This window comes from Psychrobacter sp. NPDC077938, assembly GCF_044542635.1.
In the GTDB taxonomy this organism is placed as follows: domain Bacteria; phylum Pseudomonadota; class Gammaproteobacteria; order Pseudomonadales; family Moraxellaceae; genus Psychrobacter.
In genome coordinates this window covers 230,686-288,356 of record NZ_JBITUW010000005.1, presented here as the reverse complement: position 1 = coordinate 288,356, position 57,671 = coordinate 230,686, and the positions used below count along the sequence as shown (strand labels likewise).

At 42.9% G+C, this 57,671-nt stretch carries 50 protein-coding genes (2 of these 50 only partly in view); 34 read left to right on the top strand and 16 right to left on the bottom strand.

Features of this window, described 5'->3' with window-relative positions; all coding sequences use genetic code 11:
* A protein-coding gene (pnuC, locus tag ACIGBM_RS10615; RefSeq protein WP_397477724.1) for a nicotinamide riboside transporter PnuC crosses the window boundary here: on the bottom strand, nucleotides 1-647 show its 5' portion. It extends 85 nt beyond the left edge of the window; only the first 647 of its 732 coding nucleotides appear in the window; the start codon lies at nucleotides 645-647; its stop codon lies off the left edge, out of view.
* Between the two features lie 279 nt (nucleotides 648-926).
* Complete coding sequence (gene nadR, locus ACIGBM_RS10610) at nucleotides 927-1,985, bottom strand: multifunctional transcriptional regulator/nicotinamide-nucleotide adenylyltransferase/ribosylnicotinamide kinase NadR (RefSeq protein ID WP_397477723.1); 1,059 nt, start codon at nucleotides 1,983-1,985, stop codon at nucleotides 927-929.
* A gap of 738 nt (nucleotides 1,986-2,723) precedes the next feature.
* Between nadR and ACIGBM_RS10605 the strand changes: the two genes are divergently transcribed.
* From ACIGBM_RS10605 to ACIGBM_RS10590, 4 genes are all read left to right on the top strand, one after another.
* Nucleotides 2,724-2,936, top strand: coding sequence for a PspC domain-containing protein (locus ACIGBM_RS10605; RefSeq protein WP_057761485.1), 213 nt, complete (start codon nucleotides 2,724-2,726; stop codon nucleotides 2,934-2,936).
* A 475-nt stretch (nucleotides 2,937-3,411) separates the two neighbouring features.
* Nucleotides 3,412-4,413, top strand: coding sequence for a glycine--tRNA ligase subunit alpha (gene glyQ / locus ACIGBM_RS10600; RefSeq protein ID WP_397477735.1), 1,002 nt, complete (start codon nucleotides 3,412-3,414; stop codon nucleotides 4,411-4,413).
* A 9-nt stretch (nucleotides 4,414-4,422) separates the two neighbouring features.
* Complete coding sequence (gene glyS, locus ACIGBM_RS10595) at nucleotides 4,423-6,516, top strand: glycine--tRNA ligase subunit beta (protein WP_397477722.1); 2,094 nt, start codon at nucleotides 4,423-4,425, stop codon at nucleotides 6,514-6,516.
* A gap of 297 nt (nucleotides 6,517-6,813) precedes the next feature.
* On the top strand, nucleotides 6,814-7,104 hold the full coding sequence (locus ACIGBM_RS10590; protein ID WP_224737782.1) for a hypothetical protein: 291 nt from the start codon (nucleotides 6,814-6,816) through the stop codon (nucleotides 7,102-7,104).
* A gap of 78 nt (nucleotides 7,105-7,182) precedes the next feature.
* On the opposite strand, the gene ACIGBM_RS10585 is transcribed toward ACIGBM_RS10590, so the two are convergent.
* Entirely contained in the window at nucleotides 7,183-7,644 is a 462-nt protein-coding gene (locus ACIGBM_RS10585; RefSeq protein ID WP_397477721.1) for a cell division protein ZapA, read from the bottom strand.
* Between the two features lie 108 nt (nucleotides 7,645-7,752).
* Nucleotides 7,753-8,193, bottom strand: coding sequence for a hypothetical protein (locus ACIGBM_RS10580; protein ID WP_397477720.1), 441 nt, complete (start codon nucleotides 8,191-8,193; stop codon nucleotides 7,753-7,755).
* Between the two features lie 212 nt (nucleotides 8,194-8,405).
* On the opposite strand from ACIGBM_RS10580, the gene ACIGBM_RS10575 reads away from it, so the two are divergent.
* The 5 genes from ACIGBM_RS10575 to ACIGBM_RS10555 all read left to right on the top strand — a co-directional run bounded on the left by ACIGBM_RS10575 (nucleotide 8,406) and on the right by ACIGBM_RS10555 (nucleotide 13,660).
* Nucleotides 8,406-9,059, top strand: a complete 654-nt coding sequence (locus tag ACIGBM_RS10575; protein ID WP_397477719.1) for a UPF0149 family protein — start codon at nucleotides 8,406-8,408, stop codon at nucleotides 9,057-9,059.
* 48 nt (nucleotides 9,060-9,107) lie between these two features.
* Nucleotides 9,108-10,388 (top strand): acetylornithine deacetylase, encoded by a 1,281-nt coding sequence (gene argE, locus ACIGBM_RS10570; RefSeq protein ID WP_397477718.1) that lies wholly within the window; start codon nucleotides 9,108-9,110, stop codon nucleotides 10,386-10,388.
* 175 nt (nucleotides 10,389-10,563) lie between these two features.
* Nucleotides 10,564-11,292, top strand: a complete 729-nt coding sequence (locus tag ACIGBM_RS10565; protein WP_397477717.1) for a LysE family translocator — start codon at nucleotides 10,564-10,566, stop codon at nucleotides 11,290-11,292.
* Nucleotides 11,293-12,058: 766 nt separating this feature from the next.
* Entirely contained in the window at nucleotides 12,059-13,273 is a 1,215-nt protein-coding gene (locus ACIGBM_RS10560) for an RtcB family protein (RefSeq protein ID WP_397477716.1), read from the top strand.
* A 150-nt stretch (nucleotides 13,274-13,423) separates the two neighbouring features.
* Nucleotides 13,424-13,660, top strand: coding sequence for a hypothetical protein (locus tag ACIGBM_RS10555; protein WP_397477715.1), 237 nt, complete (start codon nucleotides 13,424-13,426; stop codon nucleotides 13,658-13,660).
* A 101-nt stretch (nucleotides 13,661-13,761) separates the two neighbouring features.
* On the opposite strand, the gene miaB is transcribed toward ACIGBM_RS10555, so the two are convergent.
* Nucleotides 13,762-15,255, bottom strand: coding sequence for a tRNA (N6-isopentenyl adenosine(37)-C2)-methylthiotransferase MiaB (gene miaB / locus ACIGBM_RS10550; protein WP_201570667.1), 1,494 nt, complete (start codon nucleotides 15,253-15,255; stop codon nucleotides 13,762-13,764).
* A gap of 347 nt (nucleotides 15,256-15,602) precedes the next feature.
* Between miaB and ACIGBM_RS10545 the strand changes: the two genes are divergently transcribed.
* The 4 genes from ACIGBM_RS10545 (at nucleotide 15,603) to ACIGBM_RS10530 (ending at nucleotide 20,808) form a co-directional block, all read left to right on the top strand.
* On the top strand, nucleotides 15,603-17,735 hold the full coding sequence (locus ACIGBM_RS10545; RefSeq protein ID WP_394124836.1) for a transglycosylase SLT domain-containing protein: 2,133 nt from the start codon (nucleotides 15,603-15,605) through the stop codon (nucleotides 17,733-17,735).
* A 488-nt stretch (nucleotides 17,736-18,223) separates the two neighbouring features.
* Complete coding sequence (locus ACIGBM_RS10540; RefSeq protein WP_227522950.1) at nucleotides 18,224-18,904, top strand: hypothetical protein; 681 nt, start codon at nucleotides 18,224-18,226, stop codon at nucleotides 18,902-18,904.
* A gap of 376 nt (nucleotides 18,905-19,280) precedes the next feature.
* Nucleotides 19,281-20,264: a malate dehydrogenase gene (locus tag ACIGBM_RS10535; RefSeq protein WP_101205831.1), complete on the top strand. Its 984-nt coding sequence runs from the start codon at nucleotides 19,281-19,283 to the stop codon at nucleotides 20,262-20,264.
* A gap of 304 nt (nucleotides 20,265-20,568) precedes the next feature.
* Nucleotides 20,569-20,808, top strand: coding sequence for a DUF2789 domain-containing protein (locus tag ACIGBM_RS10530; protein WP_057761462.1), 240 nt, complete (start codon nucleotides 20,569-20,571; stop codon nucleotides 20,806-20,808).
* 79 nt (nucleotides 20,809-20,887) lie between these two features.
* On the opposite strand, the gene ribF is transcribed toward ACIGBM_RS10530, so the two are convergent.
* Entirely contained in the window at nucleotides 20,888-21,955 is a 1,068-nt protein-coding gene (gene ribF, locus ACIGBM_RS10525; protein ID WP_394124837.1) for a riboflavin biosynthesis protein RibF, read from the bottom strand.
* Between the two features lie 125 nt (nucleotides 21,956-22,080).
* Between ribF and ACIGBM_RS10520 the strand changes: the two genes are divergently transcribed.
* Nucleotides 22,081-22,791, top strand: coding sequence for a GNAT family N-acetyltransferase (locus tag ACIGBM_RS10520; RefSeq protein ID WP_394124838.1), 711 nt, complete (start codon nucleotides 22,081-22,083; stop codon nucleotides 22,789-22,791).
* An 11-nt stretch (nucleotides 22,792-22,802) separates the two neighbouring features.
* Here ACIGBM_RS10520 and ACIGBM_RS10515 read toward each other — a convergent pair whose 3' ends face one another.
* The 3 genes from ACIGBM_RS10515 to ampD form a co-directional block, all read right to left on the bottom strand.
* Nucleotides 22,803-23,426 (bottom strand): hypothetical protein, encoded by a 624-nt coding sequence (locus ACIGBM_RS10515; protein WP_394124839.1) that lies wholly within the window; start codon nucleotides 23,424-23,426, stop codon nucleotides 22,803-22,805.
* A 129-nt stretch (nucleotides 23,427-23,555) separates the two neighbouring features.
* Nucleotides 23,556-25,106, bottom strand: a complete 1,551-nt coding sequence (gene murJ / locus ACIGBM_RS10510; RefSeq protein ID WP_397477714.1) for a murein biosynthesis integral membrane protein MurJ — start codon at nucleotides 25,104-25,106, stop codon at nucleotides 23,556-23,558.
* 112 nt (nucleotides 25,107-25,218) lie between these two features.
* Nucleotides 25,219-25,848: a 1,6-anhydro-N-acetylmuramyl-L-alanine amidase AmpD gene (gene ampD, locus ACIGBM_RS10505; RefSeq protein ID WP_397477713.1), complete on the bottom strand. Its 630-nt coding sequence runs from the start codon at nucleotides 25,846-25,848 to the stop codon at nucleotides 25,219-25,221.
* A gap of 151 nt (nucleotides 25,849-25,999) precedes the next feature.
* On the opposite strand from ampD, the gene ACIGBM_RS10500 reads away from it, so the two are divergent.
* The 12 genes from ACIGBM_RS10500 to lpxC all read left to right on the top strand — a co-directional run bounded on the left by ACIGBM_RS10500 (nucleotide 26,000) and on the right by lpxC (nucleotide 41,271).
* On the top strand, nucleotides 26,000-28,162 hold the full coding sequence (locus tag ACIGBM_RS10500; RefSeq protein ID WP_397477712.1) for a DUF4105 domain-containing protein: 2,163 nt from the start codon (nucleotides 26,000-26,002) through the stop codon (nucleotides 28,160-28,162).
* A 113-nt stretch (nucleotides 28,163-28,275) separates the two neighbouring features.
* Nucleotides 28,276-29,115 (top strand): SDR family oxidoreductase, encoded by an 840-nt coding sequence (locus tag ACIGBM_RS10495; RefSeq protein ID WP_397477711.1) that lies wholly within the window; start codon nucleotides 28,276-28,278, stop codon nucleotides 29,113-29,115.
* 80 nt (nucleotides 29,116-29,195) lie between these two features.
* A complete protein-coding gene (locus ACIGBM_RS10490) occupies nucleotides 29,196-30,230 on the top strand; it encodes a hypothetical protein (RefSeq protein ID WP_397477710.1) in 1,035 nt (344 codons plus the stop codon).
* A gap of 62 nt (nucleotides 30,231-30,292) precedes the next feature.
* Complete coding sequence (pyrE, locus tag ACIGBM_RS10485; RefSeq protein WP_397477709.1) at nucleotides 30,293-31,006, top strand: orotate phosphoribosyltransferase; 714 nt, start codon at nucleotides 30,293-30,295, stop codon at nucleotides 31,004-31,006.
* A gap of 52 nt (nucleotides 31,007-31,058) precedes the next feature.
* Nucleotides 31,059-32,030: a glutathione synthase gene (gene gshB / locus ACIGBM_RS10480; protein WP_201568751.1), complete on the top strand. Its 972-nt coding sequence runs from the start codon at nucleotides 31,059-31,061 to the stop codon at nucleotides 32,028-32,030.
* Nucleotides 32,031-32,326: 296 nt separating this feature from the next.
* Nucleotides 32,327-33,412: an undecaprenyldiphospho-muramoylpentapeptide beta-N-acetylglucosaminyltransferase gene (gene murG / locus ACIGBM_RS10475; protein WP_397477708.1), complete on the top strand. Its 1,086-nt coding sequence runs from the start codon at nucleotides 32,327-32,329 to the stop codon at nucleotides 33,410-33,412.
* A gap of 66 nt (nucleotides 33,413-33,478) precedes the next feature.
* Nucleotides 33,479-34,918, top strand: a complete 1,440-nt coding sequence (gene murC, locus ACIGBM_RS10470; protein ID WP_101205772.1) for a UDP-N-acetylmuramate--L-alanine ligase — start codon at nucleotides 33,479-33,481, stop codon at nucleotides 34,916-34,918.
* Between the two features lie 23 nt (nucleotides 34,919-34,941).
* Complete coding sequence (locus tag ACIGBM_RS10465; protein ID WP_397477707.1) at nucleotides 34,942-35,934, top strand: D-alanine--D-alanine ligase; 993 nt, start codon at nucleotides 34,942-34,944, stop codon at nucleotides 35,932-35,934.
* 377 nt (nucleotides 35,935-36,311) lie between these two features.
* Nucleotides 36,312-37,100 carry a cell division protein FtsQ/DivIB gene (locus ACIGBM_RS10460; RefSeq protein ID WP_397477706.1) on the top strand — a complete coding sequence of 263 codons (789 nt, stop codon included), beginning with the start codon at nucleotides 36,312-36,314 and terminating at the stop codon, nucleotides 37,098-37,100.
* 164 nt (nucleotides 37,101-37,264) lie between these two features.
* On the top strand, nucleotides 37,265-38,557 hold the full coding sequence (gene ftsA / locus ACIGBM_RS10455; RefSeq protein ID WP_057761435.1) for a cell division protein FtsA: 1,293 nt from the start codon (nucleotides 37,265-37,267) through the stop codon (nucleotides 38,555-38,557).
* 266 nt (nucleotides 38,558-38,823) lie between these two features.
* Entirely contained in the window at nucleotides 38,824-40,029 is a 1,206-nt protein-coding gene (gene ftsZ, locus ACIGBM_RS10450; RefSeq protein WP_057761433.1) for a cell division protein FtsZ, read from the top strand.
* Between the two features lie 324 nt (nucleotides 40,030-40,353).
* Nucleotides 40,354-41,271 carry a UDP-3-O-acyl-N-acetylglucosamine deacetylase gene (gene lpxC / locus ACIGBM_RS10445; protein ID WP_397477705.1) on the top strand — a complete coding sequence of 306 codons (918 nt, stop codon included), beginning with the start codon at nucleotides 40,354-40,356 and terminating at the stop codon, nucleotides 41,269-41,271.
* Between the two features lie 298 nt (nucleotides 41,272-41,569).
* Here lpxC and ACIGBM_RS10440 read toward each other — a convergent pair whose 3' ends face one another.
* Nucleotides 41,570-42,085: a hypothetical protein gene (locus ACIGBM_RS10440; RefSeq protein WP_397477704.1), complete on the bottom strand. Its 516-nt coding sequence runs from the start codon at nucleotides 42,083-42,085 to the stop codon at nucleotides 41,570-41,572.
* A gap of 249 nt (nucleotides 42,086-42,334) precedes the next feature.
* Between ACIGBM_RS10440 and ACIGBM_RS10435 the strand changes: the two genes are divergently transcribed.
* Nucleotides 42,335-43,063 carry a CHAP domain-containing protein gene (locus ACIGBM_RS10435; RefSeq protein WP_160022325.1) on the top strand — a complete coding sequence of 243 codons (729 nt, stop codon included), beginning with the start codon at nucleotides 42,335-42,337 and terminating at the stop codon, nucleotides 43,061-43,063.
* Between the two features lie 197 nt (nucleotides 43,064-43,260).
* On the opposite strand, the gene ACIGBM_RS10430 is transcribed toward ACIGBM_RS10435, so the two are convergent.
* Entirely contained in the window at nucleotides 43,261-44,034 is a 774-nt protein-coding gene (locus tag ACIGBM_RS10430; protein ID WP_397477703.1) for a hypothetical protein, read from the bottom strand.
* 219 nt (nucleotides 44,035-44,253) lie between these two features.
* A complete protein-coding gene (locus ACIGBM_RS10425) occupies nucleotides 44,254-44,565 on the bottom strand; it encodes a YhbY family RNA-binding protein (RefSeq protein WP_057761426.1) in 312 nt (103 codons plus the stop codon).
* A 334-nt stretch (nucleotides 44,566-44,899) separates the two neighbouring features.
* On the opposite strand from ACIGBM_RS10425, the gene ACIGBM_RS10420 reads away from it, so the two are divergent.
* The 6 genes from ACIGBM_RS10420 (at nucleotide 44,900) to ACIGBM_RS10395 (ending at nucleotide 51,050) form a co-directional block, all read left to right on the top strand.
* A complete protein-coding gene (locus tag ACIGBM_RS10420; protein WP_057761424.1) occupies nucleotides 44,900-45,532 on the top strand; it encodes an RlmE family RNA methyltransferase in 633 nt (210 codons plus the stop codon).
* 401 nt (nucleotides 45,533-45,933) lie between these two features.
* On the top strand, nucleotides 45,934-47,829 hold the full coding sequence (gene ftsH / locus ACIGBM_RS10415; RefSeq protein ID WP_057761422.1) for an ATP-dependent zinc metalloprotease FtsH: 1,896 nt from the start codon (nucleotides 45,934-45,936) through the stop codon (nucleotides 47,827-47,829).
* Between the two features lie 453 nt (nucleotides 47,830-48,282).
* On the top strand, nucleotides 48,283-49,176 hold the full coding sequence (gene folP, locus ACIGBM_RS10410) for a dihydropteroate synthase (RefSeq protein WP_397477702.1): 894 nt from the start codon (nucleotides 48,283-48,285) through the stop codon (nucleotides 49,174-49,176).
* A 126-nt stretch (nucleotides 49,177-49,302) separates the two neighbouring features.
* Nucleotides 49,303-49,584: a succinate dehydrogenase assembly factor 2 gene (locus ACIGBM_RS10405; protein WP_057761419.1), complete on the top strand. Its 282-nt coding sequence runs from the start codon at nucleotides 49,303-49,305 to the stop codon at nucleotides 49,582-49,584.
* 52 nt (nucleotides 49,585-49,636) lie between these two features.
* Entirely contained in the window at nucleotides 49,637-50,095 is a 459-nt protein-coding gene (locus tag ACIGBM_RS10400; RefSeq protein ID WP_397477701.1) for a hypothetical protein, read from the top strand.
* 241 nt (nucleotides 50,096-50,336) lie between these two features.
* Nucleotides 50,337-51,050: a YidB family protein gene (locus ACIGBM_RS10395; protein ID WP_379543123.1), complete on the top strand. Its 714-nt coding sequence runs from the start codon at nucleotides 50,337-50,339 to the stop codon at nucleotides 51,048-51,050.
* Between the two features lie 179 nt (nucleotides 51,051-51,229).
* Here the strand turns inward: ACIGBM_RS10395 and ACIGBM_RS10390 are convergent, their stop codons facing one another.
* From ACIGBM_RS10390 to trmB, 3 genes are all read right to left on the bottom strand, one after another.
* On the bottom strand, nucleotides 51,230-52,321 hold the full coding sequence (locus tag ACIGBM_RS10390; RefSeq protein ID WP_397477700.1) for a regulatory protein RecX: 1,092 nt from the start codon (nucleotides 52,319-52,321) through the stop codon (nucleotides 51,230-51,232).
* A gap of 40 nt (nucleotides 52,322-52,361) precedes the next feature.
* Nucleotides 52,362-53,414 (bottom strand): recombinase RecA, encoded by a 1,053-nt coding sequence (recA, locus tag ACIGBM_RS10385; RefSeq protein ID WP_101205782.1) that lies wholly within the window; start codon nucleotides 53,412-53,414, stop codon nucleotides 52,362-52,364.
* A 1,057-nt stretch (nucleotides 53,415-54,471) separates the two neighbouring features.
* Nucleotides 54,472-55,311 (bottom strand): tRNA (guanosine(46)-N7)-methyltransferase TrmB, encoded by an 840-nt coding sequence (gene trmB, locus ACIGBM_RS10380; RefSeq protein WP_397477699.1) that lies wholly within the window; start codon nucleotides 55,309-55,311, stop codon nucleotides 54,472-54,474.
* A 201-nt stretch (nucleotides 55,312-55,512) separates the two neighbouring features.
* Between trmB and ACIGBM_RS10375 the strand changes: the two genes are divergently transcribed.
* Nucleotides 55,513-56,442: a DUF2628 domain-containing protein gene (locus ACIGBM_RS10375; protein WP_397477698.1), complete on the top strand. Its 930-nt coding sequence runs from the start codon at nucleotides 55,513-55,515 to the stop codon at nucleotides 56,440-56,442.
* Between the two features lie 71 nt (nucleotides 56,443-56,513).
* On the opposite strand, the gene ACIGBM_RS10370 is transcribed toward ACIGBM_RS10375, so the two are convergent.
* Nucleotides 56,514-57,671 carry the 3' portion of a monovalent cation:proton antiporter-2 (CPA2) family protein gene (locus tag ACIGBM_RS10370; RefSeq protein ID WP_114700593.1) on the bottom strand. 729 nt of this gene lie beyond the right edge of the window, so the window shows 1,158 of its 1,887 coding nt (coding positions 730-1,887); its start codon lies off the right edge, out of view; it ends in the stop codon at nucleotides 56,514-56,516.

Genomic DNA, 57,671 nt, shown 5'->3' with positions numbered 1-57,671 from the left:
TTGCCAGACATCAGATTCACGATGAGCCAGACAAAGTTGACGATAATCCACAACCACCAGTTAAATGAATAACGCAGAATCATAGCTGCCTGAGCGGTGATGGACAGCACAAACGCAATCACGTTAATCCAAAAGAAGGAGATAAACCCTAGAAACAGGCTGTTATCATCTTCTACGACCGCATAACCATAGCTCGCTAATAAATCATTTATCGTGGGAAAAAGGGCAAGTCCAATGATAATAAATGCAGCGGTGATTAACCAAACAGCCTTATTCGCTGATTTGGGTATCATGTCGCCCTCAGGATCGGTGTGCTTTGACCAATAAAAAATACCGTAAACATGGGTAAAAAAGTTAAATAGTGGAGCAAGCATCAAACCAACTGCGCCAGACGTTGCCTGCACAATGACTTCGCCAGCCGTTGCCCCCATACCAAAGCCATTGCCCATGACGTTTTTGCGAAATGATAGCGAGACCACGCAAACCAAACCAATAAATGAGACTGCTAAGTAAAACCAATCAAGCGTGGTATGATCCGTCGTGAGCCAAAAACCGGCGGACAAAGCAATAACACCGCAGATAAACCAAATGATAATCCATTGCATCGCCCATTTTCCGGTGATGTTGTCCAATAGCTGAATACGCATCGCTTTTCCCCTAAAGTAAATACTGATATCAATATAGTGCTAACTGTCATGTGTTAGTTAAATAACGTGTGCTAGTGAATAAATTATTATAAATATGCTTAGGGCGTGTCCTCAATTCAAACGAGTGTCCTCTAAATGGGCTAAAAACAGCTAAATTTTGCCAAACATCGTCAAATAGTTGGTCAATATCTCGATATTATCTGCACTATTTTCCTCGTTTGACGGCAATTTATCTCATTTTTATCACCATTTTTAAAATGAGGACACGCCCTAGTAAGTTTATGATTTTTTGCCATAGATATATTGATCAATCAATAATAATGCTTGCTGATAGCGAGCATCATAGTCGGGCTGATCGATCATATGCGGCGTAATATCGTGACGCGCAAAAATATCTATCAAACGCTGCTCAAAGCGTCCACGCGCTTCAGGCGTACCCAAAGATCGCATACCATCATCAACCCATGGCGTATTGTTATCTAACATAATGGTGTGGTCTAAACGAAACTCATCAATACAAGCAGCCACAAAAGGATGCGTGCGACCCTCGTATTCTTCACAAAATGCTTGCGTAGTGACAAAGTCAGTATCAACGATGGTGATAGGGGCAGTTGCATTGGCTTTAGCTTCCCGGATTGCCTCAGCATGATCAAGACAAATAGGGCCATAATCACTGTACTGTAATCCAACCTCGCTACCGCCCAAATCGGTGCCGACATATAGGCGTCCCATTTCTAGGGCAAAGCTAGCACCATAATAATTGGCAAGCTTATGGACTAGCGTTGTCTTACCTGAGCTTTCACCGCCGACGATAGCGACAGTCTTGGTATAGTCGACGCGCGCTTGCGGATGAAGTGCTGACCAGTAGGCGACTGGATCACGCGCAATCGCATAAGAGTCAAATTCGGGCTGTAGCGGCGTAGTAACGACTGGCAAAAGCAGCTGCTCTTGTATGTCATTGCGAGTGAGCGGATGGTTGTCCGCCATAAACAATACAGTCTCTGCTGATAGTGATAATGCATCCATCAAACGTTGTAATTTGGCATTGCTAGCAGCGACATCGATACTGACATCATCGCTAGTGCTATACAGATGTTCGTGCAGCGGTAGCTCTATCTCATGGGTAGTATGAATATGAATAAATGGCAAGTCGGCACAGGCCATCTGTAGCCAACGTGCTTTGTCTTGTAAGGTGATGGTAAAATCAGGATGCGGCAATGGATGCGCCATAATAACGATATGCAAGGTTTTGGCTTGTCCTGCTGCATTCAATATGCTGCGCATCTGCCCTAAGTGCAGGGGCTCAAAATGTCCAATCATTAATCCAGTGTCGTACATAGTTATCCTTATTATTTTAATCTCAGTGTTCCATGTCTATTTCAAAAACTACGACTAATACTGTTTGAGTTGAATGCGCCAAACTAGACATCTATCAAGATCCAAAGTAGACACCTATTAAGAATCGTAATACCAACCACGTTCTTTACTTCTACTATTTTTCGTAAAGGTACTTTTACCTAATAGTTGAGCAGTGTCCTAGTTTTCATCATAGAACATCTGAAAACCTAAGTTTCTAATCAGCATGGTATAAAGGTTTTGGATGATTTGCAGGTGGGTTATTGTAAAAATAAGGTATATCGAACGTACAAGGAATCGCACGTTTTTTAATTGAGAATTTTTTAACTGAGTAAAATTGGTTAGCTAAAATATTATTCAGACTATCAAAAGTTTGACTCAATTTTAGCGTTATAAAGCGAGCTTATCTCTTTGATTAAATTAAAAATAACGAGATACGTGAAGCTAAATTGCAAGGTTATAGCAACAAAGGCAGTTTTGAAACATTTTGAAATAACTATTTAAAATCAGGGGCTTGCATGGTGCTATGACAGATTAGGGTAAGCTTGAGTAGCATAAACTCACAAAGTACTGCTATACCTTCAACAGATAAATCCTGAATTATTGATATACTGATTCGTAGGTTAGCAAAGCAAGATAATGTTTTAGCTAAATGTGTAAGACTGTTAGAAAAATAGAATAAAAAAATAAACAAGAATAGAAAATAGAGAGGTATTTGATTTGGCTAAGTTAGCAAAATTACATCGCTCACCAAACAATCGCATGATAGCAGGTGTGATGGGTGGCATTGCAGAGTATGCTGGTTGGTCGCCAACATGGGTGAGAGTATTATTTGTAATCATCTCATCATTAAGTGCAGCAGTACCAGGCATTTTGATTTATATCATCCTATGGATAATTATGCCAAAGGCCAATAGTCAGTCTTATCAATAATAGGAGTCTGATAATTGTTTTCAAAATTAGCTTTTTTAAAATTAGCTTTCTTGAACCAGTTAAAGAGTCATGTTTAAGTTAGACGTAGTTGCTAAAAGCAGTAGACCTCCAAAAAATAAAAAGCCTGATCAATCAGGATGCCCAAGATACAATTTTCCTCCTGCCCGAATGCTAGCGCATTTGGGTATTTTTTTATTCATTATATTAGTGCGAATTCTATGATGATTTGCCTGCAAATACGCTATACAACTGAGATTTTGTGCTCACTATGCAAATTTAGTTGATGTAAATATGGATAAAATAGTCAATTTTTAGTAAGGTGAGCAGGCAGATAGAGTCGTTGCCGAATAGGTCGCGCGAGCGCTATCAGAGATTTATTTAATAATACTCATTTCACAGTGGCTTTACTATGAAAACCGAAACTATGACATCCCAAGCGATAACCCCGATGACCCAAGATAAAGACTCTCAACCGATGACTTTTCAAGATTTAATCTTAACTTTGCAAAATTATTGGGCCGATAAAGGCTGTGTTGTATTGCAGCCCTACGACATGGAAGTCGGTGCAGGTACTTTTCATACCGCGACGTTTTTGCGCTCGTTAGGTCCTGAGCGTTGGAATGCGGCCTATGTACAGCCATCACGTCGTCCTACTGACGGGCGCTATGGTGATAACCCGAACCGCCTGCAGCATTATTATCAGTTCCAAGTTGTACTAAAGCCAAATCCACCGAACATCCAAGAGCTGTATCTGGACTCACTACGAGCCATTGGTATTGATCCATTGGTGCATGATGTGCGCTTTGTAGAAGACAACTGGGAATCGCCAACGCTTGGTGCATGGGGACTTGGTTGGGAGATTTGGCTAAACGGCATGGAAGTCACGCAGTTCACGTACTTCCAGCAAGTCGGTGGTATCGAGTGTTTCCCAGTCACTGGCGAAATCACTTACGGACTTGAACGTTTGGCTATGTATGTACAGGGCGTCGATAGCGTTTATGATTTGGTCTGGGCAGATGGTGAGTTTGGCCGTGTCACGTATGGCGATGTTTTTCATCAAAACGAAGTCGAGCAGTCTACCTACAACTTTGAGCACGCTGATGTGCCGATGATGGGCGAGATGTTTGACTTTTATGAGCAACAAGCCGACAAATTGGTCGATGCAGGATTGCCGTTACCAGCTTATGAGATGGTATTAAAAGCATCTCATGCCTTTAACTTGCTTGATGCACGCGGCGCTATTTCAGTGACTGAGCGTCAGCGTTTTATCCTACGTGTGCGTACACTTGCTCGTAAGGTTGCTTTTGGTTATGTCGAAGCTCGTGCCAAATTGGGCTTCCCATTGGCTGATGAAGAACATCGCCAAGCCGCACTTGATAAGTATTTGCCAAAAGAAGACGTGGCAGCAGACAGCTTAGCAGTAGACAACTCAGCAAAAGAAACTACTGACACTAATCAATCTACTAACGATAAATAGGAGCATCCCATGAGTACTATTCTATTTGAACTGGGGTGTGAAGAGCTACCTCCAAAGAGCCTAAAACCACTACGTGATGCGCTACAAGCCAGTGTCACTGAGCAATTGACGGCAGCAGATATCACCTTTGATAGTATCAAAGCTTTTGCTGCTCCGCGCCGTTTGGCAATTCAGATTCAAGGTATTAGCGATAAGCAGCCTGATCGTACTGAGCAAAAACGCGGACCAGCGATTAAAGCGGCGTTCGATGCAGAGGGTAACCCAACACGTGCGGCGATGGGTTTTGCCAAAGGTTTGGGTATTGAAGCTAGCGAGCTTACGACGATTAATACCGATAAAGGTGACTATGTAGGTTTTGAGCAAACTATCCGTGGTCAAGCGACCACTGAGCTACTGCCTGCTATTTTTCAGACTGCGCTAGATAATTTGCCGATAGCCAAACGTATGCGCTCAGGTGCTAGCCGTGATGAGTTTGTGCGTCCAGTACAGTGGGCAGTATTGATGCAGGATGATACTGTCATCGATGCCACTATCCAAGGTCATCAGACTGGTACACAAACACGTGGTCATCGCTTCCACAGCCCTGATTATCACAATATTTCTCATGCTAATGATTATGAAGAGTTACTAAGTGGTCTAAAAGTAGTAGCAGATTTTGATAAGCGTCAAATGCTGATCAAAAACCAAGTCAAAGCATTGGCAGATGAAGTCAATTCTGATGCCATCGTACCGCAAGATTTGTTAGACGAAGTCACCGCATTGGTCGATTTCCCAATTGCACTACGAGCAAGCTTTGAAGCGCGCTTTTTACAAGTACCGCAAGAAGCGCTTATCTCGACCATGCAAGCGGATCAAAAGTATTTCTGCTTGACGGATAAGACTGGCAAATTGCAGCCGTATTTCATTTTTATCACCAATATTGAATCAAAAGATCCTAACCAGATTATTGAAGGTAATGAAAAAGTTGTGCGTCCACGTTTGGCTGATGCAGAGTTTTTCTTCTTGCAAGATCAAAAGCAGCCATTGTTTGCACTCACAGAAAGCCTAAAAAATCGTGTATTCCAAGATAAGTTGGGGACGATTTGGGAGAAGTCTGAGCGTATTGCTAAGCTTGCTGCGTTTATCGCCACGTTGATGCAGCAGCAAGGCCACGATATCAATGTTGATGAAACCGTACGTGCGGGCATTTTGTCTAAAGCAGATTTGGCCAGCTCGCTTGTCGGCGAGTACCCTGAATTACAAGGTATCGCAGGTACGTATTATGCGCGTCTAAATGACGAGCCAGAAGCGGTTGCCGCAAGTTTAGAAGAGCAGTATCTACCTAAGTTCAGTGGCGATGTATTACCACAGACACCGATTGGCATTTGCTTAGCATTAGCTGATCGTTTGGATACATTGGTTGGTATTTTTGCGATTGACCAAGCACCGACGGGTTCAAAGGATCCGTTTAGCTTACGTCGTTCTGCTATTGGTATCTTGCGTATTTTGATCGAAAAGCAGTTGCCGATTAATCTGGTAGCGCTCGTTGAGCAAGCGATTAAAGGCTATAGCGATGCTGAAGGTAGCAAGATTGCCAAAATGGGTGATACCTTTACCCAAGTCATGGCATTCCTAAACTCGCGCTACCGTGCGATGTATACAGAGCAGGGCGTTAGCGTCGATACGATTCAGGCAGTACAAGCGATTAACCCGCATATGCCGCTTGATTTTGATCAGCGTATCCGTGCAGTTCAAGCATTTAGCGAGCTGTCACAAGCGTCGATGTTGGCTGATTCAAACAAACGCGTTGCTAATATATTGGCCAAGTCAGAAGTGAGCGTGGCTGATACAGTCGATGAAGCACTACTGTCTGAATCTGCTGAGCAAAATTTATATGCAAATGTGCAGCAAGCCCAGACAGTGGTACAACCATTGCTGGAACAAGCGAACTATACGCAAGTATTACAAACGCTGGCTAGCTTAGATGAGCCGTTGACCCAGTTCTTTGATCAAGTAATGGTCAATAGTGAAGATGCTGCGCTTAAAAACAATCGCTTGGCACTACTAAAACAGGTTCGCGCCTTGTTCTTGACGGTAGCTGATATCAGTGAGCTACAGCTGTAACCCTGCTAAAACCTGATAGTTACTTTAACCTGATTGTTGTTTTAAATTGACGGTTACTTTTGATAAAAAACCTGGCTTATCATGGCCAGGTTTTTTGTTATACAGTTGACTGATTTGTTAGTAGGTTTATCTAGTGGATATAACCAGTCCGTTAACGCAATCAGCAATTAAACGGTAAAGGCATTGTATTATCGCTATTATTGACGGTAAAATTTATGCTATCAAAACGTCTTAACTAATCTTATTTAGTAGATTTCATTATTTCTCACGTTTACCCGTAATCGAAGGAGCACTGCCGTGTTTGCTGTTATTATCGTCATCCTTATTATCTGGGCTTCAATGTGGGCTTTTTATAAGTTTATGTACCCGCGTGCACCTAAGAGTATGATGCCAAAAGAGGGGGATGTGACCACTCCGCGTCAGTGTAATTTCTGTGGCAACAGCTTGGCTGAATATCGCGGTGTACTTGAAACCAAACCAAGTACAGCTACCGATGGCAATGTTGAAGCGAACCAAGAATTGTTCTTTTGCAATTATGAGCATCAGGCAGACTTTCATGCAGGCAAGACCTACACGCCTTATGCATAAATAGATAAATGATTGACCATAAAAAAGCGCCTAACTTTATTAACTAGGCGCTTATATGTTTAATACAGTACGATGCATCTACAGAATAGAATGAGCATCTTTCATGATTTTATTGAGCAATGCCTCGGACTGTTTGTCTTTCTGCAAGCGATCTTCATCACTTCTTTGATTGGCATGGATTTTTTCATACAGGTTTAAGCAGCACAGTACCAGTATGCTTTCTTGGCTAAGGCTTGGCGCATCTCTTTTTAGATCGAGCGCATAGTTGTTGATATACGAAACCGCTGACAGTAGCTCTTCTTGCTCATGTACTGGACAAAAGATTGGATAAGTAACCCCAGCAATTGCAATATCAACTTTTTTGATTTGTGGTTCTGGTGCTTTAGGTGTTTTGGTATTAGATTGTGCCATGGCGCTTGATATATTTGATGCTGCTGGTGCTGTTTTTTGCACTGGTATTGGCACACTTGTTGCTGGCGCACTTGGCGCTTGAGTATTTTTTGGTTGTTTTTCTATCGATTTGCTTTGGTCATCGGTCATGATAAATCCTACAATGTCTGGTCAGTGAAATGAGTGATATCAGATTTTACAAATAGCGTTGGGCAGCTCAATAAGCAGTACGTCTTTGCTATCTGCTACAAGAAAACGTTAGCCTTCTGCTTGATCGATACGGGTTAGGCGTTGTAATACGACTTGCGTACGCTCGGCTGCCAATTGGTTCTTCTTTTGCAGCTCACTGTTTTGTTGTTTGATGTCGCTATACTGCTGCTTTAGCTCATTATTTTGTTGTTGCAGCTCGCTGTTTTGTTGTTGTAATTGGCTGATCTGTTTTTGCAGTTTGTCTTGTTCTTCACCGATCATATGGTGCGCTTCTGCAAGACTCTGATAACGCTTGTCGAGATCGTTCAGTTGTTTTTTGGCACCGTCACGTTCGTTATGACTGTTGTCTAATTTGGTTTTTAGAGCGGCAAATTCTTTTGAATCAGTAACAGGGTGTTGTTTTAAGCTGCTAAGTTCAGCACTGACAAGCTGATACTGTTTTTTGATGTCGAGTACCATTTTTTCTAATATTCTAAGTTGATCATACATAGTCAGTTTTTATCCTTAACAAGTAAGCGTGAATGAATTTTGTTCGCTGCATTTAATAATGCCATAGGTGACCGCATAATATCTATATCAACAAAGTAATTACAAGCATCGGGCTTTGTCTTTTCACTTTTATTTATCGATGATTTGTCCATGACATTTTATCGCGACTATTTTTATTTTATAAGCAGTAATCAATTACTAGGACATCTATTATGAATGATAATATCTCTGGCTGGAATACTTGGCTGACTGCGTTTGATGATTGGACTGACGTGTCTATCAGCGAAGTGCATGGCATGATGACAGGGCTTATGACGGCTTGTAATGCACCTGACGAAGCAACTTGGGCTAAGGTATTTGAAGAGCTCAGCTTTGCTCCATTACCAGAGCCTGCATTGACCTTGCTAACAGAAGAAGCAGAAGACACCGTGTTTCAGCTAAAAGACAAAGATGATGCCTACGCGTACATGCCGCTCATCCCAGATGATGAACATGATTTATACGAGCGCGTGATGGCGTTGAAACAGTGGGCAAACGGTTTTATGACCGGTTTTGGTATTACTGATTGTGGTTTGACCAGTGAAGAAAACGAGATGTTATCGGATTTGGCTAAGATTGGCGCAATTCGTCTCGAAGATGATGAGGATTTTGAAGGTGGGGAAGAGTCTTATCTTTATATCTATGAATTTGCTCGTATGGTACCCGTAAGTTTTGCCACGCGTAAACGCAAGGCTGTCAAAGATATCGCGCTCATCGCTGGTTTGTCTATCGATGCCAAAACAACCAAAGAGCTACAGGCAGAAGGTAAGCTACCAAAACCAATGCCGCCAGTGGTGGATGTGATGAACCATAACAATCCATCGTAAGGCAGCTCTGACACATCATAGTTCTGAAAATTGTAGTAAGGATATTTTATGATCCAAAATAACAGTAGTAATAGCGACAACGTCAGTAATAGCGATAACGTTGACAGTAGCAGCGATGTCCAGCTGAAAAGTGTCGAACATCCTACTCAAAGCCTTGATTGGCTAACACGTCTCATCGCCTTTGATACGGTCAGTCGTCACTCTAATTTGGCTTTGATTAACGATGTAAGGTCGTACTGTGAGCAGTTGGGTTTGACGGTAGATTTGACCTTTAATGAAGCTAAGACCAAAGCCAATTTGTTTGTGACTGTACCAGCTGGTGAAAACGCTGATATTATCAATAACGGTCTGGTCTTATCAGGTCATACCGACGTTGTGCCAGTTGATGGACAAGCATGGTCTTCAGAGCCGTTTACCGCGACAATACGTGGTGATAAGCTATATGGACGCGGTGCATGTGATATGAAGGGCTTTATTGCTTGTGCACTAACGGTATTGCCGCAAGCCGTGCAGTTGTCAAACAGTGGTCAGCTACGTCGTCCGTTGCATTTGGCATTGTCGTTCGATGAAGAGGTTGGCTGCTTGGGTGCGCCATTGATTTTGGCAGACCTAAAAGCACGCGGTATCACGCCTGATTATTGTATCGTTGGTGAGCCAACTAACATGGCTATGGTAGTTGCACACAAAGGCATCGCAGTTTATCGTTGCCGTGTACATGGCAAGTCGGCACATTCGTCATTAATCGCACAGGGTGTCAACGCTATTAGCTATGCTAGCAGATTGGTTGGCTATGTAGATACGCTTGCTGAGGAGCTGAGTGCTCGTGATGATAACGATGCGTTATTTACAGTGCCTTATTCGACATTGTCAGTAGGTACCATACATGGTGGTACAGCGACCAACATCGTACCCAACCTATGCGAGTTTACTTTTGACTATCGTAACCTGCCGCACATGACGCAAGACGATATACTAGCGCCTATTCAGGTAAAAATCGCTGAGCTAAATGCGCAAATGCAAGCGCGCGCGCCAGAAACTGGCATTGAGCTGATGCAAGAAGAAAGCGTCCCAGCAATGACAGATGACGATAGTGCTGAGCTACAATCGTTAATCGCTGCGCTGACAGGGGATAATGAGCGTCATAAAGTGGCTTACGCGACTGAAGGCGGTCAGTTTACCAATGCAGGTATCCCAACGATTATCTGCGGCCCTGGTAGTATTGAACAGGCGCATAAAGCGGATGAGTATGTAGAGCTTAGCGAAATTGAACGCTGTGATGTATTCTTAAAGAAGCTGTTAGATAGCTGTACGACTCAGCCGTCCATGTAATCGTAATTCTTCAGAAGAATGCGTGTCGTTCCTTTAATGATTTCTGCGAGAATTTTTGATATATAGGTATAAATGACACCGTCTTAATGGCGGTGTTTATTTTTTAGTCGCATATTTAAGTCGTATAGCCTTTCATATTAGAACCATTTACACATGACAAAGTAGGGGTGGGTTGATGTCTTGGCATCTGTTTGCAGTGTTTTTCGCAAGTACGTTTTTTATCTCAGCGACCCCTGGTCCTAATATGCTGCTGGCATTTCAGTATGGCATGAACTATGGCGTCAAACGAACCTTATGGACGCTAGCAGGTCTGAGCCTTGGCTTGTTTGTATTACTGCTATCGACACTGCTTGGCTTGGACGTAATCAGTCGCCAGTCACCGTGGCTACTGACTATTATCAAAGCCGTGGGTGCGGCATACTTAATCTATTTGGGTATTAGCTCATGGCGCGATGCTGGCGACGGTAGTTTGATGAGTGATGCCAAAGAGTTAAGTGCCGAGGTAGCAGCAGACTATGCTGCCACTAATGGCGCACCTAGTACACCGCAGCCGCGTTCGCTCTCTAGTGCTGCTACTAAAATAGCGCCGAGCAACACTAGCTTGTTTCGTACTGGTGTTTGGGTATCATTATCTAATCCGAAAGCTATCTTGTTCTTTGCGGCCTTTTTCCCTAAATTTATCAATTTTAGTGCGCCACTATGGCCACAATATGTTCTATTGACCATCGGCTTGTTTTTGAGCGAAACGATTTGGCAAATCGTATATACGCTAGGTGGCAAAAAGCTGGCAAGTTGGCTCGATGTAGGTAATCGCTTAGCATGGCTCAATCGTGGTTGCGGCATTATCTTTATCATAATTGCAGCGGCTTTGTTTGCTGAAGTAATTAATAGTTTTATGGTATAAAAATTTATTAGTTATTATTTGAAATAATTACTCTATTAAATTAATAGTCTCGGGTATTGCGTTTTTTTTGTTATTTAAAAATTAATAGTTGACAATATTTTTTAAATCGTTATTATTATCTCACTGATTTATAGTCTTGCTATAAATTTCTAATAAATCTGCTACTGTCGCCCTGACATTAGCCATAACCTATGGAGGAATCATCGTGTCCTATATAACTGTTAAGACGTTTTTAAAGATTGAATGTATGAAAAGTATGACAACAATGAAGACTTCGAAAAGGTTTGGCTAAATTTATATATAGCTATTGAGTGATATTCAATCTATTCATATCAATGAATAGCCTCCTATATATACTCGCTCCATCCTTCTTCTAAATCTACTTTGTCAAAATAGCGATGCGATAGTGCTAAGTAGTTTCGTGCTTGCTATTATCTGTTTATCCAACATTCTGCTGTATCTTTATTACCAAAAAATTATTCACGCTAATATTTAGCGATTGTCTACCTGTGCGCATAATTTTTACGCCCTTATTTTTGGTATGAAAGATTCTTCTTTAAAACGTCCATAATAAATCAGCCATGAATTTTTATTGATTTTTAATTAATAAAAATATGGTTTTTTATTGCCTATTATTTCTTAGCTAATAATTTTTTCTTATTAAACGTTACGTTTAATCGAGACAGATGAGTAATGTCTAAAAAATTTAATAGGCGAATTAGAAAAGTATATGGCTTTAATAATAAAAAAATGGAAATAATAAATTATGAGCATTCAATTAGTATTAAACGAAAATCGTAAACATGGCGTACCCGTCAAGATTTATACCTCGGACGTTGAGCAAGGTGCGATGCAGCAGTTACGCAATTTAGCCCAGCTAGAGTTTGTACATTCACATATTGCAGTGATGCCCGATGTGCACGTTGGCAAAGGCGCAACAGTCGGCAGCGTGATACCGACCAAGTCAGCCATCATTCCTACCGCAGTAGGGGTAGACATTGGCTGCGGTATGAACGCAGTACGTTTGTCACTGACAGCGAGTGATCTGCCTGATAGCTTACGGTCGTTACGATCGATCGTTGAGCAACAAGTGCCAGTCGGCTTCAACATGCACAAGCAAATCCAAGCCAAGAACTCAACGCTTGACCCACTAGGAAAACGCCTAAAACCGATTACTGATAAACACCCGGGTTTACTCAAAATGCTCAAAGGTTTTGAGCGTACTTGGGCAAAGCAGTTGGGTACATTGGGTGGTGGTAATCACTTTATTGAGTTGTGCTTGGATGAAAACAATGATGTCTGGGTTATGCTGCATTCTGGCAGCCGCGGCATCGGTAATTGTATAGGTCGCTATTTCATCAACCTTGCCAAAAAAGAACGTCAATCTCGCTTTGGTCATGTGCCAGATCGAGATTTGTCTTACTTTGCCGAAGGGTCTGATAGCTTTGCCGATTATGTCGAAGCAGTAGGCTGGGCGCAGGACTACGCGTTAGAGAACCGCCGTGAGATGATGCGTCTTGTCATTAAGTCATTGCAGTCGCCACAAGCAGGGTTGCCACGATTTCAGCTGACCAAAGAAGCCATCAATTGTCATCATAATTATGTTAATGAAGAGGTGCATTTCGGTGAGCAAGTCTATGTGACGCGTAAAGGTGCGATCAGTGCTTATGAAGGTGAGCTTGGGATTATCCCGGGATCTATGGGCGCAAAATCCTTTATCGTACGTGGTCTGGGCGCAGAAGAATCGTTTTGCTCATGTTCACATGGGGCAGGACGACAGATGAGCCGAGGTAAAGCTATGCGAGCATTCACCATCGACGAGCTAAAAGCGCAGACGGATGGCGTCGAGTGTCGCAAAGACAAAGGTGTCATAGATGAAATACCCGAAGCGTATAAAGACATCGATGAAGTGATGGCCAATCAAACGGATTTGGTTGAGGTGGTGCATACGTTGAAGCAGGTTATGTGTATTAAAGGCTAACGAGTAAAACCATAGCGAGTCACGACAGTGTCAATCTAGCTAAATGTACTAAGTGTACTATTTGCGCTCGATTTCCTAGTCGTGACTTCACTATGCTGTCACTCGAATATATAAAACAGATTTAGATCTATTAAAAATATAGGTAAAAATATGAGCTTAAAACAAACCTTAAAAAAGGCCAAGCAGATTGAACGGCAGTTAGAACGTCAAGATGTGACAGGTGCGCAACACTCGCTAAGCACTGTCAAACCACGTAATTATTTGGCGCTTGATCCACTATTAAGAAAAGGTGGTATGCACGAAAAAGAAGATATCGATATCATCCGCAAAAAACGTCGCCGTGAGACCAAGCAGCAGTTACGGAAGACAGATTGGTTATCAGAATAGTGATGGTTAACATTAACCCACAAAAAAACCGTTCGCTATTATAGTGAACGGCTTTTTTATTCTTACTCAAATTTATAACTTAACTACTATTACCTTAACCACTAGGCCAATACTTCGATTAGCTCACCTTTTACCATGTGCGGGCTGACGAAATCAGTAATACGCACGCTCACGAGTTTACCCAGCAGCTCATCCATTTTTTCGACATCATGAGGGAACATGACAGTACGAGTGTTATCTGCCGTACCGATTAAGCAGTCAGGATGACGATTGGCAACTTGTTCAACCAAGACGCGAGTCGTGGTACCAACCATTTCATGAGTTTTGGCAAGTGTTGAGTCAATGATGACTTTTTGGAACTCAGCTAAGCGAGCCTTTTTAGTAGTGAAGCTCACATCATCTGGCAACTCAGCGGCTGGCGTGCCTGGACGTTTAGAGTAGATAAAGCTGTAAGAGTGATCGAAGTTCAGCTCTTTCGCCAAGTTCAAGGTATCTTGGAAGTCTTGATCAGTTTCACCAGGGAAGCCAATGATAAAGTCGCTCGACAAGTGAATATCTGGACGAATGGTTTTTAGCTTATTAATCTGATTGATATAAACGTCGATTGTATGGTTACGTTTCATCGCTGCCAAGATAGCGTTTGAGCCACTTTGAACCGGTAGATGTAAGTGCGATACTAGCTCTGGCAATTGTGCATAGGCATCAATGATGTCATCAGTGAACTCTAGCGGATGGCTGGTCGTATAGCGAATACGCTCGACACCGTCGACATGCGAGACATAATGCAATAGCTCAGCGAAACGGCAAATGCTGCCATCGTCTTTTTCGCCACGATAGCCGTTGACGTTTTGACCCAATAGGTTGATTTCACGGATACCTTGAGCGGCAAGGCTGTCAATCTCAGCCAATACGTCATCAAGTGGACGTGATAATTCTTCACCGCGCGTATAAGGCACCACGCAAAATGAGCAATACTTTGAGCAGCCTTCCATAATAGAGACAAATGCTTTGTAGCCTTCTACTCTTGGCTCTGGCAAAAAGTCAAACTTTTCGATGCTAGGGAATGACACGTCAATTGTGCCAATACGGTTTTTAGGCGCGATTTCACGTTGCTCATTTGATTGATCGTATAGCTCTGGCAGGCGATGCAAGGTTTGCGGGCCAAATACCATATCGACATAAGGCGCACGCTTTTGAATATTATCGCCTTCTTGTGAAGCGACGCAGCCACCAACGCCAATGACAAGGTCAGGGCGTTTTTCTTTTAGTTTGCGCCAGCGGCCCAATTCTGAAAAGACTTTTTCTTGCGCTTTTTCGCGGATAGAGCAGGTATTCATTAACAATACGTCGGCCTCATCGATATCATGAGTCACTTCCATACCATGCGAATCGCCGAGCACGTCTAGCATTTTGCCAGAGTCATAGACATTCATCTGACAGCCTTGGGTCGTGACAAAGACCTTTTTTGTCGCTGCTTTTTCGACGGGTGCTTGGACTGAACTTGCTTCTTTGAGTGCAGTGACAGCACGTGCGGTGACAGTCGTCTCAGCAACAGCATCGTCATCGATGCGGGGATTGAATACAGTAACACTCATAAGGATAAGTCCATGATTGACCAAAAATATAGCGGAGTAGCCGATTAACAGGTGGCGTATTTTATCACAACCCTGTGCCAATGTGAAAAATTAGCACGAGCGATAGCTCCTCAATATGATAAATAATTCATAGCAGTATCAATTATTTACTGTCGTTCATATTACTATTCATAAAAACTGCGGCTCGTTATCACTTCTATGTTACACCGTGCTGTCCTATTTATTAACAAAAGGTAAAGGAGATAGTTGAAAGCACAATGAGTATAGTATGATGATTGCTATACCCTTGGCGGTACTTAGCGAACCGTTATTCACATATTTGTAGAGATATCATAAAGAGAGTCAGTATGACAAAGTTGCGTGTTGCGCATAGCATCAAGGATGAAGAGTCTATCAGTCAAAAACACGCGTCAAAGCGAATCACAGTAGGTACGCTACGGTTGAGCGCGTTGAGCGTGGCAACAGCGGTCAGTGCACTTGGTGTGTCACAAGTCGCTTGTGCCGAGTTGACATGGGGCGATGAGGAAAGCTACCAACAAGAAAGTAACTATCAACAAGATTATCAGAAAGACAGTAGTATTGACTCATTTATGGCAGCCGCTATCGCCGCAGATCGTGGTGATGTGAGTGCGCTCTATAATTATGAGCAGGTCATGAGTGGCGGCTTGTTTGCGATGTATCCCACTTATTGGCGTATGAATCTAGACCTCAATTCACAGAGTTCAGCAGCTGTCTCGCAGTTTGTGCGTCAGTATCCAGATACGGTTATGGCTGAGAAATTGGTGGCTGATTTTGCGGAGACCAAAGCGGGGTCGAATGATTATGCCTCGGTTAGACAGGTAGCCAATTTGATTACCAATGCGGATGCCAGTGAGCGCTGTGCGGTTGCGCTTGGGTTCAATAATGGTGGTGACACCATGCGTGCTATGGCAGCCAAATCTGATGTGTGGCTGACCACCAAAAAGCAACCAGCATTGTGCGATCAGCTAGCGATGGAGATGAACAACAACGCGCTAATTAGTAATCAAGATCGTGCGGCTCGTCTCAAGCGTATGCTACGTAAAGGCAAGACTGGTGATATTATGGCATTGTCCTCACGTCTTGGTACGCCAATTGCTTATTCGGCGCTCAGTGAAATTCAGCTAAATCCGTCTTCTTTCTTTAGCCGTTTTGGTCGTGAGCCTGCAAGCCAAACCAATCAATACCTATATATGTATGCAATCGGCCGTATGGCTGATAAGTCTTATCGTGAGGCGGCGCTACAGTTAGACTTTGATATCAAACAAGACAATCAGCGCGCGGTCAGATTGTTGAATGACGAAACCCGACGCTATGCTTATCGTACGCTTGGCGTACAGCGTATGAATCACAACACTGACGATGGGTTTAACGCTGAAGCAGTCGATTGGTTCCGCAACAGTTTGGACAATGACTTTAATTTTGAAGAAGCTGAAGATTACGCTATGGCGGCGATTCGCTTCGGTCGTTGGGATGATGTGGTAGAAGCTATCTCAAAAATGGATGGCGAAACGCAAAAAGAAGCCCAGTGGCAGTATTGGCTAGCTCGTGCGTATGAGCAGTCAAGCGATAGTAGCAAGCGTAATACGTCCAAAAAAATGTATCAGAACCTAGCAAAGAGTAATGACTACTATGGTTTGATGGCAAAAGATAAAATAGGGCAGCGTTTCGATGCCAGCCGTTTAGGTGGTAGTAATTTGCCTAATGTTAGTACTGCTGACCGCGCGCGTGTCATGCAAGACGCTAACTTCGCTCGTGCGTTTGCGTTATACAACTCTGAGGCTAGTCGTGCTTATGCCAATCGCGAGTGGAACTGGGCGGTGAAGCAAGCTCGTGATAATCGTGATGACAATTTGATTATTGCCGCTGCTCGTCAAGCCTATGATATGGGCTGGCTCGATCGAGCGATTTATGCGGTTGATAATACTGATAGGGTGGATAGCTTAGCACTCTCGCATCCAATGCCGCATCAAAGCGCAGTCGTACGTTATAGTGAGGCAGCAGGTATTGATCCAGCATGGGCGTACGGTATTATGCGTCAAGAAAGCCGTTTCGTATCTTCTGCGCGCTCAAACGTAGGCGCGAGTGGACTGATGCAAGTCATGCCTGATACCGCAAAATATATCGCTCGTAACCTAGGCGAGACGTATAGTGCGAGCCGTGCCAATAGCGGTGATACCAATATCCGCTATGGTACGTGGTATATGGGTGATATTTTGGGCAAACTCAATTATCAGCCAGTATTGGCAACCGCAGGCTATAATGCTGGACCTAATAATGCCAAACGCTGGCAGCCAGTTTATGGCTCACTTGCTGCAGATCAGTATGTAGAGTCGATTGCATTTCCTGAGACACGTAACTATGTCAAACACGTGATGGAAAACGCCACTATCTACAGCAGTCTATTGGGTCGTGGTCAGCCGATTACTCAGCGTATGGGTACGGTGCCAGCTGGCTTTTAATCACTGAACTTGCATTTGATAAACCACTAATGATTTATTGTTAGTGGTTTATTTTTATCTACTGATTTGCTTTGTCAATTGATCAACTCTGATTTGCCCAAGCAGCACTCATCTAGCTAAAATAAATTTCATATTTTTTATCCTTCAGTACTTTATAAACATTTATCGAGCTTCCTGACGATGTCGTCAACGTTTACGTTTTTGCTATAGATTAAAAAAAACGTTTTGTTACCATTGCCTTAATGGGAAACCCTATTTTTCAGTCTTGTTCTTAGGTCAATACGTGTTTTATGTATCGCGTCTAATGATTTAAGTTATAGCCTATGTCTTATCATTGCTAACTAACTGCCTTCAGTCCTATGATCAAAAAATATTTTAGTCTGTCTACGTCGCCAAAAACCAAATATTCGTTATCTAATCGGATATGCTTTTTATCGAAGGCAAATACAAAGACAGATACAAACCTGAGCAACAAGGCTGCTAACTCTATGATGCGATTGCGTGCAGGTTTGGCTAGCAAACACCGTGTAGGTAGTACTAAAGCAACGATGAGCTTCGGCGCTTTAATACTTATACAAGGCGTTATACTGCTACCAGCACAGGCGGCTAGCACGGTTAAGACTGGTCAGCGCGTATTGATGATTGAGATGACCCCAGCATTATGTAATATGCAGCCAACGCGGGCACGTATGCGTCAGTGTTTAGAAGGGTATTCATTGACCGTATCTGGTCTGGATATGGGATATGGCGAGCGCTGCGGTCGTGGTAGTGAGCCACGTCTCACACCGCTACAACTAAAAGTCGTTAACCGAATCATGCCTGACACAACGGTACGTAGCCAAACGTGGCAACGTTACGGAGCCTGTAGTCCGCTTAGCGCTAGCAGTTACTTTCGGCAGATTACTAACTATGCAGGTGGATTAAAGCTACCGAATGAGCTAAATACGGGTAATAGTTATACCGTTTCCAAATCACGATTTATCAGTCAAATGACCCGTCTCAATAGTGGTATGTCATCAAACAGTGTGGATCTCATCTGTCAAGAAGGCAGCCGTCGCCAATCGATACTTACTGATATACACGTGTGTTATGAAGGTAGTGATTTTGGGACTTGTCATGACGTTATAGACAGCTGTGGCAGTAAATTTATCATTTCAGGTGGACGATAGCCTTTACTTAGTTACCTGCTCAAACTTCTTTTTTGATACCATTTTTCATTTCACTTAGCCCAACTTAATAGTGCAAATTGCCTATTTTGACCATTGTATCTACGTATAATACAGTGAAAATATGCTTTAGTTATCATGTACTGAAACCCTCTAGCGCTTTATTCGTAAGCGCTTAGCCTCTATAGAGCTCCTCTCGTATAAAATGTAACAATATAATCCCTGACGGGTCTATGACTGTATCTAGACGGTCACTGCGATGAAGTGCTACACTAGCTCTCGGTTTATACATGCTGCTATGCGGCAAACAAGTCGATATCTAAAATGATAATCGTTCATTAGAATTATCTAATAATTAATTAGGGAGTATTCAATGTCAATGAAACAGCCTTTACGTGTTGCCGTCACTGGTGCCGCTGGTAATATCAGCTACGCGATGCTATTTCGTATTGCATCTGGCGAGATGCTAGGTAAAGATCAGCCAGTTATTTTGCAATTACTTGAAATTACGCCAGCTCTTGACGCCCTAAAGGGTGTGGTCATGGAACTAGAAGACTGTGCATTCCCATTGTTGGCTGGTATCGTCCAAACTGACGATGCTAACGTCGCATTCAAAGATATCGATTATGCTTTACTGGTTGGTGCACGTCCTCGTGGCCCAGGTATGGAGCGTAAAGATTTGCTAGAAGCCAACGCTGCGATTTTCTCAGCACAAGGTAAAGCATTGAACGAAGTCGCTAGCCGTGATGTAAAAGTATTGGTAGTCGGTAACCCTGCCAACACGAACGCACTTATCGCTCAGCGTAATGCACCAGATCTTGATCCACGCAACTTCACTGCAATGACTCGTCTAGACCATAACCGTGCTATGGCACAGTTGGCTGGCAAGACTGACAGCACTGTAAATGACGTGAAGAAAATGATCATCTGGGGCAACCATTCGTCAACTCAGTATCCAGATCTAACCGCTTGTACAGTAAACGGCAAGCCTGCGCTAGATTTAGTTGATCGTGAATGGTACGAAGCGACTTATATCCCAGAAGTACAACAGCGCGGTGCTGCGATCATTAAAGCTCGCGGTGCATCATCTGCCGCTTCTGCTGCCAACGCTGCTATCGCACACATGCGTACGTGGGCGCTAGGTACTGATGAAAACGATTGGGTATCTATGGGCGTTTACTCAAACGGCGAATATGGTATTGCTGAAGGTTTGATCTACTCATTCCCATGCACATGCACTAACGGCGACTGGTCTATCGTAGACGGCGTTGATGTATCATCAGATTTCTCAAAAGAGAAAATGGCTGCCACTGAGCAAGAGCTTAGTGAAGAGCGTGATGCAGTAGCACATTTACTACCGTAAATCTAAGCTGCTATCCAGTAAGCTATGATGTAAGTAGTAAAGATAAGTAGTACAAAAAAGCCCTCTTAAATATGAGGGCTTTTTTTATGTCTATAAGAAATAGGCAGATGAGAGCAATTTAATCATCATTTTGAACGAATAAAATCAGTTTACCGTTAATACAATTGATAACGTTAGATAAACGTTGATTAACAGCTATTAAAATAAAGCTTGCTACAATGAATGTGTCAATTTGAATAATAAGCACATTAAACAATAAGTACGAATAAGTACGACCATATTCGTACCATTTAAGGAGAAAATTATGTTGGGTGAACCAGAATATAGTATGAATGAGTTATTTGCTCAGTTAGGTCTAGACAGCTCTGATGAAGCAATTGATAATTTTATCGCAGCAAATCAATTAGCTAGCGAAGAAAAACTGACAGAGGCTAGCATTTGGACGGATAATCAGCGTATGTTCCTGCAGGAAGAATGGCAAAAAGATGCAGCATGGGTAGAAACCATCGACGAGCTAAATGTCCGTTTGCATCCTGACGCATAAAGACTTATAAGCATATTTAAAGAACCCCGTGATAGTCTTAATATCGCGGGGTTTTTTATATCTGGAGGAACACTAAACCTTAAATTTGCTTGTCGCGCCACTCAAGTAAGTCTGCAACATCTTGATGAATACCCGCTTTTAATGCTTCTATTCCATCATAGCGACGCTCACCGTGCAAAAAGTGTAGGAAACGTACGTGTAAGTTCAATCCGTATAAATCAGCTTGCAACTGTGGAAAGTGGACTTCTAGTCGCCAGTCATCACCTTTATCAACAGAAGGTCTTTTACCAATATTAGCCGTGCCGAACAAACTATGCGGACGCAATCCGGCAACACCTGTATGACCGTCGGTGGCAAGCGCAGTCAAACCATCAGCGATCACATTACCATTGTCATCTAAGCTCACCACATCGACTGCAAAAATACCATGCAGGGCAGGCTTTATTCGTTGCAAATCGATATTTGCGGTAGGAAAGTCTATTGTTCGACCTATCTGGTCGCCGCGCACAACCACTCCTGTGATTGCATAGTCACGACCAAGCAACCGGTTGGCCGCCTGAAGGTCACCTGCCAATAGTAAATCACGAACGCGAGTAGAGCTGATACGGGCAGCGTCGTTATCGGTCGTATCAATACTGTCGCTATCAGTACTACTATCAGTAACCGTATGCAGGTTGGTCACATCCAAACCATAATCACGCAAAAACTGACTGTCGCCAGTACGATCATGGCCGAAGCGAAAGTCATCACCCAGCACCAACGCTTTTACATTCAAACGCTTGGCTAATATATCGGCAAAAGCTTGTGCTGATAGCGAGCGAAATTCTGTATCAAAACCTGCTACGATCAATGTTTCAACACCATATTCTGCTAGCAGTGCTTGCTTCTCTGCCAGATTGGTCAAACGTGCAGGCGCTTTAGCAGGTGCAAAAAACTCGCGTGGCTGCGGCTCAAATATCATGACCGCTGCACCCAAATCTTGGGTATGCGCAATCTCACGAACTTGGGCTAGCATGGCTTGATGACCAAGGTGCACACCGTCAAAATTACCGATAGTGAGCACGCAAGATGCCAACTCTACTGGGACAGTGTCCGTAGATGAGGTGTGTGGCGACGAAATCAGTTGCTCAAGAAAATAGGTTTTCATAAGTTTTCAGCTATGATGAGACCAAATAAAAAACGAAAAAACACATCTATGCTTAAAATTGATGTGTCTAAAACCAGCCATTATAAAGTAAAATAGCCACACTAACATCCTATAGTCTACGTGTAATGCAAGTATGGCGCATAGGGTGGCTATTCTTTATTGCCAATGATGCTAATACCAACCCTAACAACAATCTCGACAACGATGGAGATCTTATGTCTGCTGCTGCCTTAAATACTATACCAACCGACCTATCGACATATCAGCTTACCGATCAGTTCGTTGTGCAGCGTGCAAGTAAAGAAGATTTACCAGAAGTTTTAGCCATTTATAATCAAAGCATACCGGGCAAACAAGCAACAGCCAATCTTGCATTGGTTACGCTAGAGGAGCGTGCTGCTTGGTTTAATGAACATTTGGATAGCACAACCAGACCGATATATGTGGTCAAAGTACTACCATCAGATGATGGAGCTCAGACAAAGGCGCCAATAGTCGCATGGGGCAGCTTCAGCGATTTGTACGCGCGTACGGCCTATCACATTAGTACCGAGATTAGCATTTATCTAAATCAAGATTATCAAGGCAAAGGGTTAGGCAGTTTGCTGACTCGTTGGATGTTGACGCAAGCACCAAGCCTAGGTATTCGAAATATCATCGCCCTCGTCTTTGCTCACAACCATCCAAGCTTAGGATTGTTCCGTAAGCTTGGCTTTGAGCAATGGGGTTATATGCCCGAAGTTTGTGATATGGAAGGGTTTATCGCTGATGTTGTGATGCTTGGTAAATCAGTGACATCAGACGATATCTCAGATAAAGCGTCTGAAACAATTTAGCTTAAAACGCTCTAACCTAAAATCTTCCATTGACCTTCTATCTTCTGTAGCTGGTAGGTCAGTGGTGCAGGTTCGCTCTGTCCTTTTAGCATCAGCTCGCCAGTGATGGTGGCACGAGTTTTATCATCATTATATTTGGTATCAGTAATCGTAACGCCATCCACCGTTTGCTGAAACGCAGACTGGGTATTGGCAAGCTCTTCTTCGAAGTTTGCCATATCGACTTGGTAGTATGATGCTGCATCCTTCACGTCACCGTAATATAAACTGTTTAGGGCTTGCTTGACAGTATCCTCTGGCGTACCGGCTTGAGTCGGATTGGTCACTAGGCTTTTCTGTTTAGGCGCATCGGTAACTGGATTAATATTGTTACTATCAATCGCTGTCTTATCTTCAGTGCCATCTGTAATTTTGCCTGTTTCGCTAGCACTGTCATCGGTCATTGCTTGGTCAGTCGTATCATTGTCTAATGTGATGTCTTCTGAGGTATCCACAGTCGCTACCACATCTTCATTATCGGTAGCAGTTTCAGCCGACTCATTATTGCTACAACCGCTAATAAGTAATCCAGTGCTTAGTACACCAGTTGCTAGCAAAATTGGTAAGCGCTGAAAGATTGGCTGTTTCGTTGTCATATTAAACCTCAAATGTCATTTATTCATTAGTGATCTATTATGACAATTATCAGCATCGCGCATTGTCATTTCTCATAACAGGCTTGTTTTGGTTTCGTAAGCCTGCCATAAGTTTGCTTATACTTTATCCTAACCGTGCTTTAGTTGGCGTGGACGGAACCCAGTTGCTAGCAATACCACACCGTAAACTAGCGCTCCGACGGCACACATAATGATCAGTGCGACGATACGCTGCCACTGAGCCTCATCGGTAGGAAAGTAAGGCAGCATAAAATAAAGCACGCCAATCATAGAGCCAGTCGAGATAGCAAACTGCGTAAACAGCTTTTTCCAATGTGGACCGAAACGGAAAATATCACGCTTGTGCAAGAAGTAATATAGCAAGCCTGCGTTTACAAAAGCAGCGCCAGTCGTAGCCAAAGCTAGACCACCATGTAGTGGTATCTCTAAGAAATAGAATATCCCGATAAAAATAACACTAAAAATCATATTGGCGATGACAGAAATGATGCCGATTTTGACAGGAGTTCTGGTGTCTTGACGCGCAAAGAATGCAGGGGCAAATATCTTGATGAGCATAAATCCTAAGATACCACCTGCCATACTACGTAGGGCCAAAGAACTCATTTGGGCATCACGTAAGGTAAACTCACCGCGTAAAAACAGCGCTTGCATCAATACATCTGCCAGTACAAATAGGGCAGCCGAGGCAGGCACACCGACCAAGATAATAAGGCGTGCCGCCCAGTCGATGGTCTTTTTGAAACTGACGTCGTCTTTTTGAGCTTCGCTTTTGGATAGGCTTGGTAATATGACGGTACCAATCGCCACACCAATCAGACCCAATGGCAGCTCGCTCATACGTTCAGCTGCATAGAGCCAAGAGACGGAACCGCCAATCATTAACGAGGCGAAAATGGTGTTCAACAGTAAATTAATCTGAGTAACAGAAACACCAAAGATAGCAGGTAACATCAGTTTCAAAATTCGACGAACGCCTTCGTGCTGGAAGTCAATCTTTGGTGCGACAAGCAGCTTTTGTTGCCAGAGCTGCGGCAGTTGAATCAAAAACTGTAGCAAACCTGCGATAGCGACTGCATAGCCGAGTGCCATAATAGGTGTATCAAAAATTGGCGCAAAAATCAGCGCACCACCAATCATACACAGGTTCAATAACACGGGCGCAAAGGCGGGCGCGGCGAAACGACCGTAGCTTTGTAGAATACCACTGGCAAAAGCTGTCATAGAGATGAATAGCAAATACGGAAAGGTAAGACGCAATAACTCAGCAGTGATGGCAAATTTGTTGGGTTGATCGGCAAACCCAGGGGCAAACAACGTCACCACCCAAGGTGCGATTAAGATAACCACCACTGTCAGCATCGATAATACTAGCAATAATGCCCCCGAGGTTCGACTGACCAAAATCTGCACTTGTTGTAAGCTGTACTTTTCTTTGTATTCGGACAGTACTGGCACGAAAGCTTGGCTAAACGCACCTTCTGCAAACAGTCGTCGTAAGAAGTTTGGGATTTTGAAAGCGACCAAAAAGGCATCCATCAAGCCACCTGCACCAAAAACCCCTAGCAATACAACATCACGTACCAAACCTAAAATACGCGATAACATGGTCATACTGCTGACCACCATGGTTGAACGAAATAACCGACTTTTTGCCATGAGAACCTATCTTGCTAAGTTGTATATTGAGTTATGTGCTGATGTGATATGGATAAAAAACTGACGAATTATATCACTTTCACCATTGAGATAAATGGATTGAGTGTGGAAATCACTTATGTGACGGTACACCGTTTTTCGTTGCATCAGCAACTAACTGGCGTAATCTTGCCCATTCAAAATACTCACCAGGGTCAGTTTTACGCCCAGGCGCGATATCGCTATGGCCTGTTAAGTGGCGACGTGTTTTGGGATAGGCCTTATAAATGGCGGCAATTACTTCGGCTAGCTGCTCATATTGAGCAGAGGTGAAGGACACAAAATCCGACCCTTCAAGCTCGATGCCAATGCTATAATCATTACATTCAGGTCGACCCAAGTAGCTAGATCGCCCAGCATGCCATGCCCGTTCGTTGAAATTGACAAACTGAGTGATAGCACCATCACGTTCGATAAATAAATGCGCTGATACTTCTGCGCCTTTGATTGTTTGAAAATAAGGATGAGCATCCCAGTCCAATTGATTGGTAAATAATGCTTTCACATAATGTCTGCCACTAGTGTCGCAGGCACCAAATTCATTCGGTGGTAGGCTGATATTGTGTACGATGATGGCGTCAATACTCAAACCTTTTGGCCTTACATTGTAATTAGGTGAGGCTAGCCAAGTAGCTGTTGATAGTAGTCCATCTTTGATGATCATTGGCGACGTAGATGTTGAGTTTGGTGATAATACGGGCATAATGCTCTCTTTTTATACTAGTATTGATAATGGTGTGATAGACAATCTATCTAAATAGTTAAATGATAGTGGGCGATGTGTTTGATTTTTTGACCCAGCAACTTTAATAACGCTGATAGCGTATGAATAATAACGTGCGAGATTCTACTTCATGTCTACAAAACTGACGTCCATACCTATCGATTGTACGCTAATGACCATTGGCCTGCGAGCACGTCTACCATTGGCTATAGCAGGGTTGTTGCTCTCGGCTCAAACACAGGCATTTTTACCAACGCCGCTGTCTGTCCTTGAATCAGATGTATTGTCACCTGACGCATCTAGCATAGCACCTACTAGCACAGCACCTACTTATTCTAATTCAGATGCATTATCTGAGTCGGGTAGCATCAGTAGTGCTGAACCTAATATTCAAAATAGTACTTTATCTGAATCAAGCTTAGCGATAGAGCAGCTACTATCAACATGGCGGCAACAAGTAAAAGCAGACAAGTTGGCACAGCATACAACATGGCGACGTTTATTATATTTTTACGATGATAAAAACAGTGTATTGGGTAAAAAGAAAACCGAGAGTTTGGTTGATGATCCGAGCTTTTTTTTAAGTGAAAATGGTCAACGAGATTCAGGTGCAGAGTTGGATGCAATGCTCGCGGCACTTGCACAAGAGTTGGTGTCATCATCGGCGACTGATAATGACCAAGCAAAAACTGATACCAATAACAATTCTGTCTTATGCCGTTTTCCAGCGCGAGTGGCATGGTTGACAGAGGTGCTAGCGATCGATGCTGCAAGTCTATCTGCTGAGTGTCCAGAGCTGGATGAATGGATGCAGACCATTGCACCTGAGCAGCTATCTATCATGTTTGCGCAGGAGTATTTGGACAATCCGCTCTCTGCATTTGCTCATACGCTGTTACGCATTGACTCAAAAGCGAGCATCACCGACCCAAATCAAATCGATAAGGCTTATGCGCTGAACTACACGGTAGACGGTGATCCAAACGACAGTTTCCCGATCTATGCTACTAAGTCAATGATTGGTAGCTACAACAGCGCTATCGAAATTGACCCTTATCCAGAGATGCTAGCGAAATACCTGCAAGACGATGAACGGGATACGTGGACATATCAGTTGGGTCTGACGCCGAAGGAAGTTCAGCAGATTATGCGCCACGTTTGGGAAACCAAAGCATTGAAGATGCCGTATTACTTTACCACGGACAATTGTGCTTCTGAGATTCTACGTCTTATTGATGTGGTCCGTCCGCAGCAAAACCTACTGAGTCAATTGTCTTACGCAGTCGTGCCTTCTGATGTGATTCAACTATTAAATGATGAGCAGTTGCTGGCAAGTACGATTTATACGCCTGCTGATAATACCTTACGTCAATCTCAGCTCAATGAGAAAAAACAACAGCGCGCGCAGTTGGGCTATCATAATAGCGCTAAACAAACCGTGAATGAGATCAAGTCTGCGCAGCTCAATCCTGTATCGAGCATGTCAGCTGATGAGCAAACACTACTCAAGCGTCAAATCGACGTATCGGATAATAATCCGATAGACAGGCATCCGCTACAACTGGGCACGATAGGTATAGGGCAGCGTGGTGACAATGACTATATGGATATTGGGTTTCGAGCGGGATTTCATGATACGCTTGACCACGCTTCAGGGTATCCACAGTTTTTTAATTTAGAAGGGCTGGCTGCGACATTACGATTGTATGACACAGATGATAATAAGCCCAACCAGCCAGACAGTGTGGTATTGCAAAACGTCACTTTGATTCGTGGCCGCTCTTTTAACTCTGTTAATGCTGCCAAAAAAGGCAATACTTGGGGCGCCAGTATCGAGGCGACGCGAGTAAATGATGGATCGCAAGAGGCAGGTACGGATCATTTGGTCGGTAGCGTGGGTTACGAGAAAGGCTGGTCATGGGCATTTGGTACACCAGCTGCAGGTACTGGTGAGATGCCGCCGCAACTGTGCTATACGTTTTTGGCAGGTACGGGGCAAGTAGGACGCGGTGTCAATAAAGGCTTTCGTCTAGGCGCAGGTATCAATGCAGGCTGCCGTTACCAGATTAACAATCAGTTACGCGCACAAGCTGAATTGCAGTTGCCATATTGGTATCATGGCAGCAGCGATGAATCCAACGTCCGTGGTCATTATTGGCAACCAATCTCAAGCCTAGGTCTGCAATACGACATTGATAAAAAACAGGCACTGCGTATCAATGCCAATTACGAATGGCAAGATCGTATCGATGCCAATGATGATATACAGCTATCGTACAGACGGTATTTTTAGGCACTGATTTAGATATTGGTTTAGACACTGATTTAGGCATTAATTTAAACAAAATGGCTTCTAAGTGCTGTAATCGTTGCATAAAGGAAGTTGTATAAAGGAAAACATGCTTTATGAGTACGCAAAATTTACTAATTATCGGACAAGGTAATATCGGCCTGCCAGTGACCAACAAACTTGCCCAAGATGACTATTGTGTGACTGGCCTTGCTCGTAGTGAGCGCCACCATTATGATTTGGTAGATAGCGCCGATTTTTTGCAGGCTGACGCGTTGACTTTGACGACTGAGCAGCTACAAGCATTTACTCATATTGCGATTATCGTTACCCCTGACGAGTACTCGACCAGCGGTTATCACGACAGTTATCTAGCGATTAGCCAGCATTTGGCAGCGCTTGCTCCACAGCTCACTAAAATTGAACGTGTGGTATTCATTTCTTCTACTGGTGTCTATGGTCAGGACAATGGTGAGTGGATTGATGAGCATACTGTACCTGTTACGCCTGCGCGTGAAGCCTCGAAGGTTATATTGCAAGCAGAACAAGCACTGCAACAGAGCTTAGGTGATAAAGCGGTGGTTATCCGTCCTAGTGGTATCTACGGGCGCGAGCGCTTAATGCGACTACGTAAGGCTCGTGAGCAAAATAAAGAACCAGTGCCAGCTGAGCATTGGAGCAACCGCATCATGGATCGCGACTTGGTCAATGTCATCACTAAAGTGTTGACGATAAAAGCACCAAAGCCTGTCTATCTAGCGACAGACTATCGACCTGTTACTACGTTTGAGCTAGGGGCTTGGCTTAGTGAGCAGGTTGGCGAGACACCTCCTACTATCGATAATACAAAAACCTCAGTGACAGGAAAACGCTTGCACAGCAACATTCCGTTAGCTTGGCTTGATTATGCTGATTGGCAAACAGGCTACCGAGATATTTTAAATCATCAAAAGTAAGCCTTTAGAGTTAAGCCCTAAAGAGTAAAATAGCCCTTGGTATAATCGTTCTTATTTATTTTCTAGTCTATGGAGATTTCATGTCCCAGCCTTCTACTTCTGATGATCGTTTGTCTCATGCTAATCTGGCAACAGAAGGCGGGCAGCTGGCAGAAGGTCATGTGCAAAAAAAGGCTGAGCAATCGTCTATATTAGCTGATTCACAGCAACCTGCGATCGTACATCCTAACTTTGATCCCAAACAATCTCCTCTTGATCCTGCCAGACCATTAAGTGATATACCTGAGCCCGCTCGTCGCCTAAATGGTCAACTGCGCAGGCTCTATGGTAATTCGACTCGGTTCTATCAGCCCAATGCAGACAGTTTGTCAAAATGGTCGCTGATTGCTTCAGAAGCGCTGGCTGAGCATTTATCATTGCTGAATGCGGCACAGCTTATCGAATTGCCGGATAGCTTTTATCAGAATCATAGTGAGCAGCCGTTAATATCGACATTATCAGATATGACGTTGTTAGATATGTCGGATATTCAACAGGCGATTCGCGCTTCTCCAAAACTGAACCGTTATGGGTTTTTGCCGACTGATAGTTCTACAGGGATTGAGTCAGGTAACAATTCAGACAATGGCTCAAATAATGACAGCAAGGCTCAGAATCCTGCATTATCCATGCGCGCATTGACCAAACGCTATAATCCTGATGAGCTACTCAACAGTCTGTATGCCGACGATTGGCAAGTGATACTACAACCGCAGCAGTTTGAAACAGGCGAGGGCAGTTTGGCCACGGATATTATGGCATGTAGCGTGGCTGTCCATGCACTAAAGCAATGTAGTACCCGTAAGAGTATCAATCATAGTTATAGCGCCGCAGAAATCTGCCAGCATGTGCGTAGCTATTTGCTCAGTCAGATCGTTTGTGAGCCGTCACAGCGCCATGCATATCGTCAGATTCGACTGTTTGCTGGCCATATTATTGTTGCCGCTTATCATTTGGGTTGGGAGATACAAGTCCGAGCAGATGGACAGAGCTATTTTAATATCTCGTCGCGTAGTGGTTTGTTGACTCGCTATGCCAATATGCAGGATTATGAGATCAATGGTTGGTCAAGCTGATCAATAATGCGTACAATAATGCAAATTTTTTGCCCCCTCTTTTTGCTGATAGGAATGTCATAATGTCTCATGTAACACGCCCTCAAGACCCTACATTTTCATCTCATCAATTTATTCAACTGGCTCTAGACAACCAAGTGCTCAAGTTCGGTGAGTTTGTCCTAAAGTCTGGTCGTATCAGTCCGTACTTTTTTAATGCAGGCTTGCTTGCGACTGGTGAGATGTTGTCGTTACTAGCACGTGGTTATGCAGATGCCTTAGCTGAACAAATGGGTGCAAATAATGGCGATAATGAGCAAGAGCTAGTCATCTTTGGTGCGGCTTATAAAGGTATTCCTTTTGTCGCAGCGACAGCGCAAGCGTTATGGTTACACCATGGCATCAATGCTAAATGGGGCTACAACCGTAAAGAAGCCAAAACTCACGGCGAAGGCGGTAATTTGGTAGGTGCTGACGTAACTGGCAAGGCCGTTTGGGTACTTGACGACGTCATCACAGCGGGTACAGCCATGCGCGAAGTGGTCGAGATTTTAGAGCAAGCAGGCGCAAGCGTTGCTGGTATTATCGTTGCACTCGATCGTAAAGAAAAAGGTCAAGCCGAGCATTCTGCTATCCAAGAGCTTGCCGCGACACTAGAAGTGCCTGTGCGTGCATTGGTCGATATCGATGATTTGATCAGCTATCTGGCCGATGACCATGGTGCACAAAACAGCCAGCATAAAGACGCGACCCAGTTAGCCAAAATGCAACACTACCGTGAGCAGTACGGCGTATAGTTGGGCACTGAGTTCGTTTCATATCAACAATATAACGTAAGTGAGTCTTATTATGAGCCAACAAAAACAAGAAAAATCGCTAAAAATACTCGTTATTATGGATCCTATCGAGCGTGTCAATTATAAAAAAGACACCAGTCTCGCTATGATGTGGGCCGCTCAAGACCGTGGCCATCAGCTTGGTTATTGTCAGATTCATGACTTGTGGTTGGACCGTGGTCAGTTGATGGTCGATACGCAGCCACTGACAGTAAAGCGTGATCCTGCAGATTTCTATACATTGGGTGATAAAAGCACAGGGCCAGTCGGCGACTATGACGTGATTTTGATGCGCAAAGATCCACCGTTTGATATGCGCTTTATCTATGCCACTTATATGCTTGACCATGCCAAAGCAGCAGGCGTGCTCGTAGTCAATGACCCACAGGCGATTCGCGACTGCAATGAAAAGTTATTTGCGACGTGGTTTAGCGATTATATGAGCCCAACGATTGTGACTAGCAAACAAGCACACATTCGTAAATTCATCGCTGAACAACAGGACGTCATCGTCAAGCCACTAGATGGTATGGGCGGCACGGGCATCTTCCGTTTGACTGCTGATAGCCCAAACATCGGAGTGACGTTAGAGATACTGACTGAGCTTGAGACTTTGCCCATCATGGCGCAGCGTTATTTGCCAGAAATCAAAGAGGGCGATAAGCGCGTATTAATCGTCGATGGAGTCGTGGTAGATTATAGTTTGGCTCGTATTCCAACCAAAGGCGAGACCCGTGGTAATCTAGCAGCTGGTGGTAGTGGCGTTGCTATGCCATTGACTGATATCGAACGCCAAGTAGCAGAAGTTGTAGCGCCAATTGTCAAAGAAAAAGGCCTAATGTTCGTTGGTCTAGACTTGATCGGTGGGCGTATCACTGAAATTAACGTTACTAGCCCAACATGCGTACGTGAGATTGATGACCAATGCGGTACAGATATCGCAACCGACTTTATCATGGCGATTGAGAATAAATTTACTGCGTAGTTTTAGCTATGTTGAGGAATGTTTCGAGTTCAGGAGTATTTTGACTACGTAAAACCCATATTTTGAGGTATTGTTAGTCATTGATTTTCCTTACCGTTTATTAGCATTACACGACGCCAAGCTATGACCGATCATGGCTTGGATTTTTGTTATTTTTGCTGCATAAAGTACTGTATATAAGACAATGATTTCCTCTATACTATGCGGGCTTTGGCTAGGTCATTATTTTTCATAATTGTCAGCGCAGCAGTGAGATAAACCCTTCATATAAATAAAGTAAAGATAGGCAGGCGTTCATGAAAACACCGCATATATTGATGATGGCAGCTGGTACGGGCGGGCATGTTTTTCCAGCGCTTGCAGTGAGCGACGAGCTGACCCAGCGCGGTGCGGTAATTCATTGGTTAGGTACGCCAAACGGTATGGAAAATGGTTTGGTTGAGCCCACAGGTTATCCTTTTCATGCTATTAATATGCAAGGGCTTCGTGGCAAAGGCGTTGGTCGACTATTAAAGTTACCAATGACTCTGCTATCCGCGACGATGGCAGCCGTAAAAGTGATACGTAGTAATCAGATTGATGTGGTCGTTGGGTTCGGTGGTTATGTCACTGCACCTGGCGGTATCGCTGCGCGTATGACTAATACGCCATTGATTATCCATGAGCAAAATGCCATTGCTGGCATGAGCAATCGCTACCTATCTAAGCTGTCGACCAAGACATTACAAGCGTTTGAGAACACCTTTGCCAATAGTCAGCAAGATGCCAAGCTTGAAACAGTGGGCAATCCTGTGCGTAATGCCATTACTGGTGTCGCAGAGCCAACGGTACGCTACGATGTAAATGACAGTTCACCGCTTAAACTGTTGGTAGTCGGCGGTTCACTTGGCGCTCAGGTATTAAATGATACGGTACCAAAAGCGTTAGGATTACTAGATCAGCCATTTGAAGTCCTGCATCAGTGTGGACGCAACAATGAAGCAGCCACGCAAGCGGCTTATAGTGAGCAAAATCTAAACAACCATCAGTTTACTGTACAGCCTTTTATTGATGATATGGCTGCAGCTTATAACTGGGCAGATATCATCGTTTGCCGCGCAGGTGCATTGACCGTGACGGAAATTCAAAACGTCGGTATCGCCGCTATTTTTGTACCGCTACCGCATGCAGTGGATGACCATCAGACGGCTAATGCGCGCACGTTGACCTCACATGATGCTGCAATTCTACTGCCACAGTCAGAGCTAACTGCCAAAAGTCTAAGTGACGAGCTTGGCGTACTCAATCGAGAGAAGTGCTTAGCGATGGCAAAAAAAGGCCACGCATTGGCCAACCGTAGTGCGAGCAAGCAAGTTGCTGACATCATTTGGCAAGCACTATAGTCTGTCATCTATCCCCCTTATTTGAATTTACCAAGTTTTATTGACCTTTAATAAAGAGAGATCCTTATGCCTACCTCTGCGAAAGCTCTACCTAAGCGTTTGATTGAAATACCAGAAATGCGCCGCATTCAGCATTTGCATTTTATCGGTATTGGTGGCTCAGGCATGTGTGGTATCGCTGAGGTGATGAACAATCAAGGCTATCAGGTCAGTGGTTCCGACATCGCAGAAAGCTTGGTAACTAAGCGTTTACAGCAGATTGGCATTGAAATATCTATCGGCCATGACTCCAAAAACATTGCCAATGCTGATGTTATCGTTGTCTCATCAGCGATTGATCGTAGCAACCCTGAGGTAAAAGCAGCGCTTGAAGCTCGCCTGCCAGTAGTACGCCGCGCTGACATGCTTGGTGAGCTAATGCGCTATCGTCATGGTATCGCAGTTGCTGGCGCGCATGGCAAAACGACGACGACCAGTTTGCTAACCACCATGATGGCAGAAGGGCAGCTAGATCCTACCTATGTTATCGGCGGTAAGTTAAATGCGTCAGGCAAAAATGCGGCATTGGGTAGCAGCCGTTTCTTGGTAGCAGAGGCTGATGAGTCTGATGCATCGTTCTTGTCATTGCATCCGATGGCCGCGATTGTGACCAACATTGACCAAGATCACATGGAAACTTATGAGAACAGCTTTGATAAATTAAAAGCCGCTTATATCCAGTTTCTACAAAACATGCCGTTTTACGGTTTGGCAGTGGTCTGCGGTGACGATCCTGAGCTGTATGCGATGATTGATGATATCGGTCGTCCAGTATTAACCTTCGGTCTTGAACCGTTCAATGACGTACAAGCTGTAGACTTAGTGACAGAAGGAACCAAAACTCATTTTACAGTACTGCGCCGTGACCGTGAGCCATTACGCCTGACGTTGAACATTCCTGGTACACATAATGTATATAACGCTCTTGCTGCTATTACGATGGCGACCGATGAAGGCGTAGATGATGCAGCGATTGAGCGTGCCTTGCAGAAATTTGAAGGCGTGGGTCGTCGTTTTGAGCAGCACGCTTCTGTCGATATCGATGATGGCAATGTCTTATTGATTGATGATTATGGTCATCATCCAAAAGAAGTTGATGCGACCATCAAAGCTGCTCGCCAAAGCTTCCCTGATCGTCGTTTAGTGATGCTATTTCAGCCGCATCGTTATAGCCGTACCCGTGATTGCTATGATGATTTTGTAGAAGTGCTATCGAGCGTTGATGAGCTATTATTATTAGATGTTTATTCAGCAGGTGAGAGTCCGATTACGGGCGCTGATACTAAATCACTAGCGCGCAGTATTCGTTTGCGCGGTGAAGTTGAACCGACTATCATTGATAAAGACAATCTAGCCCCTGTTATGCAGCGTTTGTTAAAAGCCAACGATATGCTGATTACCCAAGGTGCTGGTAATGTTGGGCAGATTGCTATCGATTTGGCTGCCAATAACCTTTATATTAAGTAAGCTAAAATTTAGGGACAATCCTCATGACAACTGATAATAAAGACAATAATAGCACTCAAAATGCAGCTATCAATGATACATCTTTAGACACGACGACTCATGTAAAAGATGCCAGTCAGTTTGGCAAAGTAGCCGTTATTTATGGTGGCAGTAGCAATGAGCGTAGCGTGTCTTTGGACAGTGGTGCGGCAGTATTGCAAGCGCTCCAAAACCAAGGCGTTGATGCCACTCACTTTGATCCAAAACACCAAGACATCACTGAGCTACGCAAATATGACCGCGTGTTTAATGTGTTGCATGGTCGCGGCGGCGAAGATGGCCTGCTGCAAGGCGTATTACAGTGGTTTGATATACCGCAAACTGGTTCAGGGATTCTAGCGTCTGCACTAGGTATGGACAAAGTACGTACCAAGCAACTGTGGCAAGGTTGCGGCCTTTCAACTGCACCATTTTCATTATTGACGGCTGATACTGACTGGCAGCAAGTGGTTAACATGCTAGGTTTGCCACTTATTATTAAACCAGTTCATGAAGGTTCAAGTATTGGCATGACCAAGGTCAACCACCTTGACGAACTGCCTGCTGCTTATGCAACTGCAGTGGAATGTGGTGATGCGGTGATGGCTGAGCGCTGGATTACAGGTCGCGAATTTACGATTGTGATTATCGATGACGAAGCCTATCCAGTTATTCGCCTTGAGCCTGCTGACATTACTAACTTCTATGATTTTGAAGCTAAGTATAATCGTAACGATACCAGTTATTACATCCCCTGTGGATTGAGCGCTGCTGACGAAAAGCACTTGCAAGATTTAAGCCTTGCGGCATTTCGCGCAGTAGATGCAAAAGGCTGGGGACGTATCGATGCCATGCAAGACGAAGCAGGCAATTTTTGGTTGCTTGAAATCAATACCGTACCAGGTATGACCAGTCACAGTTTGGTTCCGATGGCAGCTAAAGCGCGCGGATTAGATTTTGATGTACTATGCTGGCATATTTTGGCACAAACGCTATAACTGTCAAATCAATTAAATTGAGCAGATAGTGATGACTCTTTGTGTCACTAGAGCTGCTATACCACAGCTTCATGTAAACTTGTGTAAATTCGCTGCTACTAGTTGGTGTTTGGCTATTGTTTAACCATAAAATACGTTAATATTGTAAGAATAGGTCTATTTCGGTGATATTTATGTTGTTTTGTGAATACAACTGATAACTTATTCATAATTTAAGAAAAATGTTACGTTTAAATCAACGTAATCGCTGCATATAAGCTATATTTTTAACAAAATTTGATAACATATCGACTTAATAAGCTTCTGCCAAAAATACGCAGATTTATATCAATAAATAGCATGATCAGTTTTATGCAAATATAGGGACAAAGGTCGTTATGGCTCAAACTGTCAACGAGGTAACTGACTTGATGAGTGATAAAGCCGGTCGCCCAAAATCTAAGATCCAAATACCGGCAACGGTAAAGTATCTATTTATGGTACTGGTCTTAGGTTTGCTAGTGCTAATATTAATGATGGGCGGCAAAGCGCTGCGTGATGCACCGCCAGCAAATATTTATGTCAGTAATCAAGGTTTGTCTGCTGCTCAGTATGGCTCATTGCAAGACGTGATGGAACAACAACAAGTAAGTAGCTTCTTTACTTCTGATTTGCAAGCATTGCGAGACATTACGATGGGTTTAGCTTGGGTAGACCAAGTGAGTATCTCTCGTGATTGGCAACGTGGCATCGTCGTCAACGCATTACCCAAACAAGCAGTTGCTAATTTTGGTACAGAACGTTTGGTCGATGCAAAAGGGGCTGTATTTGTTCCTGCTGATAGTAGAGATTTAACACAAGAGCGTTTTGCCACCCTACAAGGCGAGATGTCTCAAGCGTCAGTTATCATGCAACAAATGCAGCAGGTCAATGATTGGTATGCACCGCTTGGTATGCAGGTCGAAGATATCATTCTGTCACCGAGAATGACTTGGTTAATCCGCTTTGACAATGGGCTACGTGTGATTGTCGACAATGAAAATACGGCGCAAAAACTACTGAATTTAAGCCAACTGCTTGGCAATCAGTTACGTACGCGTCGAGATGAAATGCAGTCTGTAGATTTACGATACAAAAATGGCTTTACCATTGCTTGGAACGTGACACAGAGTGCTGAAGCAGAATAGCCTAAGTAAGCATTACATCTATACATAACCGATATGAGCTAATATGGTTTATTTAGTTTGAAGAAAATATGTACAACATCATAGCGTATTAGTAACGCTTTTTTTAATGATTCAATAGAAGAGCATTACTTGCTCTTCTATTTAGCGATAATTTGTCTGGTACCATGAAAAATAATGAAAATCTGGTTGTTGTCCATCTAAGTGCCACGGCAGTATATGTCGTCATAGGCAATGTTGTCTCTGCAAAAGACATTCGTATTTTGGGCGTAGGACAAGTTAAAAACAGCGATTTTTATCAAGGTCAAATAAAGCATCGTGAACGTCTGCAAGGTGCTATTAAGCAAGCCATTCAAGAAGCAGAAGACACCGCTAACTGCCGTGTGCACAGTGTTTGGTTAACGCTTGCGACCCCTGAGCTATCCAGCAAAAACAGTGCTGGAGAGGTCAAAGTAGAAGATGAAGTCGTACGTGCCAAAGATATGGTACAAGCATTGGCCAATGCAAAATCGCGTGATTTATCATCTGATTATTATTTGATGCATTGCTGTCAGCAAGGTATCTATGTCGATGAGCAAGATTTTATGGTGGATGATGTCATCGAGATGATGGCACACAATATCACCGTAATGTACCACATGATGATGATGCCTGTTGCCAGCCGTCAGAATATCCAAAAGTTATTACAAAGTTGTGACGTCGGCATTGATCATATTGTTTTCGATGCAGTGACCAGCGCTGAGTATAGTTTGATGACTGAGGAGCGCCAGCAAGGCGTTTGCTTGGTTGATATCGGTGCCAGTACGACCAGCATTTGTGTTTATAAAGAGAATAAGCTGATTTTTACACACTGTATAGCAACAGGCAGTCATGAAGTGACAATGGATATTTCAGCTGATTTTGGTATTTCCATGATTGAAGCTGAAAAGCTGAAGAAGTCTCATGGTACAGCTGATGTTAATAGTGTCGATCCAAGCGCCTTCTTTTTATTCAAGCCTCAAGGATCGGGTGACGAAATCAATATTGGTATCTATAACCTAGCACGCATCATTGAAGCTCGTTACGTTCAGATATTTACTGAAGTAGCGCGTCAACTACACGAAGCAGGTTTGATAGGCTATATCGATAAAGGGATTGTGTTGACTGGCGGCGGTAGTACGATTAAAGGTATGATACCCTTTGCCAAAAAGCTACTAAAAATGCCTGTCGTACTAACAAACACCCATCCTGCTATCAGCGCTTATAATCATTTTGATAATGATGAGTCATTTAAGCTATTAAATAGTCAAGTGAATGACCGTGCTTATCAGACAGCTTTTGGCACATTGCTATATAGTCAAAGTGAGCAATTCCGCCGTAGCGAAAAAAGCGAACCTGAAGCGATTCAAAACAATCGAGTATCAGGCGTGTTTCGGAGTGCGGGTCAACGGTTTGCAAATGTTTTAAAGAAAATATTATAGATCTGTTTAACCTCATATCTAGAGCATTCATACATTATGGAATACCTCTAAGTTGGTTAAGCAAGAAAATAAAGTAACATTGCGAATAAATTAGTTTTAAAAATAAAGTATTAAGTAATAATGACATATTATTGTCTATACTGATCGATTTTAGCCATACCCTGTTTTATTTAAATACATTTATATATAGTATGTCGATAGCGCGCCACATGAGTGCGTTACTATGTATCGACTTACACGCTATCTGCAACTGGAGAATCTTTTTTATGTCAAAATACACCATGCCAGATGATAATCAGCTTCAAAACAATGGCCAAGCAAGCTTCACTGTATTCGGTGTTGGTGGCGGCGGCGGTAATGCAGTTGAACATATGGTACAGCAAGGCATCAGAGGTGTAACGTTCGTTTGTGCCAATACAGATAAACAAGCGCTAGATCGTCTTACTGCACCGCACAAACTGCAACTGGGTGCAAAAACGAACCGTGGTCTAGGGGCAGGCGCAAATCCAGAAGTGGGTCGTGAAGCAGCAGAGAGCGAAGAAGAAGCGATTCGCGCATTGCTTGAGCACTCAGATATGGTATTTATCACTGCTGGTATGGGCGGCGGTACTGGTACAGGCGCAGCGCCAGTTGTTGCTCGTATTGCAAAAGAAATGGAAGTATTAACAGTTGCTGTTGTGACCACGCCATTCAAGTTCGAAGGTGGTAAGCGTATCAAAGCTGCTAAAGCGGGTATTGAGCAGCTGACTAACTTTGTCGACTCAATTATCACGATTCCAAATGATAAATTAATGAGTGTATACGGCAACATCTCTATGCAAGATGCTTTCAAAAAAGCGGATGATGTATTGCTGCATGCTGTTCAAGGTATTGCGGAAACCATTGCTAGCGAAGGTATGATCAACATCGACTTTAACGATATCCGTACGGCAATGACTGCGAAAGGTCATGCGATGATGGGTATTGGTCGCGCCAGTGGTGATGATCGTGCGCGTCAAGCGACTGAAAAAGCCATCAGATCACCACTACTTGATGATTTGCGTTTAGAAAATGCAAAAGGCCTATTGGTTAACGTTATTTCTTCAGAATCATTGTCACTAGATGAGATGAGCAAAATCAGTGCAATAGTCGAAGAAATTACTGATATCGACGACGCTCACATTTTCTACGGTTCTGTGATTGATGAAAAAATGGGTGACGACTTACATGTAACCGTCATCGCAACTGGCTTAACGTTAGATGAAAACGCAGGTCAAGAGCCAGAAGTAGTAGAGCAGCCAGTACCTTCTGTTAATAGCACGCAACCTGTCGATCCTAATGTGCATACCAGCGCTTTAAACAGTCAGAAGCAGTCACAAGCTCAGCAGTATCAGGATAGCGTTGCACGTCCTAGTGCAAGTGCACCTCAAGAGCAGCCTAAGACTAAAACAAACAGTATCCAAGACTATTTAAAGCGTCAACAGAATAAATAGTACTTCTAATTTACTGTGAGTAAGAAAAAGCCAGCGTTTTAACGTTGGCTTTCTTGTATTTAAGGAAAGGTGAAGCATTTTCGATAAGGAAAATTATGACAATTTTCTATGTAATCTATATGTATATGATTATCGAAACGTATATGAGCTTCGTTGTTTTATAGCATTAGGTAGGTCACATAAAGTAAAAATCAGCAATAGAATATTGACGATAAGTGTTATCAATCAAGGAGATAAGAAAATTAGCGCTTTTTATATATAGCGAATAAGGGGTCGGTAATGGTACACTATGTCAATTGTAACAAAATATGTGAGAAGACAACCATGAACCAAAGAACCATAAAAACAGCAATAGCCGTTACGGGTACTGGTCTACATAGTGGTCAGCCTGTTGACTTGGAGTTTCATCCACAGCCGGTTGACACTGGTATTGTTTTCGAGCGCTCTGATATAGAAGGTAGTCAACCAATCCCAGCGAGTGCGTTTTTAGTACAAGACACGATGATGTCATCGAACTTAGTATTTGGCGGTACGCGAGTGGGCACGGTTGAGCATCTGCTTAGTGCCATCGCTGGTCTAGGAGTAGACAACCTGTTGATTCGTGTCTCTGCTTCAGAGATACCAATTATGGATGGTAGCGCTGCGCCTTTTGTTGCGCTCTTACTTGATGCAGGATTTTGTGAGCAAGAAGCGGCCAAGAAGTTTATTAAAATTATACGTCCAGTACGGGTAAAGCTAGAAGATAAATGGGCAGAGCTACGTCCTTATGAAGGGTATGAATTAAATTTCGAAATTGATTTTGATCATCCTGCATTTGATAAGAACTTTCAGCATGCACAGTTGCAGTTCTCTACACAGAACTTCATCGAACAATTAAGCACTGCGCGTACTTTTGGATTTTTACGTGATATAGAAGCACTACGTCAAAATAACTTAGCACTTGGCGGCAGTATGGAAAACGCCATCGTTATCGATGATGCCAACATACTTAATGCAGAAGGCTTACGTTTTAACGATGAGTTTGTCCGTCATAAAATTTTAGATGCTTTAGGAGATTTGCATCTGATTGGCTACCCAATTTTAGGTCGTTTTAACGCTTATAAGTCTGGTCATGCTCTAAATAATTTATTAGTACGTGAAATACTATCTGACGAAGATAACTTTAAAATTGTAACTTTTGATGACAATGTAACCTGTCCTATCGAGTATTTACCGCTTAATGATTTGGTTATTGAAGGATAAATACAGGAATATACAGGAAGTATCGAAACATTTACGCAATATTACATAGGAAGCCCATAATTACATTTATATAATATGCTATATTTTGAATATACTGTCTATATAAATATATGAATTTTCCGTTAAGGCACATAATACAAAAGCTGTAGATGGTTTTTAAATCCTTCGTTAGCTATATCCATAATCTGGATGTAATTAACGGAGGATTTTTTTTATCTGATACATTACAAAAATCCATCTTTATCAATGCCATCACCTGCTCTTATTTACATAACTTTACATTTAACGCTCAGTATTTTTAATGATTAATCAAACGCAAAAGAGCTTTTTTGAGATTTTCATCAGTGGTGACATGCTCTGCGGCCTGTGATATAGTCCGTTTTGTGTTCTGGCTAAGCGCCTGATTTTCATTGGCTTTACGAGAATTTGGCAAGTGCAGTGATGATGTTGACGATTGTTTAGATGAATAATTATCGGCAGAGCTTTTAGCCACAACGACGCGAATTTGCTTGAGTTGTTTAAATGTAATTGACTGCTCTGTTAGTATTTGCAAATACGAGCTATGTAAATAGCGAATATGATTTGCTGCTGTCATTGAGCTAACACTTAATATCAACTGCTCAGGTGATAAGCCTACAACCCAACAGGTATTGAGTATTTCTTCAGGTAGACAGTCTATCAATAGCTCTTTTATCTCGTTGGTTGCTTCTATATATAGTCGCATGTTGTTAGCAAGGGTTTGAGGTAGCGCGCTACCAGCAAATGCTTGATGATCTATAAGCTGGGCAAGCCGATTAGGCTGTTTTTTTGACATCGTAAGTACTCATCTAATAGGTGACAAACTCGATACTCATAACAGACATGCTAAAAGCAATATATAGCAGATGGCTTATAAGATAGTTGACTAGGTGGGAAGTACTACTGGCACTAGTCACTATTTGAAAAGAATGAACCGTTGTAATAGGGATTTTATCACGTCTATTTGATGATTATATCCTCTAAATTAATTGATGCTTCGTTACGGATGACGAGCAGACTTGTATTAACAATAGGTAGTAAATTTATGAAACAAGCTTTATTGATTTTGTCAGTATTGGGAATGGGTATCGCACAGACGAGTGGTGCTGCCGAAACAACCTTTCAACCAAATAATACCTTGAGTCATACCATCACAAATATTTCTACTTCTGCGAACTATGGTTCTAGTCGCAACATCTATAGCACTAACAGTGGTGCACATGTATATAGCAATGATGAGATCAGTCAAGCAATTGACAATCTAAGTGCTCATGCTAAGCAAAAAGAATATCAGCTCGCTTCACTGACCAGTCGTTTATCTTACGAGCAGCGTCAGCAGCAAGCAAGCCGCGTACCTGACCGTAACTCTGCTCCTGCTATTGCAGCAGCAAATGCCTCTCGCGTCGCTCTATCTAGAAGCTCTGGCTACTGTGCTCGCTATGTGCGTAAAGCATTACAATCAGCAGGTTACGAATTTACGCCTAACCCTTCAGCCTATCAGTACGCCTCTCGTGGCACGCTAGCCCAAGCCGGCTTTACCAAAATCAGTAACGACATGGCACCACAAGTTGGTGATGTTGTTGTCTATAACCGCACGTCAAGCCGTCCACATGGTCATATTCAGATTTTTGATGGCAATGACTGGGTATCTGACTTCCGTCAAAATAGCATTAGCCCTTATAGCGGTACATACAGCTATACGACATGGCGTGATTCGCAGTATGTTGATGATGCATCAGATCGTGGTATCTACCTTGCGATGGCTGACAAATAAAGATCGGTTAAATGAAGTAAGCATCAGTTAAATAAGACTAAAGTTTTCTCCAAACTCAGTAATGCTCTTTATGACATTGCTGGGTTTTTTTTGTTTTAAACTGTGCTACCTAGTTTGAGTGATAGCTAAGACTGATATCACTAATATTCTTACACTTAATATTTGTCTAATAAACAGATAAAGCCTCTACAACCGAATCAAAGCTCAAAATTTGGCCAATAGTCACGATTGTGAAAATCAGGCGGGGAGGTATGGCCTGGGGCAAAGTATAAGTCAGTCTCGCCAAACCATAAGATGACACAAGGATGTATTTGTTCAATCCTCATGTTTGCAATAGTGTATTGTTGATTCTGTAATTGAGTTATAGGAAGGCTAAAGCTACGCTCATAATGAGCAGGTGTCTGTACTACCATTGGAGTTTTAGATAAATGGCTCTCCCCTGATGTATCTGCTAGCTCTTTACAGTTACGCCAACCAACAGATGTGCGTGTGGTTCCATCGGTCTCATACAACGGTACTGGCGGTAGTATCGAAGGATTGCGATAGCTCTCAAACTGATAAACAGCGTAACGACCATCAGGGCTAGTATTGATCTCTATATAAGCGGTTGCTTGCTGAAGTGGTATCTTGTGAGGTTCGGTCTGGTCAGATGCTACGACATCTTCACCATCAGTCTTACAGCGCACAATCTTGCTGCCAGCAATAAAACATTCAAGGCAGGTTTCTTCCCATAGGTAATCAGTGAAATTTACTTGAGTTTGTTGCCATGTTGGCCAATTGAATTGATTGGCTAGAATTTGGCTAGGCAGAGTCACTTGATAGGTCAGCACTAGTTGCAAAGCTGGTTGCTGGATGATCTCTGCACTTACTTTGATAGAGATATTCTCAAGCTCTTCTATAGACACGCCTAATTCCTGAGCATCTTTCGCTATCGTCTCGGTGGCTAGACGGAGGTTAAAAGCTTGTTTCATTATAAGTACATCTCGACGGTAATAATAAAGAGGTGATAGTGACAAGAGAAATTATACTGATTCAGGGAACTAATACTATATGTTAAGTATAACCGAGACTATCGGAGAACATAAAAGCCGCGAGCAAGATGCGTCGCGGCCTTTGTATTTCATTATCGTTTGGCTATGATATAAGTGAACATAAAACCCAGTCACTTAATGCCAGTCTATCATGACATATTACTGCGCGTGACGTGCTAGGTTAGACAGTTTTGGGTTGGCATTTGGGTTTTTGCGTAGTAATAATGCCATACGACCAATAGAATGAACCAAAGATGCATTAGCCGCTTTAGCAAGTTCAGCGCCAACGATGTCACGCTCTTCTTTCGTGCCAGCAGGCAATTTCACTTTGATAAGCTCATGATCTGTTAGCGCGCGATCGATTTCTTCAGTGATGGTTGGAGTAATACCCTTGTTGCCGATCATAACGATAGGCTTTAGCTCGTGACCGATGCCTTTTAGACGTTTGATGGTAGCGTTATCGAGTTGCATAGAATTCCTAAGTGTTGGTAAAAATAAAAATGGTACTGTCAAAAACAGTTATTGATCATTATAGATAATCTGTGACCATCTTGCATGAGATCAGCAGGATTTTGCACGATTTTACGTGACGAAAATGTTAAACTGAATGTTTGGTACATTATAAACGCTACTGCCTTATAAAACAGTTATTTAACCAATAGAATTTGGTCAGTTTGCAACCAACCATGAATAAAAAATCTGATTAACACCGTATTTAGAATAATCCGCAACGGATTAATATCAGTTTGTAAGTGATAGAGCAATTAAAGCAGCTAGATTTAGTAAAGCAATAGGAGCAGGTATTTTGGCCACGCGTATCGAAAACAAAAAACTATCAAAGAGCAGCAGTGCTTGGATGAAAGAGCATATTGACGATCATTATGTGCAAAAAGCTCAAAAAGATGGCTACCGTGCCCGTGCCGCTTATAAATTATTAGAGATTAATGAAAAAACCAACCTAATCAAAAAAGGCATGACAGTCGTGGACTTGGGCAGTGCGCCTGGTAGCTGGTCACAAGTCGCTGGTCGATTGGTAGGTGACGATGGTATCTTGATTGCCTCTGATATTTTGGCCATGGATACCTTGCCTGATGTGACTTTCATTCAAGGTGATTTTCGTGAAGCTGAAGTGTTTGATGCCATTATGGCAGAAGTGGGTGATAGACAAGTCGACGTGGTATTGTCTGACATGGCACCCAATACTGCGGGAAATAGCGCTATCGATCAGCCACGTATGATGTACTTATGTGAGCTGGCTGTAGACTTCGCGCTCGCAACCTTACCAGAAGGTGGCGCACTTATTATGAAAGTGTTTCAAGGTGAGGGTACACAAGAATTACGCAAGCAGATGCAGCAGGATTTTAGTAAGATTCGTAGTATAAAGCCAGGTGCGTCACGACCACGCTCAAAAGAGATGTTTTGGATAGCGATTAAATAGTTTTAACATCAATAGGTTGCTCCTCTTGTAAGCGTGAGGGTAAACCACCATAAAGTGTTATTATCGCGATATAAAAGCTGCGTCAACTGTTAAATGAATAATCGTAAAACCTGCTTGAATTATGCGGGTTAGCACCACATATCATGGTATATTACCTTTGTTTTTAGCATACGTTTTAGGCAAAGTCGTCTGATAATAAGCGTTTTACAAGCTCAGTGATCGTATATCTATGTTTATCTCATAATGATTATTTATAAAAACAATTTTTAGGCTACCTATAAATCATATAAGTTTAATTTAGCAGTTTTTTATTATCGGGATATTCGTTAAAAATGAGCAATACGTTTATAGACGTCACGTGTTTAATAAACACACCAATAAGTAAGGGATGGGAATAACTAGTGAGCGACATGGTAAAAAATACCTTATTGTGGCTGGTGGTAATCGGCGTTTTGGTGCTGGTGTTTAGCGGCTTTGATCAATCTTCTGAGCCGGATAACCTTAACTACTCTGAGTTTGTGACCGCAGTGTCAGAAAACCAAGTAGCCAGTGTCGAGATCGACGGCGAACAGATCACCGGCGAAAAGAAAAATGGCTCATCTTTTGAGACCATTAGACCAGCTGTGTCAGATGACCAGCTCATGCCAATGCTACGTGAGAACCAAGTCGAAGTTCAAGGAACTGCACCAAAGCGCCAAAGCGTACTAATGCAACTACTGATAGCCAGCTTCCCAATTCTATTGATTATTGGTCTGTTCTTATTCTTTATGCGTAACATGCAGGGCGGCGCTGGCGGTAAAGGCGGCGGCCCAATGAGCTTTGGTAAATCAAAAGCGAAGATGCTGACCGAAGATCAAATCAACGTTAACTTCGAAGATGTGGCTGGTTGTGAAGAAGCCAAAGAAGAAGTCGTTGAAGTGGTTGAGTTCTTACGTGATCCAGATAAATTTACCAAACTGGGTGCAACGATTCCTCGTGGTATCTTGATGGTAGGTCCTCCAGGTACGGGTAAAACCTTGCTAGCGAGAGCCATTGCTGGTGAAGCTAAAGTGCCGTTCTTCTCAATTTCAGGTTCTGATTTTGTTGAGATGTTTGTCGGTGTTGGTGCATCACGTGTCCGCGATATGTTTGAACAGGCGAAGAAAAGCGCTCCTTGTATCATCTTTATTGATGAGATTGATGCAGTCGGTCGTCATCGTGGTTCCGGTATGGGTGGTGGTAACGACGAGCGTGAGCAAACATTGAACCAACTATTGGTTGAGATGGATGGTTTTGAAGGTAATGAAGGCGTCATCGTTATTGCCGCAACTAACCGTGCTGACGTGCTTGATAAAGCATTACTGCGTCCAGGTCGTTTTGACCGTCAGGTACAAGTAGGCTTGCCAGATATCAAAGGTCGTGAACAAATTCTAAAAGTCCATTTGAAGAAATTGCCGAACACAATTAGTGTAGATGCCAGTTCTCTTGCTCGTGGTACGCCTGGATTTAGTGGTGCACAGCTTGCCAACCTTGTAAACGAAGCTGCATTGTTTGCCGCGCGTCGCAACAAGACCAGCGTCGATATGAATGACTTCGAAGATGCGAAGGACAAGCTATATATGGGTCCTGAACGCAAATCAATGGTAATCCGTGAAGAAGAGCGCCGTGCAACTGCATATCATGAAGCGGGTCATGCGCTAGTAGCTGAGTTATTGCCAGGTACAGATCCGGTGCATAAGGTCACTATTATGCCGCGTGGCTTTGCCCTTGGTGTCACTTGGCAGTTGCCTGAGCATGATCAGACCAGTATGTACAAGTCGAAAATGCTGAGCGACATTGCTATTTTGTTTGGTGGTCGTATCGCCGAAGAAGTGTTCATCAATCAAATGTCGACGGGTGCTTCGAACGACTTTGAACGTGCTACCAAAATGGCACGTGCTATGGTCACAAAGTACGGTATGTCTGATGCACTCGGTATTATGGTATACGAAGATGACGATAACTCACAAGGGTATTTCGGTGGTGGTGGACGTACTATCTCTGAAGCTACTCAGCAGAAGGTCGATGAAGAAGTGCGTCGTATGCTAGAAGAGCAGTATGATATCGCTCGTGAATTGATTGAAGCCAACCAAGACAAAATGCATGCGATGGTTGATGCGCTTATGAACTGGGAAACTATTGATCGTGACCAACTGCAAGATATTCTAGCAGGTGAAGAACCGCGACCACCAAGAGTTTACCAGCATAACGAAGTAAACTTGTCGAAAAACGATGTCAAAACAACGGGTGCTACACCGCCACCATTACCGGCGATGTAAATGCTAGCGTACTCATGTTTTATAAAAAGCCCTTTATGATAGAGGGCTTTTTTATTGTCATCATTTTATGAAGGATTTAGAACCCCATAAGATTTACTGGTATCATAAGCATAGATAATAAATAGGGCGTGTTGAACATTCACGAATAAGCACTGCTAATCGCTAAAACTGTTCCAGACAAGGTATAAAGTGACGGTAATGCTCCAGCCTTAACTAGGTTTGCAACGTACTGCTTGTATGGATCTGGGGGCAGTTTTAGGCTCAGCTCTAATATCAACAGAAGAAAACAGGACTCTTTTCTGCCATTTCATTGTTAAAAATACACACTTAGAATGACTAAACTTACTATTTCTAACGTCGAACTGACTAAAAAATAGTCTCTGTCAGTGCCATGGTCGAATGTTCAACACGCCCTAAAGCTGCATTATAAATTTTATTTGCGATGGATTATTCATGTCATTATTTCAACCTTTACCCAACTACCAAGTATCTAGCCGTGATAAAACCTTAGATTTGTCGCAGCCGCATGTCATGGGTATCTTGAATGTGACGCCAGATTCATTTTCGGACGGCGGGCAGTTTAACGCAGTAGATAAAGCCGTTGCGCACTGTCAGCAGATGATAAATGAAGGTGCCACTATTATCGATATTGGTGGTGAATCTACTCGTCCAAATGCGCAAACTGTGGCGACTGATGATGAGATACAACGAGTTGTGCCAGTGGTCCGAGCTATTCGTCAGCATTGTGGTGATGCTATTTGGTTATCGATTGATACTAGCAGCCCTGAAGTCATGCAGGCAGCATTTAATGAAGGTGCTGACATTTGGAACGATGTACGAGCACTGAAACGTACTGGTGCGGCAGAGCTGGCTGCTAAACTTAATATACCTGTTATGCTAATGCATATGCGCGGTGAGCCAACGACAATGAATAATCTAGCACAGTATGATGATGTGATCGATGAAGTGCGTACAGAGCTGCTCGACCGTATTAACGAAGTAGTTAGCATCGGCGTCAAACAAAGCAATATCATTATCGATCCAGGTTTTGGTTTTGCTAAGAACTATGAGCATCATTGCGCGTTATTAAGTCAGCTGAGCTGCTTGCAAACACTAGGACTACCAATGATGTTTGGCATTTCTCGTAAGCGGTTTTTAGCAGAAGTATTGACCAAAAGTAGAGCTGAAGCTGTGAGTACGACGCAAGCGGTAGAGCGTGATTCGGCAGGAACGGCAGCTGGGTTGTTTGCGCTACAGCAAGGAGCAAGTATCATTCGTACGCATAATGTGGCGATGATGCAGCAAGCAGTTGCCTTATGGAGTCAACTGTCAGCATATCGTTGTTAATTTCATTCTACATGTCCGAATGCATAGTGAGATTTCAAGACTATAAATATTCTATACGCTATGCTTAACGTCTATTTTTAAACTATCTAAACCAATAAAACTATCTCAATTAATAAGAGTAAATCTATGACAAGTACAACTCAGCCAGAACCAACCAATGAACAGCGCCGTATCATTTATCAAGCTCGCCGCGGATTAAAAGAATTGGATTTTTATATTGATCCTTACGTCAAAGAGCTGTATCTGACAGCAGATGCTACTGAACAAGCAACCTTTGCAGAAATGCTGACTCATGAAGACCCAGACTTGCTTGATTACTTTACCAATCAAAATCGTCCAGAAGAGGATGACATCTGGGCATTGGTCAATAAGATAAAAACATGGCGCCATACCAAAGACTTGGTTTAGGTCTTAAGGAATGGGTCAGTACAATATCTAACGTTTCCCATGGTACGCTTATATGACGCCAGTAACCTCGCTACGTATTGATACAGCTATCATGCCTGCCAGTTATTTACGCGCGCTGCTATATGTAGGCTTGACTGGCGTTATGATGATATTGGCATGGTTTGCATCTTTGGCCTTATGGCAGTATTTACTAATCTTAATAGTCTCGGCAGCAGTCGCAAGTTATCTGATTATATCGAGACCAATCCTATTACATATTAGTCAGCCAGCGCTCAGTCAGCGTGTCGATAAAGAATGGCAATTACTGATACGAGCGGGACGCGGCGATGAGTTATGGCAAGCAGAGTTGGTCGATATAAATCGCTATCAATGGGCGATGAGTGTCGAGTTCAACATTGTTGAGCCTTATCAAAGAACGTGTTCGACTACTATATTCCGCGACCAAGTGAATCACGAGCAATGGCGACAATTGAATATTTTAGCGAATACCAGTAAGGGTAATATTAGATAGCTGAGTATTTATGGAGCTTAGGTTTTTCCTTTTACGATGAGAAATCCCTACACGTCATAACAAAATAGCTATCTCAAAGGACAAAGAGGTTTGTTATATTAAAATCTGTTATATTAAAAATAGAAAATAAAACTCGTAATTCTGCTGTCCCGTTATTAAAGAACATATAGGCAGATATGAGGTTTCATAAGTTTTAGCAGTATTTTTGTACTAAACAATACGATAAAAAGAGGAATAGATAATGAGCTTATTAGGGAATTTAGTGAGCCAAGTGGCACGTAGTGCAATGAATCCAGACGACGCTCAGCGCAATCCAGTTAACCAACGTACTGAAACACGGCAGACTGGCGGACTAGGTGATATTTTAGGTAGTGTGCTGGGCGGTGGTAGTCAGGCAGGTGGTTATAGCCCTCAACAAAATAGCCGTCAAGCAGATAATGGTTTTGGCTTAGATGACATCATTGGTGGTCTCACGGGCGGTAGTCAGCGCGGCGGTATGAGTTCAGGTGCTGGCGGACTAGGTGATATTTTAGGTAGCGTATTAGGCGGTCAGCGTACTAATAGTGGGTTTGGTGGTAAAGGTATGCTCGTCGCTGCATTGATGCCTATGGTACTTAGCTGGATCAAACGTAATGGTGGTTTGAGTGGGGCGTTGTCAAAAATCACTGGTATGGGCTATGAAGGTCAAGCACGCTCTTGGATGAGTAATAACGAAGCAAACGATAATTTAAATCCAGACGAAATTAACCGTTTATTTGACGAAAACGAAATTCAGCAAGTAGCCGCTCATACTGGTGCTAATGAAACTGAGGTAAGACAGGGACTCGCTGAGCTATTGCCTGAGGTCATGAATCAGCTAACGCCTAATGGTAATCTAGATAATGAGTCTGAAGCCAATGAAGAGATAGATCAAATCATTAGCCAGTTATCTAGCCGTCTTGGTAATTTTAAATAGTTTGACAGCTTTGAGTTTGGAAGTTTCTAACTGCATGTTTTAAAGCTACGTAGATTAAAATGACTGGCAGTATTGATTAAAGGGCACGTTATATAACGTGCTTTTTTTTACGTCTATCACAAGAGCATGACTGTCAGTAAATACCGTTTGGCAGGGACAGTGATAGCGATAGTAAGCCCTTAAAATCGCTCGTCTAGCGTCTCTGTAGTATGGTTAAGTGCTGCAAAGCAGATATCGGTATTAAACCCTCTATACTGTAAAAAACGTAACTGTTTAGCTTTTTCCTTTTGTTCAACTGGTATCTTATTACCATATTTTTTGGTACGTGCTATCACCGCCAGTTTCAGCCAATCTACACCATCGACTAGGTTATCTGCATCATCATCTATAAACTCTCTGAATTCTTCCGACTCAGTATTTGCCATATCGATTAGCTCATCGATGTTACCTGGCATAGCAATCTTCTTACGATAGAACTCTTGTTTGATCCGACCACGTCCGCGGCCTTTACGGATATTCTCACGTATCAGCATTAGGGTAGTGCGGTAATCACTTTGATAACCTTTTTCTTCAAACTCATCGAGCAGTGCGTCAATTTTCTCTGGGTCTTGTTCTTTGTCGATCAGCTTTTGCTTTAGCTCAGCCTTACCGTATTCGCGGCGTGATAAATAATAAAATGCGAGCCAACGCAATCGACTTTCTGCTTTAATCGAGTCGATTTCTGCTTGTTTTTGTTCAGGGGTTCGTAAATAGGCTTTGAGCGCGGCTGGTATGTTATCGTTTTGGCTGTCTGCTTCACTAACATTGATAGCAAAAAGCTCAGCTTCATTTTCTGAGTTCTTGGATAGCGGCTCAGTGCTACGAACATTATCTGTTGCTAAGCAATTGTCAATTTCGTCATTATGAATATCGAGTTTGACTTCTGCCAGCATCTCTTTGATGGTTTGCGCTTCAGGGGGTTGATATGTAGGGGTATCACTAGGCTCAGCGGTAAAATTAGCCGCTGGATGAAAACGCTTTTTACGTTTTTTAGATTTAGAAGTCTTCTTTGAGTTAGGAGAGGAGTCTTCGAAAAACTCTGTATCAATAGTAGCGTCATTCGTGACTGAATCATCTTTACTTGAACGGATAGTCCGTTTACTGGATTTCTCTCGTTTTTTAGGCTCTTTCGTATGAGAATCTTTGGACGGTTTTTTTGGTTTACTATCAACAGAACTAGCTGAGTCGGAGCCCGACTCAGCTAGGATTTCAGCTAAGGTTTTAATTTTCATAATGAATCATAGTGACTGACAACGGTTAATCGTTAAACCATTATTGTACAGGTTCAGAAGCCTGTTCTGCTTCTTCAGTTTCGTCGGCTTTGCTATTTTTTTTCGTACCAAGCTTTTCGTCACGTATCTTGTCTTCGATTTCTTGAGCAATGGCAGGGTTCTCTTTTAAGAAAAGCACAGAGTTGGCTTTACCTTGACCGATTTTTTCGTCGCCATAGCTGTACCAAGATCCTGCTTTGCCAACGGCTCCAATCTCTACACCCAAATCGATAACTTCAGCTAAGTGATTTGTACCTTCACCGTAAGTGATTTCAAACTCAGCTTGGCGGAAAGGTGGTGCCATTTTGTTTTTGATAACTTTGACACGGGTCTGGTTACCGATGATTTCATCACCGTTTTTGACCGCACCAATACGGCGAATATCCATACGTACAGAGGCGTAGAATTTCAGCGCGTTACCACCAGTCGTAGTCTCAGGGCTACCGAACATAACACCGATTTTCATACGGATTTGGTTAATAAAGACCACCATACAGTTAGAGCGTTTGGCGTTACCAGTGATTTTACGTAGGGCTTGGCTCATAAGACGCGCTTGTAGACCCATATGTGAGTCGCCCATTTCACCTTCAATCTCGGCACGTGGCGTCAAGGCGGCTACTGAGTCAATTACGATCATGTCAATCGCGCCTGAGCGTACCAACATATCGGTAATTTCAAGTGCTTGCTCGCCATTGTCAGGCTGCGAGAGCAATAAGTCATCAGTATTTACCCCAAGTTTGCGAGCATAGACAGGGTCAAGCGCATGCTCGGCATCGATAAAGGCACAAGTACCGCCTTGCTTTTGACATTCTGCAATAGCTTGCAGAGTCATCGTCGTCTTACCTGAGCTTTCTGGGCCGTAAATTTCAACGATACGGCCTTTTGGTAGACCACCAATGCCAAGCGCAATGTCTAATCCTAGAGAGCCTGTAGAGACCACATCGACATCCATAATGGCCGAGTCATCGCCTAGATGCATGATGGTGTTTTTACCAAATTGCTTTTCGATTTGACCTAATGCCGCTTTGAGGGCTTTGGCTTTATTGTCGTCCATATTGGATTCCTTGTTTTCGGTAGTTAAGTTGATGCTATAAATAAAATATTGGTACGGTTAAAACTTTTGGCAAACGCATACTGACTGTTATGAAGTCGGCAATTATTGTTTGGCTGTTTTATTGAAAAATAGGTTGTCACGTGACTGGTATAGGTAGTAGTATCGAATGTATCGTTCTACTATACAGTAAAATTAAATAGCGAGAGAAGTAAAAATAAGTCCGTACTATACTGTGGTTATCGTTGTTTTTAAGTCTGACTTGGCATGCTGATTACTCGACTCAACTTTTTAACGCTGTTGATTTGATAAGGTAATTATAACAAAAGCAAAGCACTATAATGAGCGTTGAGGGATGCTAGACGACACTATCTGTCGTATGGTATGCGGCTAAAAATATATAGAAATGATGCGATAGGTCGCTGTTGTTTCGAACCTGATAATAACTATGCTTGTCAATAGATTTAGGAGTTGTCCACAACAAATAAAATGCTTATTTTCGCTAATTGTGAAACATTATGAAGAATTAAATTATTTTAGAAATTATTTAAAATAATTTTTTATGTGTGTGAATTTAATGTAGGTCGTTGATTTTAAAGGTTTTATAAATTGTACAAAAAATGAACGATTTTACCTTATCCTTTAAGTTGCTTAGCTATAAAGTTGTCAAGTAGTGACTTATGCACAGGGTTATCCACAGCTTATGGGGAGAACTCTGTAAAGCCTTATAATACATAAGTTTACGTAGATAATTAGTATTAGAAATGGATTCTATATTTTGTTTCTAATCACTTTAGAGAAGCAGTTTTGTCTACAAACAAGGCTATGAGCGCTATGTTTCACAAATTATAAATTTATCTTTTTTTATGCATAATCATACTATAGGCATTAAAAGTCAGGAGTATGACTCAAGATATACACCTAAGATATCAGCAGACATAGTTATGCATAGGATGTCTAGTATTTTTAGAGATATTTTCTATGACATATGGAAGGCCAAAAAAAGCGGCTACATCAGATAGCCGCTTTGTCAAAACACTTAAAAGTAGAGCTGTATTAATCAGTCTTTGATATAGATCAAATCCCAGACGCCATGCCCACGATCGAGGCCACGACGCTCAAACTTAGTCATTGGACGAAAGTCAGGACGCTCAGTGAAATTACCTGTACCTGCTTTGTTGGTCAGTCCAGCGAAACCATCCAATACTTCAACCATCCAAAATGCATAGTGCTCCCAGTCAGTTGCAGTATGGAACCAGCCACCTTGTTTTAAGCTGCGCGTAACGATGGTCATACGTTCAGGACTAACAAAGCGACGTTTATAGTGGCGCTTCTTTTGCCATGGGTCAGGGAAGTATAGCTGAATACGGTCGATATGGTTTTCTGGTAGCTGCTTGAGCAATTGAATGGCATCACCGTTGATGATTTTTACGTTGCTCAAATCTTGGGTGCCTGCCATATACGCACATTTACCAATACCAGGCTCATGCACTTCTACACCGACAAAATTACGAGTAGGGTCAGCGGCTGCCATCTCAATAAACGAATCACCCAAGCCAAAACCAATCTCTACTGTAAGCGGCGCATCTGGACCGTTAGGGCTATCAGCAAATAACGTACGTAGGTTGTCGATACCGGTAAGATCGCCATCACCAAAACTGTTATTGACCAAATACTCAGAAAATTCTGGAGCAGTTAGTGCAAGCTCGGCGTTTTTGTTCATGTGCGTACGGCGCTTCATAAACGTATTGACGATGCGGATATGCTTGTCAGAGGTCGGTTCTATCTCTTGGCTAGTGCTGTTATCGATATCGATAGGCTCGCTTGTGCTATTAAGGGTTTGCTCATCAGTAGTATCGGTACTATTGACGTTGTCATTGATATCAGAATGTTGACTCATAGGATTCGTAAGGCTTAATTAGGTGGGTGATGTTTGCTTATTATAAGTTAAATCCATACAACTGTGAACGGACAATCCTATTTTCGCGTATTTGCAGTTCGGTGCTGTGGTTTCTCTATGTTACACACGGGTTTTAGCATTATCATATAATGGTATCTTTTAAATGCTTTTTCTAAGAGTCAGCAAGTAGAGCGTGTTGCCATGTTATTTATCGAGACCGATTCACCGCCACCATTTTATCAAGAGTCGTTAACACCTACTAAACGTAAGCAGTTAGACAAGTGGTTCATCGGTAATCGTACCCAGCGTTATTACCTCAAACGTTTTGAGCAGTTTGATCAGCAAGGTTATCTGTCACCAAAATGGCATTGGGCTGCGTTTTTTATCACCTTTCCTTGGCTGCTATATCGCAAGCGCTATATGGATGCGATTGTCTATAGTGTTGCAGGGTGGTCTTTTATCCAGCTTAATGTCGCGCTAGTGCTAGTCGCCTTTGAGTTTGTAGCGATGTCCTACGTGCCAGATGCATATCAGATGGCAACACGTATCGGTATTGCCACTGTTATTTGGCTATTTTGGTCGTTTATGGTGGCACGCTGGACAGATGCGTATTACTACCGAATGGCAAGGCGTGAGATCGCTGATGCGATAAATGATCATCCGCGAGATGAGTCAGCACAGAAGGCACATCTGCAAAGAGAAGGTGGCGTTAGCTTGTTTGGACTGGCATTAGGGTTTGGTTTTTTTGCGTTTTCGCTATTAGTGATTAAGGTGCAGTTCTTACCGATTATTGCCAAGCCAAAAGCAAACGAAGTGTTGTTTGATGCTTATGATATTGCAAAGAATGCCCAAAATCGAGTGGCGCTGATTTATCAGCAGACAGGGCAGTGCCCAGTAAACCTGCCCCTGAGTACCGAGCAGCAGCAAATGCGCATGCATGTCGATACTCAAGCTGCTGGCGTAACAGAAACCGACTGTGCGGTAGTGGCAACGATTCAGAACGTGACGTTTCCAATACGCTATTTAAACGAGCAGACGCTGGTCTTTTATCATATACCAGACAGTGATAATTGGGATTGCACCAGCTCATTGAATAAAAAACAAGCCCCTAAAAACTGCATAGCTGATTAGGGGCTGTACTTCACGAGTGCTTGTAGATGTTGCTAGTGCTGAGAGCTACTGCTTAGGGTTAATGCTTAGGGTTAATGCTTAGAGTCCGTTGCAGTATCATCCTTTTCCTCAACTGGTGTTGCTTGGCTCTTTAACGCCTCGTAAAAATCGGTCAAATCCATTTTACGTGCTTTACCAATGTCTTCATCAAACAAGCTTTCAAGCTCAGCCATTGCTGATTGCGCGGATTCAATCATGCTAGCTTCATCATCGTAGATAGCTTGTTGGCGTTCGATCAAGTCATCATCATAATCACGGAATGTTTTTACTGTTTCTCTCGCTTTTTCTGGTGAGATACCTAATAACTGTAGTGATTCGCGTGACATATCCAAAGACGACAAATAAGTCTCACGCCAAATATGACGTACGCCAACTTCACGCAAGCGATAATAGTGCTGACGATCGCGCGCTCTTGCCAATACAATCAGTTCAGGATAATTCTTACGAAGATACTGAGCGGTGGTGATAGAACGTTCTAAATCGTCGATGGCAAGAATAAACACTCGCGCTTTTTGAATGCCTGCCGCTCGTAAAATCTCAGGATTTTTCGGATCGCCATAATAAACTTGGTTACCGAATTTTCTTACGAAATCTACTCGGTTTGCGGAGCGTTCGATGGCGGTAAATTCGATATTATGCATGCGCAGTACACGGCCAATAATCTGACCGACGCGGCCAAAGCCTGCAATAATGACCTGATGTTCATGATCAGGAATAGTATCGTATTCGCGACTTGGTTTACTCTTAGCAAATAACGGCTCACCTACTTTTTCTAACAGCAAGAATGCTAAAGGTGTCAGCGCCATCGAAATAGTAACGACTAAGTTAAGAGTATTAGCAAGCTCGGGACGCAAGACGTTTTGAGCAGTGGCAACACTGAATAGGACAAAGGCAAACTCACCACCTTGAGCCAAGGTCACGCCCAATCGGATACTGGTAGGCCAGCGGTTGCCTGATACTTTGGCAATCCCTGCAATCACTGCAAACTTGATAAACATCAATGCAAGCGCGCAGCCAATAATAAAGATGGGCTCTGCCAAAATGAGTTTGACGTCGGTAAGCATACCGACCGACATAAAGAACAGACCTAATAGCAACCCTTTAAAAGGTTCGATACTGGCTTCTAATTCGTGACGATACTCAGAATCAGCGAGCAACACACCTGTCAAAAATGCACCTAACGCCATCGA

Coding starts and splice junctions, on each gene's coding strand:
- ACIGBM_RS10540 (WP_227522950.1), top strand. CDS start 18,224: ATGATGCGATTGCGTGCAGGTTTGGCTAGCAAACACCGTGTAGGTAGT.
- glyS (WP_397477722.1), top strand. CDS start 4,423: ATGAGTACTATTCTATTTGAACTGGGGTGTGAAGAGCTACCTCCAAAG.
- folP (WP_397477702.1), top strand. CDS start 48,283: ATGTCATTATTTCAACCTTTACCCAACTACCAAGTATCTAGCCGTGAT.
- ACIGBM_RS10425 (WP_057761426.1), bottom strand. CDS start 44,565: ATGCAACTCGATAACGCTACCATCAAACGTCTAAAAGGCATCGGTCAC.
- ACIGBM_RS10430 (WP_397477703.1), bottom strand. CDS start 44,034: ATGAAACAAGCTTTTAACCTCCGTCTAGCCACCGAGACGATAGCGAAA.
- murJ (WP_397477714.1), bottom strand. CDS start 25,106: ATGGCAAAAAGTCGGTTATTTCGTTCAACCATGGTGGTCAGCAGTATG.
- ACIGBM_RS10560 (WP_397477716.1), top strand. CDS start 12,059: ATGAGCATTCAATTAGTATTAAACGAAAATCGTAAACATGGCGTACCC.
- ACIGBM_RS10435 (WP_160022325.1), top strand. CDS start 42,335: ATGAAACAAGCTTTATTGATTTTGTCAGTATTGGGAATGGGTATCGCA.
- ACIGBM_RS10390 (WP_397477700.1), bottom strand. CDS start 52,321: ATGAAAATTAAAACCTTAGCTGAAATCCTAGCTGAGTCGGGCTCCGAC.
- nadR (WP_397477723.1), bottom strand. CDS start 1,985: ATGTACGACACTGGATTAATGATTGGACATTTTGAGCCCCTGCACTTA.
- ACIGBM_RS10555 (WP_397477715.1), top strand. CDS start 13,424: ATGAGCTTAAAACAAACCTTAAAAAAGGCCAAGCAGATTGAACGGCAG.
- miaB (WP_201570667.1), bottom strand. CDS start 15,255: ATGAGTGTTACTGTATTCAATCCCCGCATCGATGACGATGCTGTTGCT.
- ftsZ (WP_057761433.1), top strand. CDS start 38,824: ATGTCAAAATACACCATGCCAGATGATAATCAGCTTCAAAACAATGGC.
- pyrE (WP_397477709.1), top strand. CDS start 30,293: ATGTCTCATGTAACACGCCCTCAAGACCCTACATTTTCATCTCATCAA.
- ribF (WP_394124837.1), bottom strand. CDS start 21,955: ATGAAAACCTATTTTCTTGAGCAACTGATTTCGTCGCCACACACCTCA.
- ACIGBM_RS10405 (WP_057761419.1), top strand. CDS start 49,303: ATGACAAGTACAACTCAGCCAGAACCAACCAATGAACAGCGCCGTATC.
- ACIGBM_RS10440 (WP_397477704.1), bottom strand. CDS start 42,085: ATGTCAAAAAAACAGCCTAATCGGCTTGCCCAGCTTATAGATCATCAA.
- argE (WP_397477718.1), top strand. CDS start 9,108: ATGATCCAAAATAACAGTAGTAATAGCGACAACGTCAGTAATAGCGAT.
- recA (WP_101205782.1), bottom strand. CDS start 53,414: ATGGACGACAATAAAGCCAAAGCCCTCAAAGCGGCATTAGGTCAAATC.
- ampD (WP_397477713.1), bottom strand. CDS start 25,848: ATGCCCGTATTATCACCAAACTCAACATCTACGTCGCCAATGATCATC.
- ACIGBM_RS10530 (WP_057761462.1), top strand. CDS start 20,569: ATGTTGGGTGAACCAGAATATAGTATGAATGAGTTATTTGCTCAGTTA.
- ACIGBM_RS10460 (WP_397477706.1), top strand. CDS start 36,312: ATGGCTCAAACTGTCAACGAGGTAACTGACTTGATGAGTGATAAAGCC.
- ACIGBM_RS10545 (WP_394124836.1), top strand. CDS start 15,603: ATGACAAAGTTGCGTGTTGCGCATAGCATCAAGGATGAAGAGTCTATC.
- ACIGBM_RS10575 (WP_397477719.1), top strand. CDS start 8,406: ATGAATGATAATATCTCTGGCTGGAATACTTGGCTGACTGCGTTTGAT.
- ACIGBM_RS10375 (WP_397477698.1), top strand. CDS start 55,513: ATGTTATTTATCGAGACCGATTCACCGCCACCATTTTATCAAGAGTCG.
- murC (WP_101205772.1), top strand. CDS start 33,479: ATGCCTACCTCTGCGAAAGCTCTACCTAAGCGTTTGATTGAAATACCA.
- trmB (WP_397477699.1), bottom strand. CDS start 55,311: ATGAGTCAACATTCTGATATCAATGACAACGTCAATAGTACCGATACT.
- gshB (WP_201568751.1), top strand. CDS start 31,059: ATGAGCCAACAAAAACAAGAAAAATCGCTAAAAATACTCGTTATTATG.
- ACIGBM_RS10585 (WP_397477721.1), bottom strand. CDS start 7,644: ATGACCGATGACCAAAGCAAATCGATAGAAAAACAACCAAAAAATACT.
- glyQ (WP_397477735.1), top strand. CDS start 3,412: ATGACTTTTCAAGATTTAATCTTAACTTTGCAAAATTATTGGGCCGAT.
- ACIGBM_RS10520 (WP_394124838.1), top strand. CDS start 22,081: ATGCAAGTATGGCGCATAGGGTGGCTATTCTTTATTGCCAATGATGCT.
- ACIGBM_RS10395 (WP_379543123.1), top strand. CDS start 50,337: ATGAGCTTATTAGGGAATTTAGTGAGCCAAGTGGCACGTAGTGCAATG.
- ACIGBM_RS10500 (WP_397477712.1), top strand. CDS start 26,000: ATGTCTACAAAACTGACGTCCATACCTATCGATTGTACGCTAATGACC.
- lpxC (WP_397477705.1), top strand. CDS start 40,354: ATGAACCAAAGAACCATAAAAACAGCAATAGCCGTTACGGGTACTGGT.
- ACIGBM_RS10465 (WP_397477707.1), top strand. CDS start 34,942: ATGACAACTGATAATAAAGACAATAATAGCACTCAAAATGCAGCTATC.
- ftsA (WP_057761435.1), top strand. CDS start 37,265: ATGAAAAATAATGAAAATCTGGTTGTTGTCCATCTAAGTGCCACGGCA.
- ACIGBM_RS10495 (WP_397477711.1), top strand. CDS start 28,276: ATGAGTACGCAAAATTTACTAATTATCGGACAAGGTAATATCGGCCTG.
- murG (WP_397477708.1), top strand. CDS start 32,327: ATGAAAACACCGCATATATTGATGATGGCAGCTGGTACGGGCGGGCAT.
- ACIGBM_RS10400 (WP_397477701.1), top strand. CDS start 49,637: ATGACGCCAGTAACCTCGCTACGTATTGATACAGCTATCATGCCTGCC.
- ACIGBM_RS10535 (WP_101205831.1), top strand. CDS start 19,281: ATGAAACAGCCTTTACGTGTTGCCGTCACTGGTGCCGCTGGTAATATC.
- ACIGBM_RS10565 (WP_397477717.1), top strand. CDS start 10,564: ATGTCTTGGCATCTGTTTGCAGTGTTTTTCGCAAGTACGTTTTTTATC.
- ACIGBM_RS10580 (WP_397477720.1), bottom strand. CDS start 8,193: ATGTATGATCAACTTAGAATATTAGAAAAAATGGTACTCGACATCAAA.
- ACIGBM_RS10515 (WP_394124839.1), bottom strand. CDS start 23,426: ATGACAACGAAACAGCCAATCTTTCAGCGCTTACCAATTTTGCTAGCA.
- ACIGBM_RS10490 (WP_397477710.1), top strand. CDS start 29,196: ATGTCCCAGCCTTCTACTTCTGATGATCGTTTGTCTCATGCTAATCTG.